Genomic DNA, 57,671 nt, shown 5'->3' on the forward strand with positions numbered 1-57,671 from the left:
CGATTGCGTCGTGACATTATAGTTCTGGTTCGCCGTTGGATCAGCGGTAACGTCAATGGTATAGGTGCCGACATTGGTGTCATCACTGACATCCGTTAAGGTATAAACTGGCGTCGTGCCTTTTTCAGGCTGGCCGCTGACTGTGGCCGTTAAAGTACCCGTAACACCTTTGCCGTCATAAACTTTCGTGACCGTTGGCGCCGTGATGGTTAATTCAGCTGGTGTAATGGTTAATTGGCCAGCTTGCACGTCATCCGCTGTAATCGTGTAATTCAGATTAACTGCTTGTAACTTCGCTAAGCCGCTAGTGCTCAAAGTCACATCATAACTGCCTGCATTTTCAGAAGCATCGCTGCGGGCAAAATCGTCGCTGGTCCAGTCCGTTGGGGCCATTAAACCATTTAAGGTTACAGCGTAAGTCGTTGGATCCGTGGCACTGTCCCCATCGTAAACTTTAGTCTGATTGCCAACCTTGATACTGTCTGTTGCCACGCTGGCCGGCGTAATCGTCAGACTGCCCGACTTGGTGACAATGTTATAGTTCTGGTTCGCTGTTTGATCAGCGGTAACATCAATGGTATAGGTGCCGACATTGGTTTCATCACTGATATCCGTTAAGGTATAAACTGGCGCCGTGCCTTTTTCAGGCTGGCCGCTGACTGTGGCGGTTAAGGCAGCTGTGGCGCCTTTGCCATCATAAACTTTCGTAACCGTTGGCGCTGTAATCGTGATAGCCGCTGGCGTAATCGTCAGTTGGCCGGCTTGCACGTCGGTAGCTGTGATCGTGTAATTTGAATTAGCCGCTTGTAACTTCGCTAAACCGCTAGTACTCAAAGTAACAGCATAGCTGCCGACGTTTTCAGAAGCAGCGCTACGCACAAAATCAGTGCTAGTCCAATCCGTTGGGGCCGTCAAACCATTCAACGTTACATCATAAATCGTTGGATCCGTGGCAGTGTCGCCATCGTAAACCTTGGTCTGGTTGCCAACTTTGATACTGTCTGTTGCCACGCTGGCCGGCGTAATGGTCAAGCTGCCTGACTTGGTGACAATATTATAATTCTGGTTCGCTGCTGGATCAGCGGTAACGTCAATGGTATAGGTGCCGACATTGGTCTCACCCCTGACATCCGTTAAGGCATAAACTGGCGCAACACCTTTTTCAGGTTGACCGCTGACTGTGGCGGTTAAAGCACTCGTAACACCTTTGCCGTCATAAACTTTTGTGACCGTTGGCGCGGTAATCGTGATAGTCGCTGGTGTAATGGGTAATTGGCCAGCTTGCACGTCAGCCGCAGTCACCACATAATTCAAGTTTGCCGCTTGGAGTTTCGCCAAACCACTGGCACTTAGCGTCACGTCATAACTGCCTGCATTTTCAGAAGCATCGCTGCGGACAAAGTCGTCGCTGGTCCAGTCGGTTGGCACGGTGACACCAGTGCTAGCGGTCAGGTCGTAGGTGGTTGGGTCGGTACTGGCATCGCCATCGTAAACTTTAGTTTGGTTGCCAACTTTAATACTATCGGTGGCCACGTTAGCTGGCGTAATGGTCAAGCTGCCTGATTGCGTCGTAATATTATAGTTTTGGTTCGCCGTTGGATCAGCGGTAACGTCAATGGTGTAATCCCCCACATGGGTGGCCGTGCTTACATCGGTTAAGGTGTAGTTTAAGGCAGCCCCGTTTGCAGGTTGGCCGACAATGGTGGCGGTTAAAGTTTTTGAATAGCCGTTGCCGTCATAAACCTTGGTGATTGTTGGCGCTGTAATGGTCACGTTTGCCGGCGTAATGGTCAAGTGACCGGCTTGTACGTCGGCAGCAGTCACCGTGTAATTTGGATTAGCGGCTTGTAATTTCGCCAAGCCACTGGCACTTAAGGTAACGTCATAGGTGCCGACATTTTCAGAACTGCCAGCCCGTTGAAAATCAGTTGCCTCCCAGTCGGTGGCCGGGGCAAGTAAGCCATTGCTCAGGGTCACATCGTAGGTTGCGGGATCTGTTGTGGCATCACCATCATAGGTTTTCGTTTGGTCACCGAGCTGAATGCTCGTCGCACCCACACTGGCCGGGGTAATCGTTAAGCTGCCCGGTACCGTGGTGATCGTGTAATTGGCATTGGCGGCGTCCGTTGCGGTGACAGCAATCGGATACTGGCCTGCATTAACGGCGCCACTAACATCGGTTAATTGATAAACTGGTGTGACCCCTTTTGCAGGTTGACCGGCAACGGTGGCCGCTAACGTTGTGGTCACTGCCTGACCATCATAAACTTTGGTTAGGGTTGGTGCGGTGATCGTAATTGGTGCTGGGGTAATGGTGAAGCTGCCAGCGGTAACGTCTGCGGCGGTTACCGTGTAATTAGGATTAGCAGCTTGCAATTTAGCTAAGCCGGTGGCACTTAACGTCACCGCATAGGTCCCGGCATTTTCAGAAGTGTCGCTGCGAACAAAATCAGTACTGGTCCAGTCCGTTGGTGTGGTTAGGCCGTTACTCAGAGTCACGTCGTAAGCCGTTGGATCCGTGGCACTGTCGCCATCGTAAACTTTGGTTTGGGTGCCAACCACGATACTGTCTGCTTGAACACTGACTGGCGTGATCGTCAGGTGACCGGCCACCGTGGTGATGCTGTAATTGGCATTATTGGTGGTGGCGCTTGGTGTCACGGCAATGGTGTAGCTGCCCACAGCGGTCTCACCGCTGACATCGGTTAAGCTGTAATCCGGTTGGGCGGCCATGCCGGTGGCGCTGGTCACCGTGGCGGTTAAGGCAGCGGTATAGCCGTTGCCATCATAGGTCTTCGTTACCGTTGGCCCTGTAATGGTCACCGCCAATGGGTCAATGATCAAGGCCCCAGATTCAGTGGTAATCGCGTAATTGGCGTTGGCCGTTGGGTCAGTGATCGCCGCAACCGAATAAGTGCCGGCGTCAATGGCCTGGCTCAAATCACTTAACGTATAGACCACTGGTTGACCAGCGGTTGGTACGCCGGTCACCGTAGCGGTCACGGTGGCTTGGTTCGTACCGTCATAAGTTTTGTGCACCGTTGGCACAGTAATGGTCACCGGTGCTTTGGTAATCGTTAATTGACCGGCCATTGTGGTAAAGCTGTAGTTGGCGTTGGCCGTTGGTGTGACATCAATCGTGTAAGTGCCGGCATTTTTAGCGGCGCTAAGATCTGTTACAGTGTATGTGACTGCCTCGCCATGGGTCGGTACCCCACTGATCAGCGGGGTGAGGTCGCCGGTATAGGCCGTTCCGTCGTAAACTTTGCTGGCACTAACGGCGGTTAGGCTAACCGGGGCTGGCGTGATCATCAATGCCCCTGCGGCAACCGATGTTGCGGTTAACGCGTAATTGGTGTTAGCGGCCTGTAATTTGGCTAAACCAGCCGCACTTAAGTTAACGTCATAGCTGCCGACGTTTTCACCTGCGGTGCGGGTAAAGTCAGCGGCAGTCCAATCCGTGGGTTCCGTTAACCCATTTGTTAAGGTCACGGTATACACGGTTGGATCCGTGCTGGCATCATTATCGTAAACTTTGGTGTTGGTGCTCACTTGTAGACTGCCGTCTTGAACAGGCGCCGGGGTGATGGTCAACAGGCCGTTACTGGCCGTCACCGTATAATTTGGATTGGCGTCAAGGGTCACCGCAATGGCGTAACTGCCCACCTGGGTATTGGCGCTAACGTCTGCTAACTGATAGTTCAAGGCCGCGCCGTTGGCTGGAAGACCGGTAATCGTTGGGATCAAAGCGTCGGTATAGCCTTTGCCATCATACGTTTTTGAAACCGTTGGCCCACTGATCTGCACTAAAGCCGGGCTAATGGTTAAGTCATTGCTAGCGGTGGTGATTTGATAGTTAGGATTGTCACCTAACACCACGTTAATGGCATAGGTACCAGCATTCACATCGGCACTCACATCAGTTAAGCTGTAGGCCAAGGTGTCGCCGGCAGCCACATTGCCACTGATGCTGGCGGTTAACGCCTTGGTATACGCGGTGCCATCGTAAATTTTAGTCACCCCATTAGCTGTGATCGTCACCGGTGCCGCTGTGATCGTTAAAGCACCGGCTGTGACACCATCAACGGTGACGTTAGGATTAAGAGCCTGCAATTTGGCAATGCCACTGGCACTTAAGGTTACCGCATACTGGCCCACATTTTGGCTAGTAATACCAGTGGTATCAAAATCGCTGGCGGTCCAAGTGGTGGGTGCGGTTAAGCCATCGGCTAAGGTCACCGTGTAAGTGGTCGGATCGGTACTGGCATCGTTGTCGTAAACTTTGCTAGCACTGCCGACGGTAACCGCCCCGGCCGTTAAAGTCGCTGGCGTAATGGTTAACTGACCGGACTGCGTGGTAATGGTATAGTTGCTGTTGGCTGTTGGGTCAGCATTGACGTTAATAAGATAGTCGCCCGCAGCTACCGCCGTGCTGACATCTGTCAAACTGTAAACAGGGGTCACGCCTTTAGTCGGTAGGTTGCTTACGCTGGCCGTTAAGGTCGCCGTGTAGGCCTTGCCATCGTACGTTTTGCTGACGGTTGGCGCCGTGATCGTAATGGCAGCTGGGGTGATTTGGAACAACCCATTTTGCACATCACTGGCGTCAAAGGTAAAGGTTGGGTTTGCCGCTTGTAACTTGGCCAGCCCACTGGCGCTTAACGTCACTTGGTACAGGCCAACATTTTGACTGGTCACCCCGCTGAGATCAAAGTCAGCGGCGGTTAAGGTTGGCACCACAAAGTCTGAATATTGGCTTGGGGCCAACACGGTGAATGTGGTGGGATCGGTGCTGGCATCGTTGTCGTAAACTTTGCTGGCACCTTGCACCACAATGCTGGTGGCCAATTGTGGATTTGCCGTCACATCAGCTGGGTTCGCCGGCTGCGTCGCTGTATTAGGCGTGGGCTGGGTCAATGGCGCTGGCGTGTAGGTAACCGTAACGCTCACGCTGCTTGGTTGGGTGGTGACGGTCGCCAAAGCATCCTCATACGCCGTGGCCACATCGGCCTGATACCCGGTGACGGTTGGGGTGCTCACTGCCACCGACGCACTGCTTGGAACCCAAGTGGTGGTCCCGGTGACGGCATCAGTAGTCCCCGTCCAAACCACTGCTTGTGTGTGATCCGCTGGGGTCGCTGTGCCGGCACCAGTATAGTGTACCGTATAATCCGTGCTGATCACTTGGGTGCTGTAACGTTCCCCTAACACCATGTAATAAGTATGCCCGCTAACACTGCCATCGGCGGCTACTTGTTCTTGATAAGTGATCAACTGATCATTGCTTAAATAAGTGCCAGTGCTAGGGTCATACATCCCTTTGAAAATGTATTCCGGTGCATCTGGCAGCGCTTGCCCAACAGTAAGGCTCCCTAACCCGGTGACTTGAAACGCATTGTAAGACGTGCCCACTAAGCCAGTGGTGGTAATCGCTGTGCCAGCCGGCTGTGGCGTGCCCACCCCTGTATCTAGCGCAATGTACCAGCTATCGGTAACATTTTGAACCGCTTTTAAGGTCATATTGGTATCAATATCACTGCCGAACTGTTGCCCTATGTCATACGTCCCGCCAGTATACGCTTCAACCCTGGTGAGATAAGTCCAACTTTTATCACTTAAAGCGCCTTGCAACTGATCCGTATCCAGCGTTAACGGATAGCTAATAATCAGTGATGTTTGTGCTGCCACTGGCAAGCCGGATACCAAAAGGCCAACTGCTTGCGTCGGATCAGTTGTCGCGCCAGCATCTGTTGTGTAAGTCGTGTGATAACCCGTCACCGCGTTACCGTCTTGATCCGTGACCGTCACCGGCCCGGTGAGCGACACACCATCGCCTAATAACACGAAGACCAAATTATCAGTAATATCCGTATTCGAGCCGTTGGTTAAAATGGTTTTCCCAACTGCCTGATCATCATCTACCCGAATGGTCCCGGTGCTCACTTGCGCCCCACTGTCAGCGGAGCCTTGAACGGCATTGGTGGTTTGGAAAACAGAGGCTGCCATCACGGTTGCCATGGTGCCTTGCTTGCTTGTTAAATTGTACATATTACCTGCAGCCAGATCTGCTTCTAAACTGCCCAAACTAGCCAATGGCGCAGTTTGACCGGCAAATTTATAATGGCCGTTAGGTTCCACGTAAATCGTATTGGTACTGCTGATCGTCGTCCCGCCAAGGGTATCGGCATTGATCATAACTGGAATTTGCAAGGTATTGCTAATTAAATAGTTATTAATCCCTGCAATCGCGATCCGCTGTTGACCATTTTCGTCGGCTAAATGGGTCAACGTCACCCCAGCCACATTTGTCACAATTTTTTGTTTCACTAACGCATTTAAAATATCACTATCACTGGCAAAAGTCGTGTGTAGTGGTGCAACAACAACCAGCGTCATCGGGTAAGCCGCTTCCACCGTTAGACCCGAAGCACTGACTTGACTTCGACTGAGAACGACACCTGCATCAGGGTTACCCCGATAACCATTGGTTAATGTCGTGGTAAGCTGAACGGTGTCACCAGCCTGAACCATGGTGTTACTCGTATTTTGGCCGCCATTTAATAAAACCAGTGGTTCACTATCAAACGGTTGCGCTTTATTTTGGCTTGCTGCAACTGCCACCGTCCCGTCGATTCCGACTAACTGAAATGTCGTATTCATAGTGACCGTCGTTGCAGCCGTGCCATAAGAGGTCAACCCGACACGTGTTGCAATCGTTTTAGCAGGTACACTTGTAACCGCTTTGTTGGTTTTTAATGTGATGCCCACTACGGGATCACTCGCACTGCCTAAAGTCGTGAGATAATTTGCTTGACCACTGACGTAGGCCATGGTTTCTTGCTGACCACTAGCTGTGGTAAAGGTAATGGTGAGATCCGTGCTTAACCCTGCTGTCGCCAGACCACTATCGCTTAAGTTATAGAGGCCTGTAATCCCCATCGGTGAATCAGGATTACTGTTGGTCATCGTCAATGTCGCCTGGTCCAAGTTACCCGTGACATAGTTAGATGTGTCCCCAAAACTCCACGTCCAACCTGTATTCCCCGCTTCTAAGGGTAATAATGTTTCATCATAACCATCGTAACCAACACCATCACTTGCAATTTGCGTTGCAACAATATATTGCAGTGGATCTTGATCACTTTGATTGGTAAAAACATATTCCTGTTGATCTAAAAACCAATCGGAAACAATGGTTGGCATGCCATAATTCACGTTCCCAGTTGGTGTCGTCACCGCCTGTAACGTAAAATGCATAAAACCAGTTTGGCCTTTCATATCGGAAAAATGCATGCCTGCTGGAATTGTTAAAACGGCCGTATTGCCTGTAACGGTCATGGTATAACCTAAAGCAAGTGCACTTGCATCGATTGAACTTGCCGTAATTTTAACCGTATCCGGGAATGTAATTGTAACCGTTGAATCAGCCGTAAATTGTGTGATTGCTGATTGATTCATAATCGTTGAGTAATCGCCGGGATAACGTAACCCGTCAATTGCCAAATTATTTTGAATATCGTTGACAACTTGACCGTCTTTGATCAAACCGTTTACAATACTCCCCCCTGTTACACCACCATAAAGATTGTAACCTTGATTTGGCGCACTGGTTTGGGTATAAGTTTTATTCAAAATAAGGCTATTCGTGGCAACCGTCGTCCCGTTTAAAGTGACCGTTATTGGCAAAATGGTGTATTGTTGCCCATCACTTAAAACTGACGCACTGGTATTTAACTTGAAATAAACATCTGTTGAAACTGCAGCGACAGCCGTTTTAAATGTGTAAGTCACCTGATCACCACTAATACTGGCTTTTGTGCCTGAAATATCCGGCGCTGTAACATTCGTAACAGCTGTTGTGCCCAGATCAATGATCAAGGTATCCCCTGCAGCAAAAGAACCAGAAACGGTGACTTTTTGTTGCCCAATATTTTTATCAAAAATGACTTCATTGGCCACATTTTGACTGCCGCCATTTAAAGCAATGGCAATGCCATTGCTACTGGTTGGTGTTGGCACACTAGGCGTGGTGCTGGCCGTTGAAAAAGTGGCATCCACGAACGTCCGCACCTGACTACTGCTAGCCGCAGTACTAGCGGTGTTGGTGGTGCTGGCAGTATTAGCGGTTAGCGCGCTACCGACCAGTCCACTAGCTGTGTTTAAATCAGTTGCTTGGCTGGCACTACTAGTCGTCGCCGTACTGGCTGCAGCTGAACTAGCGCTAGAAGCGGCACTACTGCTGGTCGCTGAACTAGCAGTATTACTGGTTTTAGCGGCGGCACTGATGGCACTAGAGGCAGCATTACTAGTTGTTACTGCGCTGGCTGCAGCCGAACTAGTACTGTTACTAGTCGCAACCGCTGCACTGGCAGCGCTAGAGGCGGCACTACTAGTGGCTGCCGTGCTAGATGTTGCTGAGCTAGCACTGTTGCTGGTCTCAACTGCTACACTGGCAGCGCTAGAGGCGGCACTACTAGTGGTTGCCGTGCTAGATGTTGCTGAGCTAGCACTGTTGCTGGTCTCAACTGCAGCACTGGCAGCGCTAGAGGCGGCACTACTAGTTGCCGTGCTGGCTGCAGTCTAGCTAACGCTACTACTGGTCTCGGCAACCGTGCTGGTCGTTGCAGTTGCCGCATGTACTGTTTGTGGGAGCCCAACGAACCCCATCCCGAAGAAAATCGTGGTTAAGCCAGCCACGACCCAAGTTTTACCCGATTTATAAAGTTTAAAATGTGATTTTGATGTTGAATAAAGTTGCGCCAAGGTTTGATGGTTTAAGTTTCTAATTTTCATTCAGCTGACCCCCTAATTTGATATCATAATGTGCCTTAAGTCTAACTTAAAATCACAATTAATGGCGTCAAATCAACGATTTCGCTGTTCCAACTTTCGAAAATACAAACTACAAAAAATGAACAAACCCTCGGTAGACGTGTTTTTTATACACCTACCCCCCGTTTCAAGTAGCAAGCACTTTTTAGCAATAAAATTAAAATAATTTTATATAAAATAAAGTAAAATTTATTATTCCTTGCAATACGGTCCCATTTACAAGTTCAAAATTTTATGGCAACTAGCAGCCGATCAAAAAAAGCGCTTGGCCTTAATAACAGGCCAAGCGTCTTTTCAAACCAAACTTATCTAATCGTAATCCGCTACTTTTTTAACGTTGTTGCTGCTTTCCAAAGCGTGCCACAAAACCGGTTAAACTGATCAACATCAGACCAATGATCGCTAAACTGGCGGTTGTCCTTTCGCCAGTTTTTGGCAGCTGGTGACCATCTTGTTGTGTCCGTGAAACTGGTTTAGTAACGGCTAGCTGTGATCCCGGCTGTTGCCGAACAGCTGTGGTCGTTACTAGCCGGCCCGGTGTAATCGCTGTCGGCACATTGGATACCGTTGGTTCCGTTGGTTCCGTTGGTTCCGTTGGTTCCGTTGGTTCCGTTGGTTCCGTTGGTTCCGTTGCAGTGTAGGTCACGGTAACGGTGCTGTCAAGCGCATTGGCGTCAGGAATTGCAGTGCCAACCACTGGCTGGTCCACTGTATAGCCGGCAAGTTGGGGACTGCTAACGGCCGCAAAAGCACCCTGAGCTTGCCATGATCCAACTTGTAATCGTTCCCCTGTGACGCGATCAATCAGCACTTGCCGGGTGCCATTAACCGTTTGAACCACAGTGGCCGGTGCACTGGCCGTGCCGCCTTGCACCACATACTGGATCGTGCGCGTTAACGTCTTGGTTTCGGTTTGCAACTGGCGATTGTCCGTGTAATACAAGGTCATCGTCTGATCACCAGTGACTTGCCCGGTTAAAGCGCCCTCCACCCGATCAAAGCTGTAATGCGCAATGGTTGGGGCTTGCAAAGTATACGCATTGCCCACATAGCTGTGTAAAACTTGGTCAGCTTGTAGCGCATTACCGTATTGATCCACAAACTTAAAGGTTAATGTGGCTGGGGTTTCCGTTGGTACCTGGCCATCTACTTGTTGATAGTGCAAGGTAATCGTCCCGTCGCCGGTAATCGTGCCACTTAACGCACCATCCGCATCTTGATACGTATACCCAGCAAACGTTGGCGCTGTTAAGTCATAGTGGTTCCCTACGTAACCTTTTAAAACTTGGTCAGCTTGTAGTTGATTGCCATATTGATCCATGAACTTAAAGGTTAATATAGCTGGGGTTGCCGTTGGTACCTGGCCATCTGCTTGGTGATAGTGCAAGGTGATGGTCCCGTCACCGGTAATCGTGCCACTTAACGCACCATCTACACTTTGGTAGGTATACCCAGCAAATGTTGGCGCTGTTAGATCATAGTGATTCCCCACGTAGCCCTTTAAAACTTGGTCAGCTTGTAGTGCATTACCGTACTGATCCACAAACTTAAAGGTTAATGTGGCTGGCGTTTCTGTTGGTACTTGACCATCCGCTTGGTGATAGTGCAAGGTGATGGTGCCATCACCCGTAATCGTACCGCTTAACGCACCATCTGTATTTTGGTACGTATACCCAGCAAACGTTGGCGCCGTTAAGTCATAGTGGTTCCCCACGTAACCGTTTAAAAGCTGGTCAGCTTGTAGCGCATTGCCATATTGATCCACAAACTTAAAGGTCAATGTGGCTGGGGTTTCCGTTGGTACGACTAAATTAGGGCGATAAACATAGGTGACAAATTGGGCTTGGGCTTGATAGGAACCGGTGGTGGCACCGATCACACCTACCTGCGTATAGCCAGCTAATACTTTAGCTTCGGTTATCCAAGTGGTATCGGCTAAGCCGGTCAAAACAGTTTGCGGGCTGATCACATGACCGAGCTCGTCCAAATAAGTTACAGTAACTGGCGCGCTTGGTTTTAATTGATAAACGTACGTCACATCCGCCATAGCGGCCAAATTCAAGTCATTGTAAAAGGTTCGCAAACTGGAGCCTGGGGTATTCAGATTAAAGTCCATCCAAAAATCATTTTCACCGTCATAAGTCACGGCATCCCCATGGGCAATCGTTTTCGTCTGAACGTCTCCAGTGGTAAGATCCGTGATCGTCAGCTGAATGGTTCCTGCCTGGTCAAGGCGCGTAACCGTGACATTGATCGGTAAATAAGGCATGCGGTATGCGTCCACTGTTTCATCGTAGCGATAATTCGTATAATCTTGCAACCGGAACGTATAGCTATTACCAACGGCTAAATGACGTTTAATATGGTAATCGGACACAAACGATGTGTCATCATCGCGACCATATAAGGTATTGGTGTTGGTCACATCTGGCTCAATGTCAGTAGCAGTGATCGGCTGACCGGTCACCGCGCCATCCACTAATTTCCCCACAAGTTCATAGCCTTGCGGTGCCGTTGTCGCTGTGGTGGCATAGGTGTCGCCTGTGTGAATCATTAATTGGTCACTTGGCAATTGCGTCAGTTCTTGCCCAGTTGCAGCATCAATGTGGTGCACCGTGGTGGTTAGGGTATTGGGCACCACAAATAATTCGCCAGGGTTCCAATCAAGGTAAGATACGCCATTTGATTGATACTCATCCCCAAAATTCACATCTACATTGCTGCCACCAAAATGTAAGGCCACGTGTAACGCGCCGGACCATTCATCAGGTGCAGCGGCCACCGCCGCAATAATTTTCTGATTCGCATCCTCGGGCATAAACGTAAACTGCAAGGTTTCCCCAGCTGGATTGCTTAAAATAGCGCCAGTCTGGTCCACAAACGTGACGGTAAACGCTTGGGTGATTGGATCGGATGAGAAAACTAACCGTAAGCCGTTAGCAAAGTAACTGGCCACCCAACCGTTAATGCCGTCGTTGGCAATGGCAGCGCCGGTCATGATGGGTTGATCGTTAACGTCCCGCACACCTGTAAAATCAGCCACCGCATAAATATTTTGAATGTCCCCTAATTGGCCCGTTTGATGCACCGCTAAAATTTGACCCTGCGCGGATTGGGTTTGAACCGTAGTCACCGTTAGCGGTAAGCCAAGTACCGTTACAGTTTGAGTCGCGCTTGTCGGTTGATACGTTAAGGTAACGGCTTGTGGTGTCGTCGTATAAGCACCGGTTAACGCTGCGCTGGCGCTAACGTATTGGAACCCAGGGATGGCTTTCGGTGTGATCTGATAAGTATCCCCTAAATTGCCCGTTAACGTGTCATTGGCTAAAATCGTGTGGCCCGCGGCGTCCACATAATGGACCACCACCGGTGCCGCTTGGGTCGCGTCAATTTTTCGATAGACCCAAGTCACATTCACCGGTGTTAAATCAAGCTGGTTGTGAATGGTGCGTAAGGTGAACCCAACGCCGCCATCGTAATCTGCCCAATAATCATTGGGATTGTCATAAGTGGCTAAGTTTCCATGGGCAATGATCTGTGTGGTAGTGGTATCCGTGGCGTGATCGTAAAAATCAACTTGAATATCCCCGGCCAGATTCAAACGCGTTACGGTCATGTCAATGGCGAACTGTGGCGACCCGGCCACACCCCAATGATATGCGTAATCTTGGAGCACCACCGTATAACTGCCGCCAACGGCTAACTGGCGGCTTACCGTATAATCCGACAGATAACTCAGGTCATAGTCTAGTGGCTGCGTCACGGTGGCCTGATCCGTTGCGGTAATCGCTTGATTGGCAATCGATTGCCCTGGGGTGACAGTGACGCCTGATTTCAGCTGGCCCACTAAGGTGTAGCCTGGAATTTCAGGTAAGGCAGTGGCAGTAATGGTGGCCCCAGTTTGGCCCGCCACCGTTTCGTCAGTTGCAATGGCGGCCCCAGTTTGTTGATCAACGTACTGTACCGTTATCGGCGCAACATTTGGCAAGCTGAATAACATGCCTGGATCTGCATCCGCGTCCTGATAGGCATTGATGGCTTTTCCATTGTCATCATAATCGTTACCACTGTATAAAGTCGCATAATTGAGATCCAAATTAGCGCCAGTATAGTTAAACTGCAACACTGTTTGCGCCGTTTCAATCACCCGATTTTGGGCATCCGTCGACTGACTGGTTTGTAGTATCAGGTTCTGTGTTTGGCGCTGGTGGCCACTGAAAGTAGCCGTCATCGCGGTCCCGGCCTGACTGATTAGTGACTGGCCACTACCGTTGACAAAATAAACCGTCGTTGCCGCTTGCGTCGCATCATAGGCGAACAACAGCTTAACGTCGGCTCCTAATGCCGCCCGAATATCAGGGCCCGCCGATACCCATTCTCCAATTGCCGTGCCGTTCATAATCGGCTGGTTGCGCATATCCCGCACCCCAGTAAAATCAGCAATGGCATAAATATTGGTCATGGTACCAATAGTGCCCGTGGTGGTCGTGACTTGCACGTTCCCCGCGGCACTCTTAACGGTTGTCGAGCCAACTTGCACCGTTAAGCCTAAAATTGTGGTGGTCGTGGTGGCAGGTGCCGTTACACTTCGGAAAGTAGCGTGGCGAGCGGGCGCCGCTGATGCAACGGGACCATTAGCGGCAGCGCTGGTAGCCGTCGTTGTGTTAGGTTGTTGGGTGGCTGTCGTTTGTAACGAACGTGCCACCGTATCAGCGTCACTTGTTGCCGCACTAACCGCGCTGATAGGGGCCGCTGAACTGGTCACGCCACTAGCAAGATCGGTTGCGCTAGGCACGCTGCTGCTTGCGGCGGAACTAGTAGCCGCCGTTGAACTGGCAACACTGCTGGTTGACGCTGAGGCATTGCTTGCGGCGTCACTAGCTGGGCTTACTGCATCGAGCGCACGATTGCCTGAATCAGCGGTATTAGCAGCACTGCTGGCCGAGTCGATTTTCTGCGCCGGCGCAGCGGCTGATGTAGCGGCAGAACTGACCGGTGCTGCCGAACTGCTGGTAGCCGCAGTTGTTGGTGCAACTTGCGTGGTTGTTGTCAATGTTGCTGCTTGAACAGGTTGCTGTTGGGCCCACCCTAGGCCAAACCAAACTGTGGTGAGGCCAGCAATCACCCATATTTTTCCCGACTTATATAACTTAAAATGTGCTTTTTGTTGCGTACATGCCTGCTGTAGGCTTCCCCGTTTCATGAAAAGTCCCCCTTTTTTCCTTCCTCGAATGGCCGATTTTGACGACACATTAAACCTGTCTATTTACGCTTAACTGTACCTTAAATGAACCTTAAAAAGGGCTGATATCGTGATTTTCTAATGTCAATCTTCGTAAGACTTTTATTCAAAGATTGGCTAAAGCCGCATTGCAAACGGTTTACAGGACATGGTTGACATGTAACTGCGCAGAAAAAAAGCCTGACCGCACCTTGATCGGTACCACCAGACTTTTCATACGCATCATGTTTTAGGACCGCGGCATCAACAACGTATTCAGCGACAAGATTGTCTGTAACAAGCGACTTTTAGCCATTGGAAAATCAGCCTGACTTGCTAGTATCTGTAACGCCTGATCTTTTTCATGGATCTGATGCAGCTGCAACTGTTGCTTCAAAAGGGCCTCGTTTTCTGCTTGAAAATCAACCCCTAAATCGGCTAAGTTACTTAAGGTCCAGCCATCATCCGTGATCAGCAATTGACCAGCGTCTTGTGCCACCACATAGATTGAGATCTCATCCGAAAAGGGATCTAGCAACGGCACATCGATCTGAACCGTTTGTGGGTTAATGGTGCGGTAAGTGGTGTTTGCCTGTGCCCACTTGGCATCGGCGATTTGTAATTGTTGGGCATTAAGTACCGTCATCACACATTCCTCCTTTAGAACCGTTACACTGACCTTATCATGCTCACTGGCTTGTCCCAAGCGATTTGTTGTTTCAAAAAAAATCCAACCGCTCAAACGAGTGATCAGACTTTAAAGTTGCAACTTAACGTTTTTTCCGTGCACCTAACCAGTAGAAGAAGCCGCCCACAATGGCGAGAATCAGCACGATGATGATAGCCCATAGCCACCAAACGGCGCCCCACCGGTTAACGTGGGTGATTTGTTTTGTAGCAGTGGTGGCGCTAATGGTAAATGGCCGGTTAAAGTGCCAAGTTTTGCCGCGGGCCTTAACGGTGATGTGGGCCAGATAACGGCCAGGAGTGGTGATCTTCTGCCCGACATTCATCGTGTAGTTAAAGTTGGACGTTGGCGCCATGGAACCATTGGTTGTGTGCTGGCGATACAGCACTTTTTGGTGCCCTGGTTTGGTCACCATGGTTTGAATGCGCATCCCTCGGAAATAGGTTGGCTGCACATTGCGCAACTTGGCCACAGCTGTGAGATTATCGCCATGATTAGCCGTTTTGGCTGAACCCATTTTCAGCTTTGGGGCCAGCCGGTGGGGGGAGTCTTGGCTCATGGAAATGCCGATCGTCATGGCAAACCGGTTGGTGACATTGCTATTCGTCCCCGTTTTACGGGTGTTGCTATAAACATAGAAACCGCCTAATAGCATCCCTTTGAAGCCTTTTTTAGGGATTTGATAAGTAAACGTCACTGTTTTTGTGGTTTTAGCCGGTACCGTTACCGTTTGTTTTTTAGACAAAATCTGAGTCAAATTATGCTTAGCGCTGCGATCTAGCTTACGTTTGGTTGGCGCATAATCAATTTGCCCGCCCTCACTTGTGGTGGCTTTAGTGGGCGTGATGGTGAAACTTTGATCCGTAGCACCATAATTTTGAATTTTTATACCAACGCTGCCGGTTTGATTAGGGTTAACTTTCAACTGAAAATAGCCTAAATCGCCGCCAACTTGTTCACTTGGATACGCCGCTGGTGACACTGTAAAATTAGCGCCTGTATCAGCCGCTTGAACCGGCGCTGCAAAGCCTAGCAAAACACCCAACATTATAACGCCAAATAACCATTTCAATTTTCTAAACATTTATAAAGTCTCCTATGAAAAAAGGCTGCGGTTTCCCGCAACCTTTTTGATTGTTTGGTTTATTGTGCGGCAGTTAAGTTCCAAGTAACTGTACCGTCATATTGGCCAGCTGTGAAGTTTGGTACTGCTGGTAACTGTAAAGTTGCGTCGCTGGCCTTATCAAACGTATAGATAGACGTACCCGCATATGCATCCTCATTTGGGATAACGGTTGCCGCTGTGGCATTAATTGTTGCACCATTTATTTGTACAACACCGTCTGCACTACTATTACTACCAGCAACAGCATTAACCGTTAAATAAGCATTTGGTAATGTCGTGCTATCGTCATTCGTGTTATCATCATCCTTCAGTGTAAAAGGCGTCGTCAAGCTAGCAGTTAAATTCCAAGTATGATCTCCTGCACCACGCGTATCCTTAACCTGTAGTGTACTAGAATCCGGATTCAAATCCTGCTTACCACCTAAGGCCAACGTTGAGGCGTCAACGTCACCAAAATTAAATGTTGGTGTACTAGACAATTCCAAAGTCCCGTTATCAGTGACGCTAAATGATGCTGTTGACTGCCCAGAATCACTGTCCTTTGTGGCCGTTGTCGCATCCGCCTGCGCTGTAGTCGCCATTAAGCCAGTGGCCACTAGTGCCGTTGCTAAGCCTAGTGAGCAAACTTTTTTAAAACTTACCATGAATCTTATCCCCCTTAACTAATGACTATTTTCTATCGTTCGATCTGGAAAAAGGTTGCCAGCGGGCAGCTTCCCGTTAACCCCACTCTTTCCAGTGCTATACGTTCACTTAATCATAAGCTTATCGTTGGCTTCATTCTAGCTTATTGTCATTAATAAGTAAATACTTTCTAATTTAATCAGTGTTTTATGTGACGTTGTGTTACCAATTGGCGATAAAGCTCACTGTCTTGTCAGTAAGCTTAGGCCGTGAGTGGTAATTGCGGCTTGCCAAAATAATAGCCTTGGAAATACTGAATGCCTAGGTGTTGCGCCCAGGTGACTTCATCTGGGAATTCTAGGCCTTCTAAAATAAAGCTAATTTCCTGGCGCTGGGCAATGTCCAGCCAAAATTGAATGCGTTCGTGAATGCGCGCGCTGCTTTCTTGACGGCGTAGATTTTGAATGGCAAATTTCACACCATTGACGTAAGGCAATAACTTCTGAACCAATTCATAACTGTTATCGCTGCCCACATCGTCAATATAGATCAAAATCCCGGCTTCCCGGTACAACGCGGATACCCGGCGCATTACGGTTACGCTGGGCACATCGGTGATCTCAATGGTCAGTTGTTGCGGACCGCGGCCGGAATGCATATAACTCACCAAGGATTTCGCCGTTTCAATGTCACTAAATTGGGCTAAGGTTAAATTAACGTTCACCCGTTGCACGTTTAACACCGTTAAGGCTTGACTGATCAACACAATTTGTTTATCCACGGCAATGTCAAACCGCGCCGGTAACCGCCACTGGTCACTTTGACTGTCGTAGCGACGTAACAATAATTCAGCCGCCCAATGGACGCTGCCTTGGGCATTGACCCCTTCGATGGGCTGGGCAAAATAAGCAAGTTGGTTCACATCTACATCCCGGTCATACGTCGTGGTTTGGCCTTCCACCGTTAACACATCGTGACCATGGATCTTGCTAATGTACAAGCTATCGTCAGCCCGTTTGTACAGGCTGTCCACGCTTTGATCCTGTTCATGTAAGGTGGTGACCCCGGCTGACAACGTTACCTGCGCCGTGGTGTGTTCCACTGGAAAAGCGGTGGTGCGTACCTGCGTCAAGCATTGATTCACCACGGTAATGGCCTGGGCTAAGCCCACTTTAGGCAAAAGCAGCGAAAACTCCTCGCCGCCTAAATGGTTCAACTGATACGCCACTTGGGTTTGGTCTAACACCTGCCGCAACGTTTGGGTCACCGCCATTAATGTGGCATTGCCGGCCATGTGACCGTAAGCTTGATTAAATTGTTTAAAATGATCCACATCAAATGCCGCCACAGTTAACGGTTCGTGGTGCACTTGGGCGCCGCGAAATAAACTGGCCGCCACCGCCCGGTCCTGGGCCACGGTGGTGTCATTGACCACATCATCGTAATCGATCAGGGCCTGCATTTGTTGATCCAATAAAAATTTCCGGTGGGTACGCGCCCAAAATAAGGCCACAAACGTACAGATCACCAAGTACATCCCGGCTGCCTGCCAGGCCAGTTGCGCTGTAAACGGCGCCCACGTCACATCCAACCAGAAACTGAACACCATGCTCACCGTGATCACAAATATCCAATGGGGCGTGTGCCGCAACATGTGATGGGTGCGCCGAATCAACAAGAGATTCACAAGCAGTAACACCAATAACGGCCAATTACGGGTCAGCGTACTGCCACGTTGGAGACCCCAAATCACCACCACCCCGAGGCCACGCCAAGCATAGCCCCAATTGGTGACGGCTTCATCAAATAACGGCAAGACAATCATGGCCACGCCGATGTTAGCTAACATATTGCTTTCCATAAAGCCCTGATAAGTACCATATTCAAATAATAAGGCCACCCCTAAAGGCAACAGCCACTGTAACACCCGATAAGTCGCGCGTAACTGCTGGGTCACTAACGTCGCTTGGCGCCACAGATAGCGCTCAAACGACACAAACCCTGTGATCAAAAACGTTGCTGCCAGGGTTTGCACGAGCCAGAGGCCTAACGGTAAATTGACTTGATCCAAGTTTGAGACCTACTTTCTAATGCGCTCGTTTTCCAAAAACGACATCTTATATCAGACAAAAAGCTTTAAAACTATCTAATTTTAGTATACGGCACTTTTCAGAAATTTAGTAGCGCAACATTAACCAATTATCACTTCGCAGCTGGTACCGCCGTGTTTTCCCCAGCCGTCCAGGTAATGGTGCTGTGGTAGTTGGTGGCTTGGGCAGCAGGGGCCGGGTCAAGGGTCATCTCAGCCGCAAGATTGCCTTCTAAGCTGAAACCTTCCTTCGTGGTAGTGCTCCCAAATAACGTCACCAGACTGTTATCATCAGAAACGGTGTGCGCTGCGACTAGAAATTTGTCGTTATCCTCAGCCGACGCTAAAATGCCAGAACCCGCAAGGCTAGTTGTCGGCTTAAATTTAAATTTCAAATGCACACTGCCCCCGCCAGAATCACCGGTTAAAGTGCCGGTTTGCGATTGAAACGGTGAGACTTGTGCCGAAATCGTCCAATGTTCGCCGCTTCCCATGTAACTGCTAAAAGCAAAGGGCGTCCCACCAGTCGCAGTTAAAGGCTGGTTGGCCGTTTGAAACGTGCCATTGATGATTTGATCCAGCCGCGGTGCGGTACCCTGGTTCGTAAACGTCAAATCACTAGGCAACAGATCGATCTGCGGCACCTGGTCCCCGGTCACTTGAACCATGACAATATTGGAGTAAATATCTTGATCATGATAATGGATCTTCATTTGGTACTTGTCCCCGTAATTGCGATACGTGATAGCGCCTAGGGACATATAAGTCTCGACGCCTTCCGCTGACATGATGTGCTTTGCCACCACGCCACTTAACGCCGATACAGATTCGCCGGTATAAGCTGGCTGATTGTTATTATCACCACTGGCTAGTGTTTCTGGAAACGTCACAAACTTGATGGCCGCACTGGTATCGGTACCCACATCATACGGGTCGTAAGGTGTTAACGCTAACGCGGTTACCTGAATGGTTTGTTTCACCACCACGTGTAGTGCAGCGTCGTCCGGGGTCGTGGCCACTAAGTCAATGCTGCTAACATCATCCGTTGTGGTGTTCGGGTCTAAAGTGACTTTGCAAGTGCCACCGCTAGTCGGGTCTAACGATACAAGGCCACTTCCTTTTTGATCAATTTCAGTAGTGGTGTCATGTTTGTAAGCTTTCCAGGTCATCGCATCAGCTAAATCGCTTGGCATCGCCGCATTATCCTTCTCACTCACTAAATTAGCCGTCACATTATCCGTTGGTGCTTGTAACGCATACGTGCCCGCTGTCTGAACAGTACCAGCCGTATCCCCTGCCAAAGACGTTGCGTGCGCTTTATTGGCAAATAAAAAGTCCCGCTGATCCTTAAAGGTGATCGCATAGCCCCCGGCATCCTTTTCCAGTTGCTTTTGCGTTTCAACTTCTGTATTGATCTCATTTAACGTATCGTTGATGTCTTGGGTCAGTTCAGTGGCATCCCCACTGCCTGATTTGTACTGCTGAATCAGATCAATCAGCTTGGCAATGAGTTCCTTCCCTTTCGACTGATCCAGATACTGTGAGTTTTGTTCGATGCCATCTGAATCAGTGGTCGATGTATCACTATTTGAGCCAGTCTCTAAAACCGATAAGGTATCCCCGTTACCAATGCCCGCCGATTTGGGAATGATCCAAACCCATTTTTTCGAGTCCGGCACTTTTTCGGGAATGGTCTTATCGTCAGCTGTGGCGTCACCTTTGATCGACCAGTGAATCTGATCCCCTGCCAAAGTCCCAGTTCCGGTGGCAATGCCGGTGTAAGTTTCCCCATCCACCGTGATCGGTTCCGGAAACATAAAGATATTCGCAACCGTTGGCTTTAAATCGATTGCGAAATTCAAGGTCCCCGTTTGGGTCTTAATGTAGGTTGAACCACCGGTTGTTGCTTCAGTATTATTAAACTGCTCGCTGACACGCAGCCGCTTGAGGCTGGTAACGTCTAAAGCGGCCATTGCCTTTTTTACATCCACCGTGATCGTGATTGCGCGCTTCACTGTCACAGTGTTGTTTGTATTTGAGATCGGGCTACTGCCACCAATGGGAATGTAGGATTGGCCTGCTGCAACAGGACTCGTGCCTGTACCATCACTAACGGTTACCCCGTCTGTGTTAAAATCCATCCATTTATTCGCCGTATCCGTTGAAAGCACTAATGTGAAGTAATTAAAGCTGTTACGCCAGCTTTGCTTAAAAGCCGACGTTGAAAAGCTTTGTGGCTTGATCACAAACGTCAGCGTGGCATCCTGGTTGATTGCAATTTGCGACCCACTGGAACGCACACCACTGGCCGTCACTTCTGACATTTTAAAATAAGGCACCACATTGCCACTTTTCGCATTGCTTAACAAGGTGCTATTTGACCCGGCATCAATCGAATCCGTGGTGACATTTTCGCTGTACATCCCATTTGTTATGAGATCTTCACTACTGTCGTCGGCCGCCACTCGATTTCCTGGTATGACCATTAACCCAATACAAGTGGCGAATAGCCCAACCCAAAAAGCCAATCGCTTTGTCATCCATTCCGCCTCCAATATCGCTTAATGTTGCTGCTTCCGGCGCCGCCATAAAATTACGCCTAATAAGGCAATGATCACCACCGCTAACCCGATCAAGACCCACACATACCACGGTGTCCCTGGCGTGGTAATGCTGGTAGCCGAATCAATGGCTGCCGCTTGCTTGCGAGTCACCGTAAAGTGGCGAGTGAAATGCCACTTGCGGGTACCTGATTTAGCGTCTAACTGCAAGGTGTACTTGCCGGCCCGTAAGCCATCTGTCGCCAGCGTCGCAAAGTCATAATGCGCGTTTGGCGCCATGGCCTGTTTGTGCGCCGTACGACTGAGCAAGACCTTTTTGGAACCTTGTTTGGTGACCTTGGTTGTCACCGTCATTTGGCCAAACAGCTCTGGCTTCGGGTTTTGTAACCGGGCTAAAACGGCCGCTTGGTGATTTTGTTGGCTGTAACGGACTTTGGCAATTTTTAAATCTGGATGCACGTACTTTTTGCTGGTGCGTAAGTTGATTGCCGTATACATGCTAAACCGGTTGGACAAACTAACCCCTTTGCCCGAGCCGCCGTAAGTTTGTGGGTCAATGGCGTATAACGCCCCTAACTTCATCCCTTTAAAACCCTTTTGCGGAATATTTAACGTAAACGTCACCTGCTTCGACTGGTGAGCAGCTAACGTGATGGTTTGTTTGCCAGCGGTCATGCTGGTTAGCGGGTGCTTTAACGTTTTATCCCGATTTACCCCAGGGGTGTAGTCGATTTGTCCGCTTTGCGTAATACCAGCATTGGTGATTTGTACTTGCACGGTTCGCTTTGACCCCGCTAAATTCGTCACTTTACCAGCAATTTTCACCTGACTGCCTGGTTTAGCCACAATATCAAAAATCCCAGCCTGTTTACTTTGGCTGTCACTTAAAACAGGCGTCAAGGTAAAACGGCTGCCACTTGCCGCATGCGCTGGTTGCCCACCAGCCAACACCAACCCCAACACAACACCGATCAAGGCCATTAATTTGCGCATCAAAATTCCCTTCATTTCCTATCAAAATAAACCTTCACAAGGTCTTGTGAAGGCTTTTTAAAGACTTGTGGTGCGAATGGTTAACTGTTTGAAGTATCGTCAGCAGCAGGAACATCATCAGAAGTTTGACCAGCACCTAAAAGCCAATCAATGGTTGTACTGTAAGTACCCGCCTTGACAGTTGTATGTTTTGGCAAGACTAACGTAGCAGCTTTCGTAGTATCTGACACAGCATCCTTTGTGGTTGTGCCAAACGTAGCCGTTGTTTTACCAGCACCAGTTCCTTTAGCGGCTGTTAATGCTGTGCCATTCTGTTGTAAATTGGCACTTGCCAAAGCTGGATCTGTAATATCATCTGCAGTAACCGCTGCATCCTTACCGTTAAGCGTCATGCTGTCTGCACTAAACTTATCACTACTGTCAGCATTGTGGAATTCACCTAATTGCCCTTGTAATGTCCACCCAGCATCATTCCCTGAGTAATCTGTGACTTCTAAATCACCCGATGCAGAGCCATTTAAGGACTGAGAATTTGAAATCAAGGCCTCTTGCCCAATTGTGCCGAAATTAAAGCTTGGTACACTTGTAAGTTGCAAGCCTGCTTTATCGTCAGAAATCGTAACTTCAAAATTGGCATTACTGTCAGTCTTATTTTCCAAATTATCCGCCGCATGAGCCGTCGTCGCAACCCCTGCAAATAAGCCAAGTGCTAACGCAACACCGGCAGTTGTTAATGCTTTTTTCATGTATATCCCTCCAAAATATGTGGTTATTATCACAGTTGCATTTATCATAGCATAATGCCATAAATAAAGAAATAACTTATTATATAACGATATTATTGGGAATAAACCGAACAATTTGTTTTTTTCAAGAAAGCGGCCAATTCACAAGGAATATTGCACAAAAAAAATAATAATATGTGATTAGCATATTATTATTTTGTCATAATTTTTGATGAGTCAACGATATGTTACATCTCAAATCAAAATGTTCAAATTAGATTCAACTGTTTTTAGTCAATCATTGTAAACTAGCACTTATTTCACATGTTCTAATTAAAATCGGCAGCGATGGGTAGAATATGCGGTTGGCCGAAATAATAGCCTTGCACAATATCAGGATGAAACGCGGCAATCAAACTATTATCCGTGTCATATTCAAACCCTTCTAGTGCAAATGTTTTTTGCTGACGCAACGCCATTTCTCGCCAAAACTTAATTTGTGTGTGAATTTCATCCCCTGGCAATCGGCCACGTACATTTTGCAACGCATACTTGTATTCCACTGTGTAAGCGGCCATGGTTCGCACCAACTCATATTGGTTCGTACCGGTGCCCACATCATCTAAGCACACCGCAAGCCCCGCCTGTTGGTAAGCCTGTGCCGCATGCACTAGCTCCTGCAGTGTGGTGCTAGCTGTCCCCTTACCTTGACGCTCTGTTAATTCCACATATAATCTGATTGGCGTCTGTGCCTGCAGCGTTTTTAGTAGCCGACAGTAATTCAAATCCACAAACTGTTCTTGATCAAGATTAAACGAAATACAACTCAAGCCCTGTGGAAAAGTTTTCAACGTCTCCGCCAATAAATGAATGATCTGTTGCGGCTTAAACTGACTAAAATCAGCTGGCAACCGCCAGTCTTCCCCTACCGTAGCCTGTTCACGAATAAATAATTCATATCCAACTAATTTTACAGTCGTAATCGAATACTTCGGTTGCGCAAAAAATCGAATCAAACCGCCATCCCCCTAATCATGAGCTTATGGAATAAAACCGTCTCATAAGTGTTAAGTTATGCTACTTTTTTTAAAGTGAATCATTGCTCTAAAATGGCTCTTTTTTAAGCCATAAATCGAATTTTCATACCGATTCTATAATAAAATAGAAAAACGCCGCCGCTTTTTTGACCGTCTCATAACTTAACAGTTGTGCGACCCTCTTATCAGTTGACCCTCATGAAAACAGCATGAAATAATTAGTGTAAAGGAGCTGACCTTATGAAAATCGGTTACGCGCGTGTTTCGACCTTACAACAAGAATTAACCACTCAAGTACAGGCTTTGCAACAAGCTGGTTGTCAGCAAATTCTTTCAGAAAAATTCACTGGCACTTCCGCCCAACGGCCTGTATTCCAAGAAATGTTACACTAACTAACAAGTGGTGATACATTGGTGGTCACTAAATTGGACCGTTTTGCTCGTAATACGTATGAAGCACAGCGTATTATCCATCAGCTTTTTCAGCGTGACATCGCCGTTGAGATCCTTAATATGGGGACAATTGAAAATACGCCGACAGGGCGGCTGATCTTTACGATTTTTTCCGCTTTCGCTGAATTTGAACGGGACCTGATCGTCAGTCGGACACAATAAGGAAAAGCTTATGCCAAAGCCAACAATCCCAATTATCGGGAAGGCCGGCCGCCCCGGTATTCGCAAATACAGTTAGATCAAGCTTTAGCCTTGACCCAGCAACATACCTTTGCACAAGTAGCCGCCTTGACGGGTATTTCCCGTGCGACTTTATTCCGAGCCGCTAAGCGCCAGCGTCAAACTGAGTAACCCCATAAAATGATTCGCTAACGCTTATATCTTACTAAGAATTCAATAAAAATACAATTTAAAAATTACCCTGTTAAATGATAAATTTTCTAATCCACCAATTGCCCAAAATCCTCAATCGAGCAGTTTTGGCCCAATCCATTTCCGCAGGCGGCGATGGATCCGATACACTTGGCGCACGCTGCTCCCCATGCTATCCGCAATCTGAGCAGCACTACAGCCGGCCATGCGCAAGCGGAGAAAGGCCAGTTCTTCGTCACTACACCGATTACAGATCTCTTGATACACGGTGGCCTCATGGACGTGCTCCACGTAATTCGGCGCCGGTTTGATCATCCCCAAAATAAACGGCGCGCCATGATAAAAATCTTGCCGGCGTTCCTTGCGCAAAAGATGTTGCAAGTCCCAAACTACCGCGCGGCTAATGTACCCTAGCGCATTGTTAAAATTCACAAACTGGGCCTGCAGCGGTCGTTGCATGCACGTACAATAGGCGGCAATAAAGGACAATTGCGCCTCACTTTTAAAATCGTGATAATCTTGATTTGCCTTGGTGATCTGGCATTTTTTTAAGGCACCGTGGACGATTTCAGGATAAAGGCGTAAGCATTGAAAAGCATCCTGCACGATTGGGGCTTGTTGTTTCATTGGTTAAATCCTTCTTTCACAAGTTATGCGTTTAGTTTAGGCAAAGGCCGGTTTTGCGTCAAAATGCAAAATCAGGTGTCTTAAACAGAAATTGCGCATTTCAGTCGTGAAAATCGGTTAAAATCAGGATTCTCATTGAATTATTTGCGCCTTCACATCAAAAATAAAGAATCAAGAAAGCGCTTTAATCTTTGATTTTGTGTAAATTTTGAAAAAGTGCTACTGTGAAAATAGCGACAAGGGGTGACATCTTTAAGTTTGGGAATGCTATTTTTAAAAAGGAGTCTTTTTGAATGACCATTGATCTCAGCACCATTTCGCACCAAGAATTGCAACAATTGGCAACTTATACCGCCGATAACACATTGGGCAGTGACATCGTGTATCTGAAAAGTTTAGCCGACCCAATCATCCTCGATGGGCACGTGTGTTGTTCCCTGTTGATCGACAAATACGGGCACGTGTTTTTATCTACCACCGCCGAAAGTGGTTACTTTTGCGCCTTACAAAAGCGCACAGAACACTACTACCACAGTCAAACTACGGAGAAACTGTTGGGAATCTCACCGGCACCATTTTGCTTTGGTGCCATGATCTACTTGCGCTTTGGAGGACGTAAACAGCGCAGTTGGCTGGCGTTTCATGAGGTGGTTGATTTTCACGAAGCCCCTCAGCACCGGGTGCAGTGTAAATGTCACACAGGCATTTCGTTGATTTTGGATGAAGATTACCAAGGCTTTAAAGCCCAGGCTGATCAAGCGGTGCAGCTGGCTAAATTTCGGCATTATACCATTATCGCGCCTTTAAACGTGGTGCCAGAATGCTTCTCCCACTTGCAATACGCCAGTAGTTGGGTGTGGCGTCATGCCCACGATGATCCGGACACCTTGGTGATCGACGGGCAGCCGCAGCCCAACGCTGTCACGGCCTTTGACTTTAATACTTACACGGAACAATGGCTACTAACGCTGTTCACGCAAATTTTGAAGCAGACGCCAGCGTTAACGGAAGCAGATGATGCCCTAATGGCCAGTGTGACCCAAGAGGTCCATCAGTACTTAAACAAGTACCAACGCGAATAATGTCTAAAACTGGTTATAACTGGTTCTGAAATGGTCAAAATGGCATTTTGACCATTTTTTTTATGGGCGATTGTAATTCGTGGCACGAATTACAATCGATTGCACACAACTCATTTATTTGGGGTGATTTCTGTCACAGATCGGTTCATTTCCTGTTTTTTTGAAAGGCGCTTAAACGCTGTTACACCAAGGCTCAGCCGACTTGTAACACAAATGTAATAAAAAAAGTTGGCACGCTTCAGGGGGGGTCGGGTTTTATATAAGCGTAAAGAGAAAAAAATAAAGGAGCTGTTTTGTTTGGCAATTTACCTGCACTTAGACCGTTTGATCGGATTACCAGAATATCGTCAGCTACTCAGTGACCACAGTCGTGTGCGCTACCCGGCGCATTACTTATGGCTGCGGTTGTTGATCGAAGCAAAACGGATCAACGATCACGGGCGGTTTTCCCACTCACGAACCCAGCCTTACACCATGAAGGCCATCGGTCAACTGACCTACATGCCCAATCCGCGCACGCTGAAACACGCGTTAGACCTACTACACAGCCTGCAGCTGATCACCGTGAAGGCACACATTATTTACGTTTCCCACTGGGACTATCTCACGCGCCAAGCGGAACATCAGCTTATCCCGGCCGCTACCCCGCCGACTGACGTGCAACCGCCGTTTCAAAGTGAACGACGCTACCCACTGCCCAAAGTGCCCCTTACCGAAGGCCTTAAAAAACAAGCCCGGGACTTGTTATTTGAATTCAACCGAGAACAACCTGACCTGAATAACGGTCAAAACCTGCGCTACGTTATTTTTTGGCTGCAACAAGGCTACAACCCGGCGACACTGGCTCGGGTCTATCAGTTCAAACGCGCCGAGTGGCAACGTTCACCGCGAATGCAACCGTTTATTCGGCCCAGTACCATTTTCGGGGCGAAGTTTCCCAGTTACCAAGCTGCCTTACCGGCTCCCCCGCACGTCCATCATTTTAAAGGCCCCACTGCGGAAGCCGCGCTGACCAACTTGTGTGTCGCTTGTAATTTCGACGTGGCGGCGATTTTAAAACAAGCGGCGCGGGAACACCTGACTACCACCGAAGCGGAGGTGACCGCCCTTGTCCAGTCTCTCCGAGTATGAATTTGGCGTTGTGAACTACCTGGTTTGTCACCCGCAGATCATTAAGCAGATCGACTTAGACCCCACTTGGTGTAGCGCCTTACAGTATCAGCATTTAGTCACCATTTTGCAAAACCAGAACGGTGATTTTAAGGACGCGGTGGCGGTGCGTTTGGCCTTTGATCAAGAATACCCTGGGGAGATCGATGACTTGTTGTGGGGCCAGCTCCACGTTGAGATCACCCAACAAAAGCACTTTAACAGTTTGCTAAAAGGTTTAAAAACCCGCTACCACCAGCAATTACTTAGCCAATACAGTTACGATTACACCAAACTTCCCACCGCCGACAATCTGAACAAGCTCCAGGCCCAAGCTCAGTTGGTCCAATGCTTGAACCAGCCCACCATTACCACACTCACCATGTCGGAACAGGCCAAAGCCGCCGAACACCGCCTGACCCACACCTTAGCGGCCGGGTTAAAAAGCTTTAGCGGTTTGGATGAGATCTTAGGCGATGGCTTGCGGGGCGGCACCTTGTGGACCATTGGCGCCCGCCCTGGGATCGGGAAGTCAGCGTTTAGTCTGAACTACATTCAAATGGTGCTGGCCCGGCAACCGGCGGCTTACGTGGATCATTTTTCACTGGAAATGACCAGTACTGAAAATTTCCAACGCCTATTGGCCTATCACACCGGCATTCCCGTCAGTCGTTTGCACAATCCTTGTTCCCAACTGAAATCGGCTGAGAAAAAGCAAGTCCGCGCTGTTTTGCCGCAACTCGCTCAGCAACATTTATGGCTCCACGATAAATTTTTAGTGCTCCCTGAAATCATTAAAGTCATTCGCGAGCACGTCCAACAAGCCCGCCAAGCCCAAGAACCTTACGTGGCGTTGATCGACTATTTACAGATCACCGCTTTAACGCGAGTGCGGCAACGGCTCACGGATCGTCGTTTGGAGATCGAGGCGATTACCCGAGAACTGAAACTGCTGACCAACGAGCTGGACATTCCCATTATTTTATTTTCCCAGCTGAACCGTGAACTGGAAAAACGCCCGGACCGCACCCCGCAGCTAGCCGACTTGCGAGAATCTGGCAGTATTGAACAAGATTCCAACTGCGTCGCTTTTTTGTACCTAGATGACCCAATTGCTGAGCGTAACCCCCAGCGCCCGATCAACTTGATTTTTCGGAAAAACCGCTCAGGCCGCCTAGGAGAACTGCACTTCACATTTCACACCACTGAAATGCGCTTTGAGCCTTTGTATGAAAATGAGCCTGACGTTCAAGTCCCTATGCCAAATGGGGGCATGTTACCGATGAAACCCCACATTCCCTAAGGAGGAACCGAATCATGGAAAAAACCACTGTGACCCACGCTAAAACCCATTTTAACCGCTACGTCCGCGACGTTGCAGCCTACAACGAGCTATTGCGCATTGAAAACCAACGCACTCACGAGGCCGTGATCTTAGTCTCTGAGCGCGTTTGGTTGGAACTCGCCGCTGCCGCCTGAAAACTTTTTTAAAAAAGTTGGCACATTTATCAGGTCGCCGGGCTTTATATACATGTAAGCTGGCCAGACTTACTAATCTAATCAAGAGGTGTTGCACAATGAAAAATTGGATCAAAACAAACGTTGAAATCAAAGTTGCCGGTGACAACATTGCCACCGAAGCAAGCCGGATCTTCCACGATGTGAAAGCCGATGTTACAGACGCCCAATTGGATCAACTGGGCCAAGTGGTGGAAGACCTTTCGGATGATACTTACGTGGCCGCTGTGGTGGTGAACTACCAACGCCATGAAGCAGGCGCCGTCGCCTAATCAGTGTTCGCTGTGTGCTGCTGTGCAGTGAACCCCGTTGCTAAAACTGACCGCATGTCGATTGAAAGGAAGCGTTTATTGAATGAAAACATTAGACTTAGAATTTTTAAATGAAGTCGGTAAAGCCAAGCACTTGCGCCTGGCTTACGCCAACCAAGACCTGGATGAAACCACCGTGAAACACGCGATGGACACCATTGCCGGCCTGAAAATGTTCGAAAAGGATCTTGTCAATCCTTACGCCACCCCACGCGCGGCGACTTACATCGAACGTAAAGTCACACCGATTTTCGGTGGTGACGATACCGAAGCCGCTTAGTTAGCGGTACTAAAAAATGGTCTTGTCCTAGGGGGCAAGGCCGTTTTTTTAGGGGGAAAGAACCGGCCTTTGTGCGCATTTGTCCTAGTTGGTGATGAGCGTTGTCGCTATTTTTAAAACGACAACCTGCTAGAACCACATTACAATTGCCTAAAAGCTTGTCATGCTTACGGCTAATATTCGTGAACACAAAACCACATGACACCCTAAAAAATAACGCCAACAAAAAAAGTTCGCACTCACAGTAACAAACTGTGCTTACGAACTTTTTGAAGTAGCGTTAATCGACTTTGACTTTGCCGTGGAACTTCGCAAAATAAAGGATGGTCATGATAATCAAGAAGCCAGCCCCCACCATGATCGAGATCCGTGTTTCAGCGTTAAAGAACATGAAGATCAATGTCACCGTTAAGAATGCCAACGTGATGTAATTAGACCAAGGTGAAAATGGCATTTTAAACGGATGTTGCGCCATTTTGTCCTTGTGTTGTTTTCGAAATTCGATTTGACTGATCAAGATCACAAACCAAGGCACCATGCCCGGTAGCACACTTGAACTGTAAACCATCACAAAAATGTTGTCCGCGCCTTTTGAAAACAGCGGCATGATAAAGTCCAGCACCACACCTAAGAAAATCCCAATTGAAATGGCAATGACAGAATAAAAAGGCACGCCATGCCGATTCAACATTAAAAAGCGCTTTGGCAATTGACCGTTATTGGCCAGCGTATAGGACATGCGACTGGCACTATAGATTCCAGAATTTGAACCTGATAACGCCGCCGTGATCACCACAAAGTTGATAATCGATGCCGCTGCAGTGATGCCAATTTTAGCGAAGGTCTCCACAAACGGTGAGCCAACGTTATTCAATTGGTTCCAAGGATAAATACTTAAAATCACAAAAATAGCGCCAATGTAGAAAATCAAAATCCGAAAAACTGTTGAGCGAATCGCTTTCACCAACGTTTCTTGAGGATTTTGCGCTTCCCCAGCCGTAACACCAATTAATTCAATGCCTTGATAAGAAGCCAAAACGATCGATAAGGCAAAAATAAAGCCTTTAAAACCACCGGTAAAGAAGCCGTGGGTCCAAATATTTGAGATCCCGATGGGGTGGAAATGATTGCCGATCCCGAAGACGATCAACCCTAATCCGATAATGATCATTAAAATAATGGTCACAACTTTGATCAAGGCAAACCAAAATTCCAGTTCCCCGAACATTTTCACTGAAATCAAATTGGCTAAGGTTAAAAAGGTAATCGCAACGATCCCCGGAATCCAAGCCGGTAGCCCTGGCCACCAAAACTCAAAATACCCACCGATAGCGATCATTTCCGACATCCCCACAACGACAAACTGAAAAATATTGCTCCAAGCGGTTAAATACCCAGCAATCGGGTGAATATATTCTGTTGCAAACTTTGAAAATGAGCCGGTATCAGGATCGACGTATAACATTTCCCCCAAGGCGCGCATGATCAAATAAAGAAAAATACCAGCGATCCCGTATGCAATCAGTACAGATGGCCCCGTCCATTTAATCGTAGAGGTGGACCCCATAAATAAGCCAACACCGATCGTCCCGCCTAGTGCAATCATTTGCATTTGGCGTGCACTTAATTTTCGTTCCATAAGTTTAGTCCCTTTCACATCATCATGATAGCAACCGACCTGCCATACCAAGTTACGCACAGCGCTAAGCGGTCGCTTTACCCCTATCATGATAATTAGTTTCGTCTGAGAATAATGGTACACAAACTTAGAAACAAGTGCAAATCGAATTCGATATCATTGGCTAAAAATCGGGTAACTGCGCGTATTTTTAATTCCAAAATTAAAATTGAACGCTTTTATTTTTAAAATCACATGAGCAAACTCTCATCATTCACTACGAAGTGATTCCCTTATACCAATTTTTTTGTAGCCCCCAAAGCTTACCTAACATCCTATTGGAAGCTGATCAGGCCACTGCTTGTAACGGCTTAAACCAACTGGTTAACAGTAATTGATAGGTGGCTTGGTCCAATTGCACCCGATAACACCGCCGCTTATGCTGAGTCTGAAACATCAACACACTGTAGTCCTGGGAATGATAATCGATCTGGACGGGTTTTAACATCACTCGGCTACCTTCAGTATGCAAACTACCATCCGCCAATTGAACAAAATAAACATTTTTTGTTGTCCCATTGTTGATTCCCATTAAGCGCCGCGCATCGGCCTGATACACATCGAGTGCAATATAATGGAAGGTTTGGGCCCAGCGTTGGCTTTCAAGTGCTTCAAATTTTCGTTGCCGATCAAACGTCGCGTCTTGCCGATTCGTCATGAAAAAGCCCACTGCACCACTTAATAAAAACGTCACCCCTAACACCAGCAATAACATTGCAACCCCATTTACTAAATGCCAATCAATCCACATCGCGCCAAACTTCCTTTCTCAAATGCCGTAACTCTAGTATACAAACATGTGTTCTATTTTGCAAGCGCTAATGAGAACAAAAAAGAACAACCGCGATTGACGGCTGTCCCCTGTTTGATTTTGAATTTAATCATAAGCACTTATTTTGCGCTGGCCTACCGCCCTGTAATCTGTTATGGTGAGGGCAAGTACCCACGCACAAAACCGTTTCACTGAAAGGATGACACAACACTTAACGTGTACACTGAAGCCGTCACAGTCGATCTGGATGCTTTTATCGCTGAAATGATGCAAGACGCCAGTCATCGTAAAGCCATCAATGCCGAAAAAGCAAAACTAGCAAGTGCCATTGCTGTTTTAGAAGCCCGGGAAGCCGCTGGACTTAGCCAACAAACCTTAGCGGATCAAGCGGGCCTCCCTCAAACCACTATTGCGCGAATTGAACGCGGCAACAACACCAGTATTGAGACGCTAGCGAAAATCGCCTCTGCATTAGGGAAAACCGTCTCTGTTGCACTGATTTAGCGCTGATGTCAGCGCCACCAAAACAGCCCACTGTTTTAATTCAGTGCTTGTAACTGCCGTAATGCGTTGGTGGTAACGCGCGACACGTTGATTCGATTCAGCCGCGCCCAATCGTCGAGATCACTGGGAATACTAATGTTGCGCCGTACCCCTTTTGTGGGTAACGCTGGCTGTGGCGTAACCACCAAGGCCACTAATTGCTCGTTAGACGCTAAGGGCCAATCTTGCTGAAATTCCACTGGCGGCGTAACCGTTAACCGTGTCACGGCTTGCCGAATTTTCTGCAACGCTTCACCAAATGTTTGTCCCTGGGCCACCACGTCTGGTAACCCAGGAACTGTCGCCCTAAAAGACGTGCGCCCTTCCTGCACTAACGCCGCTATGATCACTGGCCAAACTTGTCGCGTGGTCATCTGCCACCGCCCCCTTTACCGCCAGCTTACACGCTAAAACAGCAAGAAACAACGATGTCGCTTTTTAAGACTGATTTTGTAAAAAGAAGCTCACAAATTTCATTACTTCAACGTTAACCACCGGTGAACAACTGCCGGAAATAGTTATTATCCACAGTCTGCAACTTTTTTAGGGCTTCAGTGGTGATCCGTGACACATTCAAATTGATACGCATAAAATATTTACTCTTTAATGAAAAGTATGTATAATATCAGTATAGAAAGCAGGTAAGCACATGCCTATGAAACCGGAAAAGCTTGAAAAACTTGTGCTTCAGCAAGGTTTTAAGCTTGTCGCTCACAAAGGAAAAGGCAGCCACCGCCGCTATCAGCATGCGGATGGCCGAACGACCGAAATCAACTTTCATTCCAAAGAAATCCGAAAAGGCACTTAAGAAAAGATTTTCAAGCAAATTGGGCTTAAATAAGTTCAATTAGCATCCGTTTTAGGAGATGACATGATGACCGATAAAACATTAGTATACCCCACCATTTTCGCTGAATACCATGATGATGGCGACTACTTTACGGTAACAAGCCCTAATATTCCCGGTATGGTCACACAAGGTGATACCCGACAAGAAGCGGCTATCGAAGCAGTGGATGCAATTGCAACCATGCTTGATGGTGAAACCTACCCAGCAGCACAAGATCCAAAAGATTGGTCACTAGCCGCTAATGAATCGATCGTCTATATCACGGTTAACATGAGTGATTGGTATCGCGAAAAAGAACGCGCATTAAAAACCAAAACTGTGCGGCGCACGATCACATTGCCTGAATATCTAAACGACCTGGCAAAAGAACGTCAGGTTAACGTGTCTCGAATTGTCCGTGAGGCTTTAGAAAAAGTGTTAGAAGGGTAACGCTTTAATGAGGCTCAGATAACCCCAACTTAATCAAAGGGCGGCTGGATTTAGCGTTGTTGGGAGCAAATTATAGTTTGTTTATCCTTTAGAGAATAACTCGGCAGATCAGGGCAACTGATCTGTTTTTTTATTTTAAAAATAGGCTCAAAAAAGGGCGCCCAATTTAATGAGCGCCTCACAAAAAAATAAACCGCCGGTACAATCAATGAATGTACCGGCGGCCACGTCAATAAAAGTCGTTTAGAACTTAGCGAAATCCGAAAGCTAGTTCGTGATTGCCAACTATCTGTTCAAATCTACATTAAGCAAGATAGCTATAAGGGATGGCAACATTAGTATAGCACCATCCGCTAGAAAGAGCAAACTTTTATTGAGATAAGCTAAAAAATATTTATGGTGGTTGAAGACCTTTTTTGCAGAATTAGCACTCATTAAAAAAATATCATGATATTAACGTACTTTTTATTAACAGGCGTTTATAGCCTGATTAAGAAAGGAGCACGTCATATCATGTCTTCAAATCAACTGACTCACCTCATTAATTTACCGAAATATCTCGACTACCCGCCTTCATACCTGATTGTACCAAGATCTGGTAATCATACTCGCTACACACTTCATTCATACCAATTGCAGTTTGAATTGGATATTAACCGGGCAGGCCACCGCTTAGAGAAGTGTACATTCCAACTCCGACAACAACATCTCATTTTAGTACGTTTAGATTTAATAGGACGTACGCATTTAAATCCACCTGGGAATTATCCCTATGCAAATCAAGCAATACCTTGTCCCCACATTCACTTGGCCGATTATCGATCAGATGGCATTGCAATTGCATTGCCATTACCAGCTTCAATTGTTAGAATCGACATATCAGATGCCAACATCCTATTGATACTGATTATTTTTTTACAGCGTATAAATGTCGTCAACCGAAATTATTTCACATATAAGGTTCATTAAAGGAGGAGCACATACCATGGATGTCAACGCGCTAAACACCAGTTACACCAACTGGTTCAAGCAAAATTTCAAATTTACCAGTCATCCCGATTTCATTGAGATCCAGACCCCATTTACCGATCCGCTGCACGACTACATTGCCCTTGTCCTGATCCCGACCAAAAATGGCTTTTGTCTCAGTGATGATGGGTATACCTTAAATGAACTGGCCACGCGAAATTTTGACCTCACCTGTGCCCAGCCGGTGTTACAGTCCTTGGGCATCACCGTCAATGCCCAGCAAGAACTCACCGTTACATTCCCTGATCTCGCCGCCTTACCAGCCGCACAAAATCGTTTGATCCAAGGCATCTTGCAGCTTTACGGCATGGCGGCCACACCTTTTCCCACCCAATAGCGATTTTAATCAACTTCACCCGCAATCACCGCCACGATGGCGGTGATTTGCTTGCCGGCACGCAAAAAAAAAACGCCGAACCGCAGTCCGACGTTTTTCAAAAGCTTCTATTTAAAGATTAGTCAAAGTCAACGTTGTGTGGGAACTTAGCAACGTGGGCTTGGCCGTCTAATTCTTCTTCGATGCGTAATAATTGGTTGTACTTGGCAACACGTTCTGAACGGGCCATGGCACCAGTCTTCAATTCGCCACCAGAAACGGCAACGGCGAAGTCAGCAACGAATGTATCTTCAGTTTCGCCTGAACGATGTGAGATCATTGTTGTGTAGCCGTTCTTCTTAGCTAAGCGAATGGCTTCAACTGATTCAGTAACAGTCCCAATTTGGTTCAACTTGATTAAGATAGAGTTTGCAACACCCTTCTTGATCCCCTTACGGAAGATGCTTGGGTTTGTAACAAAAATATCGTCACCAACTAATTGAACACGGTCGCCAACTTCTTCAGTGAACTTAGCGAAGTTGTCCCAGTCGTTTTCAGAGAAAGGATCTTCAATTGAAATGATAGCTGGGTATTTCTTCAATAAGTCGTTTACGTAGTAATCACGTAATTGGTCAGCGTTGAATTCGTGGCCTTCAAATGTGTAGATACCAGTTTCTTGGTTGTAGAATTCTGATGAAGCAGCATCCAAAGCGATACCAATATCTTCACCAGGCACGTAGCCGGCTTGTTCGATGGCTTTGTAAAGCATGCTGACAGCTTCGTCAGTAGACTTCATGTCAGGGGCAAAGCCACCTTCGTCGCCTAAACCAGTTTGGAAACCAGCTTCTTCCAAGACCTTCTTCAAGGTATGGTAAGTGTCAGCAATCTTTTCGATCCCATCGCGGAAGTTTTCTTTCTTGATAGGTGTGATCATGAATTCTTGGAAGTCGATGCCGTTATCAGCATGTGCGCCACCGTTGATAACGTTATGGAATGTTTGTGGTAATTCGATGTTGATCCCACCAAGGTAACGATACAATGGTGTACCAAGATCGTTAGCAGCAGCACGGGCAGTTGCCATTGAAACGCCTAAGATAGCGTTAGCGCCTAAGCGTGCTTTGTTTGGTGTGCCGTCTAAGTCGATCATGATTTGGTCGATTTCAGCTTGATTAAATGGTGAAACACCCTTTAATGCGTCGTTGATTTCAGTGTTAACGTTGTTAACTGCTTTGCTAACACCTTTACCCATTAAACGCTTGCCGCCATCACGTAATTCAGTTGCTTCAAGTTCACCAGTAGATGCACCTGATGGTACTGAGGCGCGACCAACGGTACCGTTAGTTAAAGTAACGTCAGCTTCGACAGTTGGGTTACCACGAGAATCAAATACTTCGCGAGCCTTGACACTTTCAATTACTGCTTTTAAAGACATAAAGTTGTTTCCTCCTTAAAGAAAGTCGCATTGTCAATTTCAATTAACACTGCATTTCATTTAACATAGTAGCACCTTATATTTTGAATAACAATGAAAATGAGCGTTTTTTTGAAAATATCTTTGGAAAGCGTTTTCTGGCAGTGCTTACAGCAGGTTTGCAAGGTCTTGGAAGAAACTGGGATAAGAAACATTAATGGCCCCAGCGTCATTTAATGTTAAGGGTTCAGGGCTTAACAACGCCGCCACCGCTAGCATTAAGCCGATCCGGTGATCGCCGTGACTGTCCAACTGATCCGTGGTGGTTGGCCGCAATGGTGTGGGGCCGGTGATCACCATGCCATCGGGCTTTTCCACAATGTTGGCGCCTAATTTCCGCAATTCAGCGGTGACAGTGGCAATGCGGTCGGTTTCCTTCACCCGCAATTCACCGGCACCAGAAATCGTGGTGACCCCTACCGCTTGGGTGGCCGCTAAGGCAATCAAGGGCAATTCGTCGATGACGTTGGGAATTTCTGCTCCGCCCACGTCCGTACTATGTAGCGCCGCTGGCCGAATGACCAAGTCCCCCATACTTTCGGAGCCGGGTTCCACCTTTTCCACTTCGATGTTGGCCCCCATGCGACTGAGCACGTTGAGGAAGCCAGTGCGAGTCTCATTTAGACCCACTTGTTTCAAATGCAATTCACTATTCTGAACCAAGGTCGCCGCTGCGATCATGAAGGCCGCTGAGGACATGTCCCCAGGCACCCGGAATTGTTGGGCTTTGAATTGTGGTTGTTGGCCAATGGTCAGCTGCAACCCTTGCTTGTCAATGTGCCCGCCAAATTGTTGCAACATCCGCTCCGTGTGGTCACGGGTTTGGGCTAATTCCGTGAACACCGACGTGCCTTCCGCCTGCATGGCCGCAAACAGCAGCGCGCTTTTCACTTGGGCACTGGCCACTGGAATCGTCATGTTCACTGCTTGTAACTGATGATTGCTGGCAATGGTTAACGGCAGGTAATCCCCGTCGGTGGCGGTGATTTGCGCTCCCATTTGTTGCAACGGTGCGATCACCCGTTTCATGGGCCGTTTACTTAACGAGGCGTCTCCGCTAAAGGTGATGGGAAAGCCTTGTTTACTGAACAAACCCATGAGCAAGCGGGTGCTGGTGCCTGAGTTGCCGAGATCAATGGTGTCCTTACTCGGTCGAAAGCCATTTAAGCCCACCCCTTCAACCGTTACCGTTTCATCATCATGCTGAATTTTAACGCCTAGCTTTTCAAACGCGCCAATGGTGTGCAAACAATCGTCCGATAATAGGAAGTGTTTAAATTCGCTGGTGCCTTTTGCCAAGGCGCCAAACATAATGCTGCGGTGAGAAATACTTTTATCGCCTGGCACGGTGAGTTCCCCGCGTAGGCCAGTTGAATGGTAAGGTAATGCTTTCGATTCAGTCATTGATTTTTCCTCCAATTTTTAAACAGCAACTAAAAAACCAGCTAGGCAGTCATCTAGCTGGTTTCTGGTCGGTTTATCCGTATGGAAAAAAAGAATGACCCAGCTAGATTCTCACGTCTAGCTGGCACACAACAATAGTGGCTAAGCTTTAGACGCGAACGCGTTTTCCAGGCGTCCGCATCAAAGCTGCGGACGCTAACTAAAGTAGTAGCCCCAATAATAGGTATTAAGTTGCGTAAGTTGTGTGGTCATTTCAAAATTCCTCTCTTATAAAGCTTGCTTTGATTAAAACACATTAAGATTATCCCGTCAACCCTAATCTGATTTTAATTTTGTTCAGAATTCGGCAGGCGCTTGGTAAAACGCGGAGGAACGCCCTCCGGAAAAGCGGGGCTGGAACGCTTGTGGCTCGCTTCAGAGCTAACTTTGGCGAAGATCGCCAAAGTGGATCTCTTCCGTCTCGCGTGACTACTAGGCGGTAAATCGCCAAGTATCACCGTCACGGCTGAGCCCGCTTTTCCTCCGGGCTTGAATAGTACACCGTTAACAGATTCATGACAAACAACATTAAAACGGCTCGCAAGACGCTTGAATAACAGTCAATCTGTTAAGTGGCACTTTAAAAATATGCATCAAATTTTAGGCAATCACATTTGGCTTTCAAACGTCTCGCTATCAAAAAACGTGCGTTAGACTATTATGCCAATAATCTAACGCACGCTTCAACATTCATATTTTTTAGACAGAAATTGCTCGCCCACTTGATACCGGCAAGTATAGGCTACATAGCAGCTTACGGCTAATTCTGATGACAACAACAAATTTAAGTCCGAAGGCACAAGTGGGCTCAGCGCCATGTTTCTTGCGGGCGGTCTTCCCACAAGAATGGACAGCGCCCGACAATTTTAGCTTTGCGTTAGCAAAGTATCCCTAGTGCACTTAGTAGCGCCATGTTTCTTGCGGGCGGTCTTCCCACAAGAATGGACAGCGCCCGGCAATTTTAGCTTTGCGTTAGCAAAGTATCCCTAGTGCACTTAGTAGCGCCATGTTTCTTGCGGGTGGTTTCCCCACAAGAATGGACAGCGCCCGGCAATCTTAACTTTGCGTTAGCAAAGTATCCCCAGTGTACTTAGTAGCCTTGAAATTGTCGTTAGCGATTTATCGCTTACGACAAGGTCGAGCTTTGAAACAAGTGATTTTCTTGGTTCAAAGTCGGCCCGCAGCGTTCCAGCCCCACTTGTGCCGTAGGACGACTACCAACGCCAGCTTGGACTAATACTGCGCCAATTCCTCGTTATAAGCTTTCAACTGGGCCTGTAAGCGTGGTAAAGCGTCGGCGTCGAATTTGTCTAAAATGGCTTGGGCTAAGGTGATGGCCACCATGGCTTCGGCTACCACGGAAGCCGCTGGCACCGCCGTGGTGTCGGAGCGTTCCACGTTGGCCACGAAAGGTTCTTTCGTGTTGACATCTACGCTGCGCAGCGGTTTGTACAAGGTTGGAATGGGCTTCATTACCCCTTTGACGATCACGGGCATGCCGTTGGTCATCCCGCCTTCAAAGCCACCTAAATGATTGCTGCCGCGGTAAAAGCCTTTGTCGTTGTCGTAGAAGATCTCGTCCATGTCTTCGCTACCGGGATGCTGGGCCAAGCCAAAGCCATCCCCAAATTCAACGCCTTTAAAGGCATTGATGCTCACAATGGCCCGGGCCAATTTGGCGTCTAGCTTGCGGTCTGCACCGACGTAGCTGCCTAAGCCAACGGGTAAACCAGTGGCCACCACTTGAACCACACCGCCAAGGGTATCGCCTTTTTGCTTGGTTTCATCGATCAGCGTGCGAATTTTAGCGGCGGCGTCTTCATCATAAGTGCGCACATCGCTGGCATTGGTGATCCGCGTTAATTCCGTTAAATCGCCAATTTCAGGTAATTGCGCCGGATCCGCCGCAATGCCTCCTAGCATTTGCACAAAGCCTAAGACTTGCACCCCGACTTCGGCTAACAGCTGTTTGCACAGGCTCCCAACGGCCACCCGCATGGTGGTTTCCCGGGCGCTGGAACGTTCCAACACATTGCGCAGATCGGTGTGTTGGTACTTTTCACCACCGACTAAGTCCGCATGGCCTGGCCGGGGCTTGGTGACTTGCCGCACAGTGTTTTCAGGCGTTTCTGTGGCTGTTGGGCTCATAATGTCGCCCCAATGGCCGTGATCCCGGTTGGTGACTTGTAACACAATCGGCCCCCCAAGGGATTTTTGATGCCGCACGCCAGCGGTGATCTGAACTTGATCGGTTTCGATCTTCATTCGATTGCCCCGGCCGTAGCCTTGTTGGCGCCGTTTAAGATCCGCATTGATTTTTTCTGGATCAATGGTCAATCCGGCTGGAATGCCTTCGATCACGGCTGTTAATTGGGGACCGTGTGATTCCCCAGCTGTTGTATAACGCATAAGTTCCGCCTTTCTGAACAGGTCTCAGCGAAATGAGAAACACAGCCGAAACCCCTCATTAAAATTTCATTTTTGAATGCTAATAGCTTACCACAACCCTTTCAAAAAGGCTTGGTTTTCGTTAAATTTCCTGACCATTCTACATTTAAACGTCAATCTATGCTATGTTTAAAGGGATTCAATCAAGCGCTGACAAGTTATCTCAACCTGTAAGTGCCGCTGTAAATTTGTTCAAAGGGAGTTTGCCAACGTGTCCACGCAACTGATCACACTTTCATATATTTCGTCCTTAATTGCGAACGTTATTACTTTGCTTGGCGGGATCTCTGTGTTCACCTGGCTTAAAGATGAGGCCAAACTGCCTTGGATCAGGCGTCACCGCACCTTGCTACTGATCTTAAGTGGCTGTTTATTTCTGGCTTTTTTACACCTTGAAGCTTGGGTCAATACGCAAATCGGCACCAGCCATGAACGCTTAGGGTTACATTGGACCTACCTCAACGTGGAGATCGTGGTGCTGTTTAATTTATTACTGCTGATTCGTTCCAAGTGGCAATTGCTGGTGGGTGGCAGCATCGTTGGCCTTTGGCTGTGGTCCAAGTGGCCCGGACATGATTCGCTAAACGGCGTGGCGCTGGCTGGGCTGCTGGTTTTGCTGGTGATCAGTCAACTGTGCGGTGACTGGGCGTGGCGTAAGCGCTGGCACAACACCTTATTGTTCACCGGTTTTGCTGGATTTGCCTTGGCGGTGGCCAATCAGTTTTACCCCACACAAGATGGTCTCAGTTGGGCCCGACAAATTGGCGCGTTGATCATTTTAGAGATCGCCGCTTTTGAATACAACCGGATCTTGCATCACCACGCGGTTTTAACGCATATCTTTGCCCATGAAGCCAAGTACGATCCGTTAACTGGCGTGCGCAACTTTGGGGCGTTTAGTCGCGATTTAGAACGGTTGTTTCAGCAATTTCAGACAGATGCCACCCAAAAGTACGCCATTTATACCTTAGATATTGACCATTTCAAACGGATCAACGATACTTACGGCCATTTAGCCGGCAATCAGGTGTTACAAACAGTCTCCCAACACTTAAACCAATATATCAGCGACCTGCCTTACCCGGCCCGGTTATACCGTACCGGTGGTGAGGAGTTCACCGTGATTTTAAATGCCATTACCGCCAGTGCCAATGAGGCGGAGCTGATCTCACGCGGCATGCAAACAGTGGTGGCCACGTTGGACTTTCACTTTGAGCAGGCGCAGGTCAACGCAACAATCTCCATTGGGGAAGATCGGGTGTTAGCAGCGGATATTAGTTATTTAGACCTGTATAAACGCGCTGACCATTTTCTCTACACCTCAAAGGAAAACGGTCGTAACGCCATTACCTTGCGCGGCAAAACGTTACCGCGGGAAAGTGCGTAAAAGGTGACGGTTACTTCACGATTTCTTCACATTTCTTATTTAAACTAAAGGTGTTCCATTAAATGAAGCGCTGCCAAACGGCGGCGTCGTGGACTGTTTGCGCAAAGCCGGTTTTGAACTTGAAGGTTCTCAGCTGTAAAGAATGGTCACACACCTAACCCGATTTTTAAACTTCATAAACAATATAAAAAAGGCGAGCTCGCGTTAACGAGCTCGCCTTTTTAGCGCGCCTTAATGGGCAATATTTTGAGGTTCAACCTGTGCTTGTTGGTCAATGGCTTGTTTCAAATCATCATAAAAGCCTGCGTAAGTGGCGTTTTTATAAGGGTTTAACCATAAGAAACCGAGGCCTAACGTGAGCACACTTAACAGGCCCCAGCCTAGGAAACTTAATTGCAAAACGAAAAAGTCCCATTTATGGCCGTTCATCATGCGGCGACTAATGGTAATGCACTCGTTCACGTTCACCGGCTGGTCTCCGTTGACCCCGCGCCGATCCTTATAGATCAAGTACGCCTGGGAATAGGAATAGCTTTTCACAATGCCGGGGATAAACAGCAACATGGACCATAACGTGGTGTAGCAATACGTTAGGACCATTAACCCAATGGTGCCCCAGAAATAGCGTCCGGTAAAGACCTGAAACGCATCACGCAAAGGCACCACTTGATAATCGCGATTGCGCAACCAATCCAAGAAGGTGTACTGGACCCCGACCATAAAGACGGTGCTCACCGCGCCACGGACAATGGCCGCGTAATTACTGCGATTGCTTTGTGACTCTTTTACCGCATAATTGGCAATATCCTCATAATGATAGCCCATGGTGCCTAAAATACTGATGGTGGTGATAATGACCAATACGATCAAGGCCATGATCAACAACGTTGGAATCAGGTTCAGTAAAATAGCGGTGCCCCAATGACCCTTTAACAAGTCTTTGGACTGTCGTTTTAGTTCTTTGCGTGTTTTCATAATCTGCTTGTAGCCCCCTGCTTCATTCCTGGTTATCTGGGATACATTATACAGATGTCCGCCTGAAAATACAAAGCGCAACAAGCCCCGCTTTTTAACCAAAACACCACCGCTTTGCCTGTCACAGCTACTAACTGACATTCATTATCACTGCACTTGAACCACGTTTGAAACGGTTAAACACTGCCCAAAATCGGTTAACCGCTTGTTATTACGGAAACGATGTCATTTCCATGAAGATTAAATCAGTCTGTGAACTTTAATGCTATTTTTATTTAGACCAATTTATGCTAGTATTAAACCCAATGATACCCAGGACTGGGTATCAAACGGGAGGTTGTCGCGGTTCTGCCTGCGCTGACAGCCGATGAGGAGTGATTTTTATGTCAGTTAAAGACAAAATGTGGCAGAAACAAAGCTTGGACAAGTATCTTGCAAAAGACAATCAATTTGTGAAATCTTTGTCGGCCTTTGACTTAATGGCGTTGGGGATCGGGGCCGTCATTGGAACGGGGATCTTTATTTTACCAGGTACCGTCGCTGCCCTGAAGGCAGGGCCTGGGATCATGTTATCCTTTGTCATTGCCGCCATCGTCTGTGCTACCGCGGCCATGTGTTACGCAGAATTTTCCGCCGCCATGCCAGTAGCCGGTTCCGCTTATTCATATGGGAACGTAGTCTTTGGGGAATTTATTGGCTGGATCCTAGGCTGGGCCCTGATCTTGGAATACATGTTAGCCGTTGCCGCAGTTTCCACTGGTTTTTCGGCGTATCTCAGTTCGTTTTTGGCAGGCTTTGGGGTCCACCTGCCAACTGCCATTAGCGGCTCGTTTAGCCCAGCCCACGGCACTTATTTTAATTTATTCGCGATTGTCATTGTTTGGCTGATCACTTGGATGTTAAGTCACGGGATGAAATCGTCTGTCCGCGTGAACAACACCATGGTCGTTGTGAAAATTGCCATTATTATTATTTTCTTACTGGTGGGCTTCTTCTACGTGAAACCAACCAACTGGCATCCCTTCTTACCTTTCGGTTGGAAAGGCGTGTTCGGCGGGGCTTCTACCGTCTTCTTTGCTTACTTAGGCTTTGATGCCGTTTCCTCTTCGGCAGCCGAAGTCAAGAATCCGCAAAAGGCGATGCCAATTGGGATCATTGGCACCTTAGTGGTAGCGACGATCTTATACATTTTGGTCTCCGTTGTCTTAACCGGCATGGTGCCATATAAAGACCTGAACGTGGCGAACCCGGTTTCCTTTGCCTTACAAAAAGTCGGCCAAAACTGGTCCGCTGGTGTGATCTCCATTGGGGCCTTAGCCGGCATGTTCACCATGATGGTCACCATGATCTACAGCTCTTCCCGCCTGGTTTACTCCATTGGCCGGGACGGCTTGTTACCAAAATTCTTAGGTAAATTACAAGGCGAACACCATTTGCCACAACACAGCTTGGTGATCGTCACGATCATTATTTCGATTTTAGGTGGCTTGGTGCCATTAGACCAGCTCACCAACTTAGTCAACATTGGGACCTTGTTGGCCTTCACCTTTGTCTCCATTGGAATCATTCCGTTGCGCCGCAACCAAGCGATTCCCAACGATGGTTTCAAAGTCCCCGGTTACCCGGTATTGCCCATTATTTCCGCCATTTTATGTGTCGGTTTAATGGCCACTTTACCCGCTGAAACTTGGATCGCGTCGATCATCTGGTTTGTGTTAGGGATGATCATTTACTTCTCTTATGGGATTCGGCACGAGAATATTTCAGCACAATAGCATTTAAAAATACCACTAAAAACAGCCTTTGACCTGTCGTCAAAGGCTGTTTTAATGCTGTGCTAAAGTTCGTAAAAATCGTCATCGTGCCGTTTTTTTAAGTTTGCCGTACCTAATAGTCCCACTGAACCTAAAATCGTTAGGCCAAGTGCCACTAACCAAGCGTCATCTTGCTCGCCTGTTTGCGGTAACGTTGTGGCGTGGGTGGTAGCATTGGCTGTTGAACCCGTGTTGGTCGTTGCTGAGGCTACAGTGACGTGTGACGTCTGTGCTGGCGTCTGTACACTTGTAACGGCGTTAGTCGCATTAGTTGGCGTTCCAACACTATTTGAGCCGCTTGGCGTGACTGGCAGATCAGAATCAGCTGAGCTGTCTGGTGTCATGGTTGTGCTGGGTTGATCACCTGGCGTCACCGCGGAATCAGTTGCATCATCTGGTGTAACTGACGGTGTCGTTTGCAGCTGATACTGATAAGTCAATTGCATCGCATTGCCTTGATACGTGCCGGTCACCGTCGCCGGTGTAAGCAACGTATAATGGGCAATCGTTGGCGCTGTTACCTTAAATGGCGTTCCCACTAACCCACTTTGGGTGGTATCTAGGGCAATGGTCTGACCGTTTTCGTCCACGTAATGCACCGTTAAAGTTGTCTTCGTTTGACTTTCATCTGGCACTTCACCATCTTTTTGGTACTTCAGGGTCAACGTCATTTGATTCCCGGTATACGTGCCGGTGGTGGTGCGCTGACTTGGGTTACTTAATGTGTAGCCGGAAATCGCTGGCGCCATTACTGTAAAGTCAGTTCCAATTGTCCCACTTTGCGTCGTATCTGAAGCAATGGTGTCACCGTTTTGATCCACATAATGCACGGTTAATTGTGTTTGCGTTTGACTTTCGTCTGGCACGTTGCCATCTTTTTGATACTTAAGCGTCAAGGTCATTTGATTGCCATTATATGTGCCGGTGGTGGTGCGCTGGCTTGGGTCACTTAGCGTGTACCCCGCAAGCTCTGGGGCTGTCACTGTAAAGTCAGTTCCGATTGTCCCACTTTGTGTGGTGTCTGAGGCAATCGCATCACCGTTTTGGTCCACATAATGCACGGCTAATTGTGTCTGGGTTTGACTTTCATCTGGCACCTCACCATCTTTTTGGTACTTCAGGGTCAAAGTCATTTGATTGCCGTTGTACGTGCCGGTGGTGGTGCGTTGGCTTGAATCACTTAACGTATAACCTGAAATTGCTGGGGCGGTGACTGTAAAACCAGTTCCAAGCGCGCCACTTTGAGTGTTATCTGGGGCAATGGTGTCACCGTTTTGATCCACATAGTGTACCGTCAACTGAGTCTGGGTCTGACTTTCATCTGACACTTCACCATCTTTTTGGTACTTAAGCGTCAAAGTCATTTGATTGCCGTTGTACGTGCCGGTGGTGGTGCGTTGGTTTGAGTCACTTAACGTATAGCCAGAAATTGCCGGGGCGGTGACTGTAAAGCTCGTTCCAATCGCGCCACTTTGGGTGTTACCTGGGGCAATGGCGTCACCGTTCTGATCCACATAGTGTACCGTTAACTGAGTCTGGGTCTGACTTTCATCTGACACCTCGCCATCTTTTTGATACACAACAATATAAGTCTGATCTTGATCACCAAATTTTACAGTTTGATCAGTTGTTGCCTCTGCAGGACTGGTCACCACATGATACCCCTTAATAACCGGGTTCACTTGATGACCTAAAACAGCATCAGCTGGCGTATACGTCACGTCATCTGTCACAGGATCTGTCGATGCGGTAAAGTCGGCGTGAACCGTATAGTCATCAGCTAATGACGTGCCATCACTGGTTTGGTAATGGACTGTCTTCGTCACAGTATCTTTGGTGATTTCCGGCGCATCCTTTTCATAAACCACCGTATAGATTTCATCTTGATCACCAAAGGTTACGGTTTGATCAGTTGTTGCTTCTGCAGGACTGGTCACCACATGATACCCCTTAATAGCCGGGTTCGCTTGGTGCCCTAAAACAGCATCAGATGGCGTGTACGTCACGTCATCTGTCACAGGGTCTGTCGATGAAGTAAAGTCTGCGTGAGCCGTATAGTCATCAGCTAATGACGTGCCATCACTGGTTTGGTAATGGACTGTCTTGGTCACAGTATCCTGGGCAATAACAGGCGCATCTTTACGGTACACATAAGTCACTGTGCCGCCTGCATTCGCTAACGTCCCGCTAGCAGCTAGGCTATCAGTTGCCATTTCCTTAAACGTGTAGCCCTTGATTGCTAATTGCGTTGTGGCATACGCACTGCCCACATGTTGATTGCCATCAGGGTAGCTCACCGTTCCGGTGGCAATGGGGTTGCCTGCTTCGTCAACATAGGCTACATTCACGGTCACGTCTGTTGCGGTGAGTTCGTATTGAGCATAGTCCCCATCAAACACATTGGTCACCACTTGATCAAATGCAGCGGCGCCATTGGCTTGACCGTCAACCAGGTGCAGTGAGTTGGCTTGTAACGCGTAGCCTACTGGGATCAGCGCCTGATCTGCAGCAGAAAGGTCGGCTTGTGTTGTGGGATAATCGTTGGTTAACGTGTCCTGCTGATCCGTTAAGGTTTTATCCAAGTCTGTGAAATAAATGTACTGATCAGCGCCAGTGGCATCGACATAGTGCGCCCGCGCATAAATGGTGGAACTGCCGGTAATGGCAATGCTAGCAGCTGTCACAGTCGTACTGGCCAATTTGCCTGAGGTATAGAACGCCGTGCCAATATAACCAATTTCACCAGCTTGGTCCACCATATCGGCCGTTGTGCCCGTTAGTGCCATGCGGCCAGTTGTAGTATTTGCGGGGATGCTATCAAACGTAATGGCAACGGACCGAATACTCCCCCAGTTGTCCCCCACTTCAGCCGCCGTCAGATAGTTGGTTAAATCAGGTGTATCACGCGTCAGGTCGCTTGCACTGGTTGAATACAACACAGTGGCACCAGTTAGCGGAACTGTTGTGCCAGTGGTGGTGGTTAAACTGGTTGGCAACGTCATGGGGCCAGTTAATTGATACGTATAAGTTGACCCCCGATCATCCCCTGCCTCTGGCAAATTAATGATCGTCGTGACATCACTTAAAGGCGTCCCACTGATATTCATCACGGTATTATAAAAAGTCAGCGCATTCGAACTGTTTTTATCGATGGTCGCATTAGTGGTCGGCGAAAGATCATCCCCTTGTGCCACACTAAAAACGTTGACACTTGAAACGGTATCGATCTGCCAAACACGTTTCCCAACCAAAATAGCAGCGGCGTCGCCAGCGGTTTCACTCAGATCTGTTACCGTTGTATTCGGTTGAATACCGCTGATGATGGTTGTACCAGGCGCTGTAACATAGGCTTTTAGCGTATAGCTCCCCACCATGGCATCCGGTGCATTGTGCAATGACAGGCCTAACATCGTCAGGTAAGCGTTGGTAAATTTCAAATTAACAGACTCGCCTGTCCTAGTAAAATCAACTTTCACCACCGTATCGCCATGATCATCCGTACTATTGCTGACGACTGCATTCTGATAATTAATGACTTTGTCAACGACAAACGCACTTGGAATAACGAAGTAAAAAATGGGTTCATCCAGCTGCATCACGTTTTGTCCCAAAGAACTTGTGGTTCCATAAACTGAAAAGGCACTTCCTTGCCCTTTACCAGGTGCTAATTCACTATGGGTGCTGTAATCATCCACATCGACCCACGCAATTGAGCCGCCAACGACTGTTTGCGTAAAAGTCGCAGGATCACTAGCAGCACTACCAGCAACTGTCATCGTGATGGCGCTGGTCAATTGGTCACCGATGGCCACTGCGCTGCCATCATCATACTGGGTTGCTAAAGTGCCTGATAATTCAAAATTAGCTGACGTGGCACCTGGTGCTAAATAATTAGGTGTCAACACTGCAGTGCGGATCACACCTTGACTGGTGATCGTACCACCAGCCGCAACAGTACCTGTTTCAGTGGTGCCATCTGCCAAAGTAAGCTGATACCCATAACTGGTTGTCCCTAGCATGTAGTAGGCTCTGGTCACACCACCAGCAGGCACAGCGATTTGATTGATTGTCAGACCATCTGGGACTGTTAACGTAATGGTGGCATTGTTTGTGCCTGCAGCAGCATGATATTGCGCATTAAACTGCAGTAACGTTTTAGGGTCATTGCTGGGATCTTGATCCAACAATAACTGTTTCGAATTGACGCTGCTATTCCCCAGGGCGCTTGTGATCGTACCGACATTCTGGGTTGAATCGGTGCCTAAAATAGTTGCCGTCCAAGGACTGGCGGCTGTATAAGTATCTGTGTCAAGCTCACCTGCCGCATTGACCACTTGTTGGACCATTGTCACTGCGCCTGCAGCCGTTAACGTGGTATCCGTGGCAGCCTGGGTCGTCTTAAAATGCCCTGCGATCCGATAAGCCGGGTCACCATAATAAGATTGTGATCCGGACCCTTTGGGCACGGTGATCACAATCGCCCCGCCAACCCCATCCGGTTGCGCGATCGTCGTTTGGTCGCTAAAGGCATTCAGTTCATCCGTTAGTTCCTGATTCAACTCGAAGCCGGCTGGCGCTGGTATTGTGATCACCGTTCCGGCATTGACCACCTGATTAACCCGCAACGCCTGATCCGTATCATCGTAAATCCCATCGCTTTGTTTGATCGGCACAGACCAAACATAATCCGTATCTGGCAACAGGCCCTTCACACTAGTATTGGGATAAGTTTGTGTTGGGGTTTCCACATGTGCGGTTGGGGTAATGGTCTGCGTGAACGATGCCGAACCACTAGCTTGCTGATTGCCATTCACATAGACATCAACGGTATAGGTTCGGTCACCAACGGTTAGCAACGTCTGATCGGTATAGGTTTCTCCTTGCCCAATCATTTGACCCGCATAATTTGACATTAAGTTAAGCGTGACAACCTGTACAGTCTGAGCGCTGGCCTGATTGAAATGATCTGTAACCGTGATCGAGCCATCAGCATTTTTGACTTGCGTCACCGTTCCGGCAGCATTACCGTCAGCGTCTGTGGCAAAATCTTGCACGCTCCCCAGCTGAATCGTACCGTTAATAAACGTTCTAATGAAACCAGTTGGCAAGGTATACGAGACCTCATCCCCTGCCACCAAGTTGTTCATCGTTACCGTCAGGGTAAAACTAGTTAAATTTGACCCATAACCAATATTGGTAGCCGAAGACACGATGCTGGCGGTAGCGGCACTCGCCTGTTCAGGGCTCTTCATGGTCACTAGCTGCGCCTGTCCAGTTGTCTGATAAGCGGTGCTAGCTTGAGCTTTGGCCGCGGCAATATCCGCTTGCGTGGCCGTGGCGGGTAAAGCTGTCACCGCCACCGCACTTGAAGTGGCTGCCGATGCCGGCGTGGCAACCCCTGCTACTGAACTGGTGCTGGTCGTTGCCGTTGATGTGGCGGTAGCGGCGGTGACCGAACCACTTGCGGCCGCTGTGCTGCTCGTTGTATTTTGAACCGTCGTTACGGCGTTTGTTGCTGCACTTTGAACGCTGGCTGCAGCACTACTAGTAGCTATCGTTGCATCAGATGTTGCCGCACTCACCACTGTCTGGGTTGCTTGTTCCGTATTGGCTGCACTGGCACTGCTGGTAGCCGCCTGACTCGTTGCCTGCGCAGCACTGGCAACCGAGTCTGAGGTCGAGCTGGAGGCCGAACTAGCAACTGAATCTGAAGCCGAACTTGCAGCAGCACTAGCCGTTGCGCTTGAAGCGGCGCTAACTGTTGTCTGACTTGAAGCCGCACTGCTTGCCGGATCAGTCGCATTCGTCGTAACGGTTTGTGTCGCTGGTTCAGCAGTTGTTGCCGCCTGAACGGCCTGCGGTGCCACCGTAAATGAGACGGTTGCTAAACCGGCAATCACCCAAATTTTACCCGATTTATATAGTTTGAAGTGGCGGGTTGTATCACCAGTCATTGCCATCATTTTTTCGTACGCGCATTTGATTTTTTCTGTCAAATCGTCATCCCCTTGCTTGGCACCTTCAGCCAATTCACTTTTTTATAATTTAAGTTTAACCTTTCCTTAAGGTCAAAGTTGTTTCAAGATTTGAAAATGATTCACTTAAATTTTGAACAAATGCCATTATATTGGGGATTATATTTGATATTTTGCCTTAAAAACCACATGTTAACTGGCTCACGTTTATACTCATCAAGCCAGCACTTTCCTGTTATTTAGCCGATTGCTGTTCATACTCCTTTTCCGATTATTACATTCTATTTGAACTTTACTAATGGCACACCCTGAGAATCCTTATTTCGGCACAATAAAAATAGTTGTCAAAAATCGATGTAAAAATAGCCGTCTTTGCGACAGCTGTTTAGGTAAACAAAATTTGAATGATGTGGCGTAGCCGCTGATTTTATGGTGCTTGCTGCCGTCTGTATTGTAATGGTGTTTGATCAACACGACGCTTAAAGTTTTTAATAAAATTAGAAGTGCCACTAAAACCAGTTGCCTGCGCAATTTGTTCAATCGACTGACTGGTGCGCAACAGCAATTTACGTGCTTGCGCGATTCGATATTGCTGCAGGTACTCGTAAGGTGCCACCCCCGTAAACCGATTAAAGCAGCGTACACATTCAGCGGTTGAAATGTGAGCCGCCATAGCGAATTGGCTAACTGTAAGGGCTTCAGTATAGTGTTCGTGGACAAAACGCAACAGCGTTTGAATCCGTTGCTGTTGTTGTAAATGGCGCTTGATTGGCTGATGTATGACTTGCACATTGGTAATCAATTGATACCAAATCTCAGTTAAGTCAATGGCGATCCGGTATTGCCAGGCAAACGCCTTTTGCTGATACGCAAGCGTTATTTGGTGCAGACGGGTCAAACACTGCGCCTGCCAAGCAACCTGAGGCCGTAACACGACCTTATATAACCAATAATCGGTCATATAAGGCAACACATAAGCTTGTTCCATCAAACTACCTAGAAAAAAAGAAAGCAATTTATTTTCAAAGTTAATACTTAAATACGCACCATCTTGTGCCATCATTTTGGTGGTATGTAAAATGCCCGAATTAATGAACAGTCCCTCACCTTCCTGGAGTGTTTGTAGTTGGCCATTTACTTGCACCGTCAGCGCGCCTTTCACAGCAATTGTATACTGAATCTCCTCATGCCAATGTAAATCATCAAAACCCCGCCCAGCTGGTTTCATCCCGTAACGTTGCACGTAATAAACCTCAAACGGAAATAAATGGTCTGGATAATGATTTTGTTCATAAAGTGCTTGCTTATCCAAAATAGCACCAATCCTTTTGCATTCTTTTTAGTATTATTATACCGATAAAGCAGACTTTTATTAGAATCAAAACTATTTTTTGATTGGATCTTACTATTTTCCGCAATAATCAAGCAACTTTTCCAATCCCGAATTCGCTATGCTAAAAGCACACCAGCAAATCACCAAGACCTTGGTTGCTGAATTGAGCTTAAGAAATGAGGGGCTATCCATGACAAACTTACAACAAACTGATTTTTCTAAATGGTATTTGCAAACGATCCAACAAGCCGAACTCATGTCCTATTCTGAAGTGCGTGGTTGCATTGTTTTTCGGCCAGATGGCTTTGAAATTTGGGAACATATTCAGGCACAAGTTAACGCGTACTTAAAACAAGAGAAAATTCGCAACGTCTACTTCCCGATGTTGATTCCAAAGGCTTACTTTATGAAAGAAGCTGAACATGTGGCTGGTTTTGCGCCGGAACTACCTTGGGTTACAGAAGTCGGCACTGAAAAACTGGCAGCGCCTTACGCACTACGGCCCACTTCGGAAACAACGATCGGCCACTCGTTTAAAGATTGGATCAAATCCTACCGTGATCTCCCTTTAGAAATCAATCAGTGGGCAAATGTCTTTCGGTGGGAAAAGAAAACCTTACCTTTTTTGCGCACGTCTGAATTTCTATGGCATGAAGGCCATACTGCCCATGCCACTGAGGCAGATGCGCGCAAACGCACGCGCAGCGTACTAGACTTTTATGTCACCTTATTGCAAGACTTTCTAGCCATCCCAGTTTATGCTGGTCGCAAAACACCCAGCGAACGCTTTGCCGGCGCTGTAGACACTTATTCCGTTGAGGCGATGATGCAGGATGGTAAAGCTGTGCAAGCTGGCACCTCTCATTATCTCGGCACAAAATTTGCAGAAGCTTTTGACATCCAATACTTGAACCAGGATAATCACCTCACTAATGTGCATACCACATCCTGGGCGGTTTCTACTCGCCTAATCGGTGCCCTGATTATGGTTCATGGTGATGAACAAGGCCTCGTGTTACCGCCCAAAGTCGCGCCAACCCAAGTTGTCTTGATTCCAGTCGGAAAGTGGCAACAACAACCTGAAATCTTACAGCAATTAGCAACCATTCAAACAGAACTGGCAGCGACTGGCTTACGGGTTCGTCTAGATGATACGGATAACACCCCCGGTTTTAAATTTAACGCTTGGGAACAAAAAGGCGCCGCCTTACGTATTGAATGCGGCCCGCGTGATCTCGCGCAACATCAGGTGATGCTAAAAGCCCGGGATGCCCATGATAAAGTTGCGGTACCCTTAGCCGGCCTCACCACCACCGTTCAAACTGAATTGGCCACGATGCAAGCGCGACTATTTACCAAAGCACAGGCTCGTTATCACGCTCATGAGCACTTGAATATTGATACATTGGCGCAACTTAAGGCTTATTTAACCACCTGTCAAAAAACACACCAAATCCCTGGTTTCATTTTGATTGGTTGGGATGGCTCAGAAGAAACCGAACAGATTATTAAGGCTGAAACCGGCTTTACGACGCGTAATATTCCATTTGATCCACCTGTTAAAAAAACCATCGACTTAGTTTCCGGCAAACCGGCTCAATATTCCGTTTGGATTGCGCGAGCTTATTAACATTTAAAGCGCATGATTTCTGCCGCTATCCCCACTACTAAAAACCTTTGATCACACCACCTGTAGCTTGACTAACCCTAATTGTCCCACCGACCTTCAACTGACAGCGCCTGTCCTTGCCGATCGACTGTTCATCGTGGTAAAAACACCTATTTTCAAATCGAACTGAGTTTGCTATGCTGAAACCAGCTCTTTATGAAAGGAGATGTTGTGTTATCGCAACTGCGAAAAAAAGCCTCAGTGACTATGAAGTGTACATTCCCAAAGTCGCCACTTTATTAACCGCAGAGCCTGAATTACAAGCTTTTTTTACGGCCTTGACCCCAGGCTATCAGCGTGAATGGGCCCGCTTCATTTTCGGTGCCAAAGCCGAGGCCACCCAGGAACGCCACTTTGATGTGATGAAAACAGTTTTCAAAGCTGGGTTCAAATCAAAACGGGCCTACGATCAACGTGAAAAATAGTTGCCGTTGCTGCAACTGTTCAGATAAATGACATCAGCATGGCGCAATGCCGTGCTGATTTTTTAGTGCCATTTCCCGGCCTGTCAGAATCTCCGCTTGACACCAGCCGCTCGCTAAGCGATAATGTAGCTAATTTCAGCTAGGACATGGATCACTGCAGTAGCAAAATAACCCAGCGCTCAGAAAGTTAGTGGTAGCTGCGAACTAACGATGTTATTTTGTGAATTACGCTGATCAAACCATGTCAACGGGTCATGCCGTTACCCATGAGTTGAGGGATCGTCATAGACGGTAACTCAGGGTGGTAACGCGGAAAATTTTCGTCCCTGATCAAGGCTTAGCCTTGATTGGGGACTTTTTTAATGGTCAAACTAGCAGACTAACGTAAAGGGGTAATCATTTATGAACATTATTGACGAACTAAAGTGGCGCGGCGCCGTTAATCAAACCACAGACGAAGCAGCCTTACACGACTTAACCGATAAAAAACAAATTGGCTTATACTGCGGGGTCGACCCCACCGGTGACAGCTTGCACATTGGCCATTTAATTCCATTTATGATGCTGAAACGGTTCCAGTTAGCTGGGCATCACCCAGTAATCGTGATTGGTGGCGGCACTGGTTCAATCGGGGATCCTTCTGGTAAAAACTCCGAACGGAAGTTACAAACCATGGAACAAGTGCATCACAACGAAGACGCCTTGTCTGAACAAATGCACCGCTTATTTGGCACTGAAAACTTCCGCATTGTGAACAACTATGACTGGTTGTCCAAGTTCTCCTTGTTAGCATTCTTACGGGACTACGGGAAATTGTTTAACGTGAACACCATGTTAAACAAAGAAGTGGTGGCCAGCCGCTTAGAAGTGGGGATTTCTTTCACCGAATTCACCTACCAAATTTTACAATCAGTGGACTTCTTACACCTTTACCAGCATGAAGACGTCCAGTTACAAATTGGTGGCGCCGATCAATGGGGCAACATCACAGCCGGCATCGATTTGATCCACAAGATTGAAGGTCCTGATGCGCCGGCCTTTGCCTTAACCATTCCGTTAATGCTTAAAGCCGATGGCACTAAATTTGGGAAAACCGCTGGGGGCGCTATTTGGTTAGACCCTGAAAAGACCTCACCTTACGAATTCTACCAATTCTGGTTAAACCAAGATGACCGGGACGTGGTGAAATACTTGAAGTACTTCACCTTCTTGTCACAAGACGAAATCGCTGACTTGGCGGAAAAAGTTAAAACGGCCCCTGAAAAACGTGAAGCCCAACGGCGCTTAGCAGCCGAAGTCACCAGCTTCGTTCACGGCCCTGAAGCCGTGAAACAAGCTGAACATATTTCAGCTGCCCTATTCTCTGGCGACGTCAAAGCGTTAACGGCAGCCGAAATCGAACAAGGTTTCGCGGATGTGCCATCAATGACCGTCACCAGCGCTGCTGAAAACATTGTGGAATGGTTAGTGGCTACCAAAATCGAACCTTCTAAGCGCCAAGCCCGGGAAGACGTTACCAACGGTGCCATTACCGTTAACGGTGACCGGATTCGCGATTTAGACTTTACCTTAGATCCAAAAGCCGCTTTTGACGGCCGTTACGTGTTAGTTCGGCGCGGTAAAAAGCGTTACTTCTTAGCTCATGTAACAGACTAATTCTTACCATTATATAAAGTCGTTTCCCTTAAATGAAGGTGAAGCGGCTTTTTTAGTTGGAAAACGTTATGAAGTTACCGCTACCATTCATTAACTGAGAACGTTTTTCATTTACTATGGATAAAAAGTAAGTCTTCTGCTAAACTTAATAGCTAAATGAGAGAATTTTTCATTTAGCACACGTTTCCATAACAGATTATTTTAATGAAGGGACCGTTTTAGATGGCACTGCTAGAAGGACACGACTTGGTGATCGGCTACCAACAGCACATTATTATTCAAAAATTGAATTTAACCTTTCCGGACCACAAGATCATTGGGTTAATTGGCCCCAACGGCAGTGGCAAGTCGACTTTGTTGAATGTCCTTTCTGGTCTGCGCCAACCGCGATCTGGCCATGTGCGACTGGCTGGCAAACCGTTAAACAGCTACCAACCGCGACAACGGGCCCGGCTGGTGGCCAGTTTGCCGCAACATCCCCAGGCCCCAGGCGACATTCGGGTGTCGGAATTGATTGGCTACGGTCGTTACGCCTACACCAGCACGTTTCATGGCCTGCAACAAACGGACCAAGCCGCCATCGAAGCTGCCTTAGTGGCCACCGAACTGACAGATTTTCGCCAGCGCCCTTTGGCTGACCTGTCCGGTGGTCAACGCCAGCGCGCCTTTATTGGCATGACTTTAGCCCAAGGCAGTGACTTGTTGCTTTTAGATGAGCCCACCACTTATTTGGATCTCACCCATCAATTAGAGATCTTAAAACTATTGCAACAGCTCAACCAGCAGCAACAAAAAACCATCATTTTAATTTTGCACGATCTTAATCAAGCGGCGCGGTTTTGCGACTTTTTAGTGTGCTTAAAAGATGGCGAGGTGCGGTACCAAGGCAGTCCTGAACAAGTCTTCACCGCTGAAATGTTAGCGGAGGTCTTCCAAATTCAGGCCAGCTTACAACCTGATCCGTTAACCGGGCGCCCGGCCATTGTCAGCTATGACACCTGTCCCAAAAAGGAGGCGCCAACATGCGACACCGCACATTAGTCACCAGTTTATTGGTGGGGTTATTGGTGGTAGCTTTCATATTAGACGTGTGTAGCGGCCCCACTTGGTTTAGTCCGCTGGCCTTGTTCCATCCCCGCAGCACGCTACAGGCCCAAACAATTACGAGCATTCGCTTGCCACGGGCACTGGCTGCTTTGATCGTCGGCAGCGCCCTAGCCGTGTCTGGGCAGCTGTTGCAAACTATTGCCCGCAATCCCATTGCTGATCCGGCGATTCTCGGCGTCAATAGCGGGGCGAACTTGGCCTTGATCCTAGGCACCATTTTAGGCGTTCCGTTTACCATGGCAGCACGGTTTGGTCTGGCGCTGCTGGGTGCCTTGCTGGCCTTTGGCTGTGTTTTAGGCCTTTCCATGACCCAACGCGGCTTGGCCCCACTACGCTTGATTCTAGGCGGTACCATTTTTTCAGGCTTTTTAGTCAGTGTGGCTTATGGCTTAAGCCTGCTCACGCAAACCACGGCCCGCTACCGAAATTTGCTGGTAGGCGGCTTTTCCGGCACCACTTATGACGCCGTGAAATGGTTGCTGCCGATTGCTATCATTGCGGCGGCCGGTATTTTCTGGCTTAAAAATGACCTGACCTTACTGGCGTTAAATGACCAACTCAGTCAAAGCCTGGGCAACCGCACCACCCGTACCCGCTTTTGGACCGCTTTGATCATTGTCTTGTGTGCTGGTGCCAGTGTGGCTGTGGCCGGGAACATTGCCT

General features: G+C 47.8%; 40 protein-coding genes and 1 pseudogene (1 of these 41 running past the window's edge). 20 read left to right on the top strand and 21 right to left on the bottom strand.

All coding sequences use genetic code 11. The annotated features are described in order from the left end of the window. The coding region (locus FC07_RS14710) for an MBG domain-containing protein (RefSeq protein WP_202813455.1) at positions 1–8,070 on the bottom strand (8,070 nt) is incomplete at its 3' end. Positions 8,071–8,107: 37 nt separating this feature from the next. Between FC07_RS14710 and FC07_RS14715 the strand changes: the two genes are divergently transcribed. Further along, positions 8,108–8,584 carry a hypothetical protein gene (locus tag FC07_RS14715; protein WP_057905832.1) on the top strand — a complete coding sequence of 159 codons (477 nt, stop codon included), beginning with the start codon at positions 8,108–8,110 and terminating at the stop codon, positions 8,582–8,584. Here the strand turns inward: FC07_RS14715 and FC07_RS14720 are convergent. From FC07_RS14720 to FC07_RS14765, 10 genes are all read right to left on the bottom strand, one after another. Then, a complete protein-coding gene (locus FC07_RS14720) occupies positions 8,581–8,793 on the bottom strand; it encodes a KxYKxGKxW signal peptide domain-containing protein (protein WP_057905833.1) in 213 nt (70 codons plus the stop codon). The two genes, FC07_RS14715 and FC07_RS14720, sit on opposite strands and share 4 nt — an antisense overlap. Before the next feature lie 370 nt (positions 8,794–9,163). Further along, a complete protein-coding gene (locus tag FC07_RS14725) occupies positions 9,164–14,035 on the bottom strand; it encodes a MucBP domain-containing protein (RefSeq protein ID WP_057905834.1) in 4,872 nt (1,623 codons plus the stop codon). 268 nt (positions 14,036–14,303) lie between these two features. Continuing rightward, on the bottom strand, positions 14,304–14,699 hold the full coding sequence (locus FC07_RS14730) for a DUF1828 domain-containing protein (RefSeq protein WP_057905835.1): 396 nt from the start codon (positions 14,697–14,699) through the stop codon (positions 14,304–14,306). A 124-nt stretch (positions 14,700–14,823) separates the two neighbouring features. After that, the gene (locus tag FC07_RS14735; protein ID WP_057905836.1) at positions 14,824–15,825 is read right to left on the bottom strand and encodes a WxLIP family cell surface protein; all 1,002 of its coding nucleotides are present in this window, start codon (positions 15,823–15,825) and stop codon (positions 14,824–14,826) included. A 59-nt stretch (positions 15,826–15,884) separates the two neighbouring features. Next, a complete protein-coding gene (locus FC07_RS14740) occupies positions 15,885–16,511 on the bottom strand; it encodes a WxL domain-containing protein (protein ID WP_057905837.1) in 627 nt (208 codons plus the stop codon). 242 nt (positions 16,512–16,753) lie between these two features. Further along, positions 16,754–18,562, bottom strand: coding sequence for a GGDEF domain-containing protein (locus FC07_RS14745; protein WP_057905838.1), 1,809 nt, complete (start codon positions 18,560–18,562; stop codon positions 16,754–16,756). A 131-nt stretch (positions 18,563–18,693) separates the two neighbouring features. Then, complete coding sequence (locus FC07_RS14750) at positions 18,694–21,120, bottom strand: hypothetical protein (protein ID WP_057905839.1); 2,427 nt, start codon at positions 21,118–21,120, stop codon at positions 18,694–18,696. Between the two features lie 21 nt (positions 21,121–21,141). Continuing rightward, entirely contained in the window at positions 21,142–22,134 is a 993-nt protein-coding gene (locus FC07_RS14755; RefSeq protein ID WP_057905840.1) for a WxL protein host-binding domain-containing protein, read from the bottom strand. A gap of 80 nt (positions 22,135–22,214) precedes the next feature. After that, a complete protein-coding gene (locus FC07_RS14760; RefSeq protein ID WP_057905841.1) occupies positions 22,215–22,880 on the bottom strand; it encodes a WxL domain-containing protein in 666 nt (221 codons plus the stop codon). Positions 22,881–23,188: 308 nt separating this feature from the next. Further along, a complete protein-coding gene (locus FC07_RS14765; protein ID WP_057905842.1) occupies positions 23,189–23,875 on the bottom strand; it encodes an EAL domain-containing protein in 687 nt (228 codons plus the stop codon). 261 nt (positions 23,876–24,136) lie between these two features. Here FC07_RS14765 and FC07_RS14770 point away from each other — a divergent pair. After that, a pseudogene (locus FC07_RS14770) lies at positions 24,137–24,700 on the top strand (recombinase family protein). Positions 24,701–24,814: 114 nt separating this feature from the next. Here the strand turns inward: FC07_RS14770 and FC07_RS14775 are convergent. Then, entirely contained in the window at positions 24,815–25,348 is a 534-nt protein-coding gene (locus FC07_RS14775; RefSeq protein ID WP_057905843.1) for a sigma-70 RNA polymerase sigma factor region 4 domain-containing protein, read from the bottom strand. Positions 25,349–25,641: 293 nt separating this feature from the next. Here FC07_RS14775 and FC07_RS14780 point away from each other — a divergent pair, with 293 nt between their 5' ends. The 6 genes from FC07_RS14780 to FC07_RS14800 all read left to right on the top strand — a co-directional run bounded on the left by FC07_RS14780 (position 25,642) and on the right by FC07_RS14800 (position 29,688). Next, positions 25,642–26,430, top strand: coding sequence for a hypothetical protein (locus FC07_RS14780; protein ID WP_057905844.1), 789 nt, complete (start codon positions 25,642–25,644; stop codon positions 26,428–26,430). A gap of 297 nt (positions 26,431–26,727) precedes the next feature. Then, entirely contained in the window at positions 26,728–27,561 is an 834-nt protein-coding gene (locus tag FC07_RS14785; RefSeq protein ID WP_057905845.1) for a conserved phage C-terminal domain-containing protein, read from the top strand. Beyond that, positions 27,539–28,882: a DnaB-like helicase C-terminal domain-containing protein gene (locus tag FC07_RS14790; protein ID WP_057905846.1), complete on the top strand. Its 1,344-nt coding sequence runs from the start codon at positions 27,539–27,541 to the stop codon at positions 28,880–28,882. The genes FC07_RS14785 and FC07_RS14790 overlap by 23 nt, the downstream gene beginning before the upstream one ends. Before the next feature lie 14 nt (positions 28,883–28,896). Next, on the top strand, positions 28,897–29,058 hold the full coding sequence (locus tag FC07_RS15955) for a hypothetical protein (RefSeq protein ID WP_155797785.1): 162 nt from the start codon (positions 28,897–28,899) through the stop codon (positions 29,056–29,058). A 98-nt stretch (positions 29,059–29,156) separates the two neighbouring features. Beyond that, on the top strand, positions 29,157–29,369 hold the full coding sequence (locus tag FC07_RS14795) for a DUF1659 domain-containing protein (protein WP_057905847.1): 213 nt from the start codon (positions 29,157–29,159) through the stop codon (positions 29,367–29,369). Between the two features lie 82 nt (positions 29,370–29,451). Then, positions 29,452–29,688: a DUF2922 domain-containing protein gene (locus FC07_RS14800; protein WP_057905848.1), complete on the top strand. Its 237-nt coding sequence runs from the start codon at positions 29,452–29,454 to the stop codon at positions 29,686–29,688. 280 nt (positions 29,689–29,968) lie between these two features. Here the strand turns inward: FC07_RS14800 and FC07_RS14805 are convergent, their stop codons facing one another. Both FC07_RS14805 and FC07_RS14810 read right to left on the bottom strand, forming a co-directional pair. Beyond that, a complete protein-coding gene (locus FC07_RS14805; protein ID WP_057905849.1) occupies positions 29,969–31,327 on the bottom strand; it encodes an amino acid permease in 1,359 nt (452 codons plus the stop codon). Positions 31,328–31,655: 328 nt separating this feature from the next. Then, positions 31,656–32,117 (bottom strand): hypothetical protein, encoded by a 462-nt coding sequence (locus tag FC07_RS14810; protein ID WP_057905850.1) that lies wholly within the window; start codon positions 32,115–32,117, stop codon positions 31,656–31,658. A gap of 285 nt (positions 32,118–32,402) precedes the next feature. Between FC07_RS14810 and FC07_RS14815 the strand changes: the two genes are divergently transcribed. Continuing rightward, complete coding sequence (locus FC07_RS14815; protein WP_083483361.1) at positions 32,403–32,642, top strand: helix-turn-helix transcriptional regulator; 240 nt, start codon at positions 32,403–32,405, stop codon at positions 32,640–32,642. A gap of 35 nt (positions 32,643–32,677) precedes the next feature. On the opposite strand, the gene FC07_RS14820 is transcribed toward FC07_RS14815, so the two are convergent. Then, complete coding sequence (locus tag FC07_RS14820; protein ID WP_057905852.1) at positions 32,678–33,055, bottom strand: type II toxin-antitoxin system HicB family antitoxin; 378 nt, start codon at positions 33,053–33,055, stop codon at positions 32,678–32,680. A gap of 275 nt (positions 33,056–33,330) precedes the next feature. Between FC07_RS14820 and FC07_RS14825 the strand changes: the two genes are divergently transcribed. The 4 genes from FC07_RS14825 (at position 33,331) to FC07_RS14835 (ending at position 35,326) form a co-directional block, all read left to right on the top strand. Then, positions 33,331–33,489, top strand: a complete 159-nt coding sequence (locus tag FC07_RS14825) for a type II toxin-antitoxin system HicA family toxin (protein ID WP_057905853.1) — start codon at positions 33,331–33,333, stop codon at positions 33,487–33,489. Positions 33,490–33,555: 66 nt separating this feature from the next. Continuing rightward, positions 33,556–33,960: a type II toxin-antitoxin system HicB family antitoxin gene (locus tag FC07_RS14830; protein ID WP_057905854.1), complete on the top strand. Its 405-nt coding sequence runs from the start codon at positions 33,556–33,558 to the stop codon at positions 33,958–33,960. A gap of 513 nt (positions 33,961–34,473) precedes the next feature. Continuing rightward, a complete protein-coding gene (locus FC07_RS16425) occupies positions 34,474–34,929 on the top strand; it encodes a DUF6978 family protein (protein ID WP_420814205.1) in 456 nt (151 codons plus the stop codon). Positions 34,930–34,945: 16 nt separating this feature from the next. After that, positions 34,946–35,326, top strand: coding sequence for a DUF1828 domain-containing protein (locus tag FC07_RS14835; protein WP_057905855.1), 381 nt, complete (start codon positions 34,946–34,948; stop codon positions 35,324–35,326). Positions 35,327–35,444: 118 nt separating this feature from the next. On the opposite strand, the gene eno is transcribed toward FC07_RS14835, so the two are convergent. The 3 genes from eno to aroC form a co-directional block, all read right to left on the bottom strand. Further along, a complete protein-coding gene (gene eno, locus FC07_RS14840) occupies positions 35,445–36,737 on the bottom strand; it encodes a phosphopyruvate hydratase (protein ID WP_057905856.1) in 1,293 nt (430 codons plus the stop codon). 147 nt (positions 36,738–36,884) lie between these two features. Continuing rightward, positions 36,885–38,180 carry a 3-phosphoshikimate 1-carboxyvinyltransferase gene (gene aroA / locus FC07_RS14845; protein WP_057905857.1) on the bottom strand — a complete coding sequence of 432 codons (1,296 nt, stop codon included), beginning with the start codon at positions 38,178–38,180 and terminating at the stop codon, positions 36,885–36,887. A gap of 1,272 nt (positions 38,181–39,452) precedes the next feature. Beyond that, positions 39,453–40,628, bottom strand: a complete 1,176-nt coding sequence (gene aroC / locus FC07_RS14850; RefSeq protein WP_057905858.1) for a chorismate synthase — start codon at positions 40,626–40,628, stop codon at positions 39,453–39,455. 250 nt (positions 40,629–40,878) lie between these two features. Here aroC and FC07_RS14855 point away from each other — a divergent pair, with 250 nt between their 5' ends. Beyond that, positions 40,879–42,054, top strand: coding sequence for a GGDEF domain-containing protein (locus tag FC07_RS14855; RefSeq protein WP_057905859.1), 1,176 nt, complete (start codon positions 40,879–40,881; stop codon positions 42,052–42,054). A gap of 231 nt (positions 42,055–42,285) precedes the next feature. Here the strand turns inward: FC07_RS14855 and FC07_RS14860 are convergent, their stop codons facing one another. Further along, the gene (locus tag FC07_RS14860; protein WP_057905860.1) at positions 42,286–43,029 is read right to left on the bottom strand and encodes a DUF975 family protein; all 744 of its coding nucleotides are present in this window, start codon (positions 43,027–43,029) and stop codon (positions 42,286–42,288) included. Between the two features lie 383 nt (positions 43,030–43,412). Between FC07_RS14860 and FC07_RS14865 the strand changes: the two genes are divergently transcribed. Beyond that, the gene (locus tag FC07_RS14865) at positions 43,413–44,804 is read left to right on the top strand and encodes an APC family permease (protein ID WP_057905861.1); all 1,392 of its coding nucleotides are present in this window, start codon (positions 43,413–43,415) and stop codon (positions 44,802–44,804) included. Between the two features lie 62 nt (positions 44,805–44,866). On the opposite strand, the gene FC07_RS14870 is transcribed toward FC07_RS14865, so the two are convergent. Together FC07_RS14870 and FC07_RS14875 are read right to left on the bottom strand one after the other, a co-directional pair. Beyond that, the gene (locus FC07_RS14870) at positions 44,867–50,839 is read right to left on the bottom strand and encodes a MucBP domain-containing protein (protein WP_155797786.1); all 5,973 of its coding nucleotides are present in this window, start codon (positions 50,837–50,839) and stop codon (positions 44,867–44,869) included. A 406-nt stretch (positions 50,840–51,245) separates the two neighbouring features. Continuing rightward, positions 51,246–52,130 carry an AraC family transcriptional regulator gene (locus FC07_RS14875; protein ID WP_235807531.1) on the bottom strand — a complete coding sequence of 295 codons (885 nt, stop codon included), beginning with the start codon at positions 52,128–52,130 and terminating at the stop codon, positions 51,246–51,248. 211 nt (positions 52,131–52,341) lie between these two features. Here FC07_RS14875 and proS point away from each other — a divergent pair, with 211 nt between their 5' ends. The 5 genes from proS to FC07_RS14900 all read left to right on the top strand — a co-directional run. Next, positions 52,342–53,781, top strand: a complete 1,440-nt coding sequence (gene proS, locus FC07_RS14880; protein WP_057905864.1) for a proline--tRNA ligase — start codon at positions 52,342–52,344, stop codon at positions 53,779–53,781. 176 nt (positions 53,782–53,957) lie between these two features. Next, the gene (locus FC07_RS14885; protein ID WP_057905865.1) at positions 53,958–54,245 is read left to right on the top strand and encodes a YdeI/OmpD-associated family protein; all 288 of its coding nucleotides are present in this window, start codon (positions 53,958–53,960) and stop codon (positions 54,243–54,245) included. Positions 54,246–54,647: 402 nt separating this feature from the next. Beyond that, complete coding sequence (gene tyrS / locus FC07_RS14890) at positions 54,648–55,901, top strand: tyrosine--tRNA ligase (protein ID WP_057905866.1); 1,254 nt, start codon at positions 54,648–54,650, stop codon at positions 55,899–55,901. Positions 55,902–56,123: 222 nt separating this feature from the next. Beyond that, the gene (locus tag FC07_RS14895) at positions 56,124–56,942 is read left to right on the top strand and encodes an ABC transporter ATP-binding protein (protein ID WP_057905867.1); all 819 of its coding nucleotides are present in this window, start codon (positions 56,124–56,126) and stop codon (positions 56,940–56,942) included. Then, positions 56,924–57,671 carry the 5' portion of an iron ABC transporter permease gene (locus tag FC07_RS14900; RefSeq protein ID WP_057905868.1) on the top strand. The gene runs 230 nt beyond the window's last position, so 748 of the gene's 978 nt are visible here — the first part of the coding sequence; it begins with the start codon at positions 56,924–56,926; its stop codon lies off the right edge, out of view. The genes FC07_RS14895 and FC07_RS14900 overlap by 19 nt, the downstream gene beginning before the upstream one ends.

Origin of the sequence: Loigolactobacillus bifermentans DSM 20003, from assembly GCF_001434575.1 — a bacterium.
Taxonomy (GTDB): Bacteria; Bacillota; Bacilli; order Lactobacillales; family Lactobacillaceae; genus Loigolactobacillus; species Loigolactobacillus bifermentans.

What these genes read in the sequence shown, in the direction of transcription:
- FC07_RS14830 (WP_057905854.1), top strand. Translation starts at nt 33,556, where the DNA reads ATGACCGATAAAACATTAGTATACCCCACCATTTTCGCTGAATACCAT.
- FC07_RS14885 (WP_057905865.1), top strand. Translation starts at nt 53,958, where the DNA reads ATGCTGAAACCAGCTCTTTATGAAAGGAGATGTTGTGTTATCGCAACT.
- FC07_RS14760 (WP_057905841.1), bottom strand. Translation starts at nt 22,880, where the DNA reads ATGAAAAAAGCATTAACAACTGCCGGTGTTGCGTTAGCACTTGGCTTA.
- FC07_RS16425 (WP_420814205.1), top strand. Translation starts at nt 34,474, where the DNA reads ATGTCTTCAAATCAACTGACTCACCTCATTAATTTACCGAAATATCTC.
- FC07_RS14720 (WP_057905833.1), bottom strand. Translation starts at nt 8,793, where the DNA reads ATGAAAATTAGAAACTTAAACCATCAAACCTTGGCGCAACTTTATTCA.
- FC07_RS14835 (WP_057905855.1), top strand. Translation starts at nt 34,946, where the DNA reads ATGGATGTCAACGCGCTAAACACCAGTTACACCAACTGGTTCAAGCAA.
- FC07_RS14810 (WP_057905850.1), bottom strand. Translation starts at nt 32,117, where the DNA reads ATGTGGATTGATTGGCATTTAGTAAATGGGGTTGCAATGTTATTGCTG.
- FC07_RS14865 (WP_057905861.1), top strand. Translation starts at nt 43,413, where the DNA reads ATGTCAGTTAAAGACAAAATGTGGCAGAAACAAAGCTTGGACAAGTAT.
- FC07_RS14800 (WP_057905848.1), top strand. Translation starts at nt 29,452, where the DNA reads ATGAAAACATTAGACTTAGAATTTTTAAATGAAGTCGGTAAAGCCAAG.
- eno (WP_057905856.1), bottom strand. Translation starts at nt 36,737, where the DNA reads ATGTCTTTAAAAGCAGTAATTGAAAGTGTCAAGGCTCGCGAAGTATTT.
- FC07_RS14755 (WP_057905840.1), bottom strand. Translation starts at nt 22,134, where the DNA reads ATGCGCAAATTAATGGCCTTGATCGGTGTTGTGTTGGGGTTGGTGTTG.
- FC07_RS14815 (WP_083483361.1), top strand. Translation starts at nt 32,403, where the DNA reads ATGATGCAAGACGCCAGTCATCGTAAAGCCATCAATGCCGAAAAAGCA.
- FC07_RS14820 (WP_057905852.1), bottom strand. Translation starts at nt 33,055, where the DNA reads ATGACCACGCGACAAGTTTGGCCAGTGATCATAGCGGCGTTAGTGCAG.
- tyrS (WP_057905866.1), top strand. Translation starts at nt 54,648, where the DNA reads ATGAACATTATTGACGAACTAAAGTGGCGCGGCGCCGTTAATCAAACC.
- FC07_RS14795 (WP_057905847.1), top strand. Translation starts at nt 29,157, where the DNA reads ATGAAAAATTGGATCAAAACAAACGTTGAAATCAAAGTTGCCGGTGAC.
- FC07_RS14740 (WP_057905837.1), bottom strand. Translation starts at nt 16,511, where the DNA reads ATGGTAAGTTTTAAAAAAGTTTGCTCACTAGGCTTAGCAACGGCACTA.
- FC07_RS14735 (WP_057905836.1), bottom strand. Translation starts at nt 15,825, where the DNA reads ATGTTTAGAAAATTGAAATGGTTATTTGGCGTTATAATGTTGGGTGTT.
- aroA (WP_057905857.1), bottom strand. Translation starts at nt 38,180, where the DNA reads ATGACTGAATCGAAAGCATTACCTTACCATTCAACTGGCCTACGCGGG.
- aroC (WP_057905858.1), bottom strand. Translation starts at nt 40,628, where the DNA reads ATGCGTTATACAACAGCTGGGGAATCACACGGTCCCCAATTAACAGCC.
- FC07_RS14895 (WP_057905867.1), top strand. Translation starts at nt 56,124, where the DNA reads ATGGCACTGCTAGAAGGACACGACTTGGTGATCGGCTACCAACAGCAC.
- FC07_RS14730 (WP_057905835.1), bottom strand. Translation starts at nt 14,699, where the DNA reads ATGACGGTACTTAATGCCCAACAATTACAAATCGCCGATGCCAAGTGG.
- FC07_RS14775 (WP_057905843.1), bottom strand. Translation starts at nt 25,348, where the DNA reads ATGAAACAACAAGCCCCAATCGTGCAGGATGCTTTTCAATGCTTACGC.
- FC07_RS14860 (WP_057905860.1), bottom strand. Translation starts at nt 43,029, where the DNA reads ATGAAAACACGCAAAGAACTAAAACGACAGTCCAAAGACTTGTTAAAG.
- FC07_RS15955 (WP_155797785.1), top strand. Translation starts at nt 28,897, where the DNA reads ATGGAAAAAACCACTGTGACCCACGCTAAAACCCATTTTAACCGCTAC.
- FC07_RS14725 (WP_057905834.1), bottom strand. Translation starts at nt 14,035, where the DNA reads ATGAAACGGGGAAGCCTACAGCAGGCATGTACGCAACAAAAAGCACAT.
- FC07_RS14805 (WP_057905849.1), bottom strand. Translation starts at nt 31,327, where the DNA reads ATGGAACGAAAATTAAGTGCACGCCAAATGCAAATGATTGCACTAGGC.
- FC07_RS14780 (WP_057905844.1), top strand. Translation starts at nt 25,642, where the DNA reads ATGACCATTGATCTCAGCACCATTTCGCACCAAGAATTGCAACAATTG.
- FC07_RS14825 (WP_057905853.1), top strand. Translation starts at nt 33,331, where the DNA reads ATGCCTATGAAACCGGAAAAGCTTGAAAAACTTGTGCTTCAGCAAGGT.
- proS (WP_057905864.1), top strand. Translation starts at nt 52,342, where the DNA reads ATGACAAACTTACAACAAACTGATTTTTCTAAATGGTATTTGCAAACG.
- FC07_RS14750 (WP_057905839.1), bottom strand. Translation starts at nt 21,120, where the DNA reads ATGACAAAGCGATTGGCTTTTTGGGTTGGGCTATTCGCCACTTGTATT.